Source organism: Caulobacter sp. KR2-114, from assembly GCF_049446115.1.
GTDB lineage: Bacteria > Pseudomonadota > Alphaproteobacteria > Caulobacterales > Caulobacteraceae > Acaudatibacter.
The window spans coordinates 216,393-271,934 of the sequence record NZ_JBMSEC010000007.1; the positions used below are offsets into that span (position 1 = coordinate 216,393).

At 71.4% G+C, this 55,542-nt stretch carries 50 protein-coding genes and 1 riboswitch (1 of these 51 cut by a window edge); of the genes, 27 read left to right on the forward strand and 23 right to left on the reverse strand.

Annotation, left to right across the window (positions count from 1 at the left end; translation table 11 throughout):
- The 5 genes from ACO2Q3_RS22795 to ACO2Q3_RS22815 all read left to right on the forward strand — a co-directional run.
- Positions 1–667: the 3' portion of a DNA polymerase III subunit gamma/tau gene (locus ACO2Q3_RS22795; protein ID WP_423310836.1), read on the forward strand. It extends 1,238 nt beyond the left edge of the window; the window shows 667 of its 1,905 coding nt (coding positions 1,239–1,905); the start codon falls outside the window, past its left edge; its stop codon occupies positions 665–667.
- A gap of 12 nt (positions 668–679) precedes the next feature.
- Complete coding sequence (locus ACO2Q3_RS22800) at positions 680–1,000, forward strand: YbaB/EbfC family nucleoid-associated protein (protein WP_423310838.1); 321 nt, start codon at positions 680–682, stop codon at positions 998–1,000.
- A gap of 13 nt (positions 1,001–1,013) precedes the next feature.
- Entirely contained in the window at positions 1,014–1,616 is a 603-nt protein-coding gene (recR, locus tag ACO2Q3_RS22805) for a recombination mediator RecR (RefSeq protein ID WP_423310840.1), read from the forward strand.
- A gap of 269 nt (positions 1,617–1,885) precedes the next feature.
- Complete coding sequence (gene rpe, locus ACO2Q3_RS22810; protein WP_423310842.1) at positions 1,886–2,539, forward strand: ribulose-phosphate 3-epimerase; 654 nt, start codon at positions 1,886–1,888, stop codon at positions 2,537–2,539.
- A gap of 8 nt (positions 2,540–2,547) precedes the next feature.
- Positions 2,548–4,248, forward strand: coding sequence for a heparinase II/III family protein (locus ACO2Q3_RS22815; RefSeq protein WP_423310844.1), 1,701 nt, complete (start codon positions 2,548–2,550; stop codon positions 4,246–4,248).
- Between the two features lie 191 nt (positions 4,249–4,439).
- On the opposite strand, the gene ACO2Q3_RS22820 is transcribed toward ACO2Q3_RS22815, so the two are convergent.
- Positions 4,440–5,054 carry a DUF4287 domain-containing protein gene (locus tag ACO2Q3_RS22820; protein WP_423310846.1) on the reverse strand — a complete coding sequence of 205 codons (615 nt, stop codon included), beginning with the start codon at positions 5,052–5,054 and terminating at the stop codon, positions 4,440–4,442.
- Between the two features lie 58 nt (positions 5,055–5,112).
- On the reverse strand, positions 5,113–5,394 hold the full coding sequence (locus ACO2Q3_RS22825) for a helix-turn-helix transcriptional regulator (protein ID WP_423310848.1): 282 nt from the start codon (positions 5,392–5,394) through the stop codon (positions 5,113–5,115).
- 150 nt (positions 5,395–5,544) lie between these two features.
- Positions 5,545–5,625, forward strand: a riboswitch (ZMP/ZTP riboswitch).
- Positions 5,626–5,645: 20 nt separating this feature from the next.
- Here ACO2Q3_RS22825 and purH point away from each other — a divergent pair.
- Together purH and ACO2Q3_RS22835 are read left to right on the forward strand one after the other, a co-directional pair.
- Positions 5,646–7,271, forward strand: coding sequence for a bifunctional phosphoribosylaminoimidazolecarboxamide formyltransferase/IMP cyclohydrolase (gene purH / locus ACO2Q3_RS22830; RefSeq protein WP_423310850.1), 1,626 nt, complete (start codon positions 5,646–5,648; stop codon positions 7,269–7,271).
- A gap of 105 nt (positions 7,272–7,376) precedes the next feature.
- The gene (locus tag ACO2Q3_RS22835; RefSeq protein WP_423310852.1) at positions 7,377–7,817 is read left to right on the forward strand and encodes a M13-type metalloendopeptidase; all 441 of its coding nucleotides are present in this window, start codon (positions 7,377–7,379) and stop codon (positions 7,815–7,817) included.
- A 165-nt stretch (positions 7,818–7,982) separates the two neighbouring features.
- On the opposite strand, the gene ACO2Q3_RS22840 is transcribed toward ACO2Q3_RS22835, so the two are convergent.
- The 4 genes from ACO2Q3_RS22840 to ACO2Q3_RS22855 all read right to left on the reverse strand — a co-directional run bounded on the left by ACO2Q3_RS22840 (position 7,983) and on the right by ACO2Q3_RS22855 (position 15,247).
- Positions 7,983–12,827: an NAD-glutamate dehydrogenase gene (locus ACO2Q3_RS22840; protein ID WP_423310853.1), complete on the reverse strand. Its 4,845-nt coding sequence runs from the start codon at positions 12,825–12,827 to the stop codon at positions 7,983–7,985.
- Between the two features lie 312 nt (positions 12,828–13,139).
- Positions 13,140–14,276, reverse strand: coding sequence for an AI-2E family transporter (locus tag ACO2Q3_RS22845; RefSeq protein ID WP_423310855.1), 1,137 nt, complete (start codon positions 14,274–14,276; stop codon positions 13,140–13,142).
- A gap of 80 nt (positions 14,277–14,356) precedes the next feature.
- Positions 14,357–14,539: a hypothetical protein gene (locus ACO2Q3_RS22850; protein ID WP_423310857.1), complete on the reverse strand. Its 183-nt coding sequence runs from the start codon at positions 14,537–14,539 to the stop codon at positions 14,357–14,359.
- Between the two features lie 258 nt (positions 14,540–14,797).
- Positions 14,798–15,247, reverse strand: coding sequence for an Rrf2 family transcriptional regulator (locus ACO2Q3_RS22855; protein ID WP_423310859.1), 450 nt, complete (start codon positions 15,245–15,247; stop codon positions 14,798–14,800).
- A 222-nt stretch (positions 15,248–15,469) separates the two neighbouring features.
- Here ACO2Q3_RS22855 and ACO2Q3_RS22860 point away from each other — a divergent pair, with 222 nt between their 5' ends.
- Positions 15,470–17,431 (forward strand): potassium transporter Kup, encoded by a 1,962-nt coding sequence (locus tag ACO2Q3_RS22860; RefSeq protein ID WP_423310861.1) that lies wholly within the window; start codon positions 15,470–15,472, stop codon positions 17,429–17,431.
- A gap of 232 nt (positions 17,432–17,663) precedes the next feature.
- Here the strand turns inward: ACO2Q3_RS22860 and lon are convergent, their stop codons facing one another.
- Positions 17,664–20,144, reverse strand: coding sequence for an endopeptidase La (gene lon / locus ACO2Q3_RS22865; RefSeq protein WP_423310863.1), 2,481 nt, complete (start codon positions 20,142–20,144; stop codon positions 17,664–17,666).
- Positions 20,141–20,557 carry an Hsp20/alpha crystallin family protein gene (locus tag ACO2Q3_RS22870; protein ID WP_423310865.1) on the reverse strand — a complete coding sequence of 139 codons (417 nt, stop codon included), beginning with the start codon at positions 20,555–20,557 and terminating at the stop codon, positions 20,141–20,143. The genes lon and ACO2Q3_RS22870 overlap by 4 nt, the downstream gene beginning before the upstream one ends.
- Before the next feature lie 185 nt (positions 20,558–20,742).
- Here ACO2Q3_RS22870 and ACO2Q3_RS22875 point away from each other — a divergent pair, with 185 nt between their 5' ends.
- Positions 20,743–21,969: an argininosuccinate synthase gene (locus ACO2Q3_RS22875; RefSeq protein WP_423310866.1), complete on the forward strand. Its 1,227-nt coding sequence runs from the start codon at positions 20,743–20,745 to the stop codon at positions 21,967–21,969.
- A gap of 181 nt (positions 21,970–22,150) precedes the next feature.
- Here ACO2Q3_RS22875 and ACO2Q3_RS22880 read toward each other — a convergent pair whose 3' ends face one another.
- Positions 22,151–22,354: a KTSC domain-containing protein gene (locus ACO2Q3_RS22880; RefSeq protein WP_423310868.1), complete on the reverse strand. Its 204-nt coding sequence runs from the start codon at positions 22,352–22,354 to the stop codon at positions 22,151–22,153.
- A gap of 90 nt (positions 22,355–22,444) precedes the next feature.
- Between ACO2Q3_RS22880 and ACO2Q3_RS22885 the strand changes: the two genes are divergently transcribed.
- The 4 genes from ACO2Q3_RS22885 to mmcB all read left to right on the forward strand — a co-directional run bounded on the left by ACO2Q3_RS22885 (position 22,445) and on the right by mmcB (position 25,498).
- A complete protein-coding gene (locus tag ACO2Q3_RS22885) occupies positions 22,445–23,083 on the forward strand; it encodes a TetR/AcrR family transcriptional regulator (protein WP_423310870.1) in 639 nt (212 codons plus the stop codon).
- A 132-nt stretch (positions 23,084–23,215) separates the two neighbouring features.
- Complete coding sequence (locus tag ACO2Q3_RS22890) at positions 23,216–24,340, forward strand: ferritin-like domain-containing protein (RefSeq protein WP_423310872.1); 1,125 nt, start codon at positions 23,216–23,218, stop codon at positions 24,338–24,340.
- Between the two features lie 165 nt (positions 24,341–24,505).
- Positions 24,506–24,997, forward strand: coding sequence for a lipocalin family protein (locus ACO2Q3_RS22895; RefSeq protein ID WP_423310874.1), 492 nt, complete (start codon positions 24,506–24,508; stop codon positions 24,995–24,997).
- Positions 24,998–25,069: 72 nt separating this feature from the next.
- A complete protein-coding gene (mmcB, locus tag ACO2Q3_RS22900; protein WP_423310876.1) occupies positions 25,070–25,498 on the forward strand; it encodes a DNA repair putative endonuclease MmcB in 429 nt (142 codons plus the stop codon).
- On the opposite strand, the gene ACO2Q3_RS22905 is transcribed toward mmcB, so the two are convergent.
- The 3 genes from ACO2Q3_RS22905 to ACO2Q3_RS22915 form a co-directional block, all read right to left on the reverse strand.
- Positions 25,475–25,933, reverse strand: coding sequence for a hypothetical protein (locus ACO2Q3_RS22905; RefSeq protein WP_423310878.1), 459 nt, complete (start codon positions 25,931–25,933; stop codon positions 25,475–25,477). The genes mmcB and ACO2Q3_RS22905 overlap by 24 nt on opposite strands.
- A complete protein-coding gene (locus ACO2Q3_RS22910) occupies positions 25,930–26,490 on the reverse strand; it encodes an ActR/PrrA/RegA family redox response regulator transcription factor (protein ID WP_423310880.1) in 561 nt (186 codons plus the stop codon). Before ACO2Q3_RS22910 ends, ACO2Q3_RS22905 begins: the two co-directional genes overlap by 4 nt.
- A gap of 125 nt (positions 26,491–26,615) precedes the next feature.
- Positions 26,616–28,013 (reverse strand): ActS/PrrB/RegB family redox-sensitive histidine kinase, encoded by a 1,398-nt coding sequence (locus ACO2Q3_RS22915; RefSeq protein WP_423310882.1) that lies wholly within the window; start codon positions 28,011–28,013, stop codon positions 26,616–26,618.
- Between the two features lie 61 nt (positions 28,014–28,074).
- On the opposite strand from ACO2Q3_RS22915, the gene ACO2Q3_RS22920 reads away from it, so the two are divergent.
- The 3 genes from ACO2Q3_RS22920 (at position 28,075) to ACO2Q3_RS22930 (ending at position 30,998) form a co-directional block, all read left to right on the forward strand.
- Positions 28,075–28,674 carry an SCO family protein gene (locus ACO2Q3_RS22920; protein ID WP_423310884.1) on the forward strand — a complete coding sequence of 200 codons (600 nt, stop codon included), beginning with the start codon at positions 28,075–28,077 and terminating at the stop codon, positions 28,672–28,674.
- Positions 28,675–28,926: 252 nt separating this feature from the next.
- Positions 28,927–30,186: a polyhydroxyalkanoate depolymerase gene (locus tag ACO2Q3_RS22925; protein ID WP_423310886.1), complete on the forward strand. Its 1,260-nt coding sequence runs from the start codon at positions 28,927–28,929 to the stop codon at positions 30,184–30,186.
- A 59-nt stretch (positions 30,187–30,245) separates the two neighbouring features.
- Entirely contained in the window at positions 30,246–30,998 is a 753-nt protein-coding gene (locus ACO2Q3_RS22930; RefSeq protein ID WP_423310888.1) for a M48 family metallopeptidase, read from the forward strand.
- A gap of 205 nt (positions 30,999–31,203) precedes the next feature.
- Here the strand turns inward: ACO2Q3_RS22930 and ACO2Q3_RS22935 are convergent, their stop codons facing one another.
- On the reverse strand, positions 31,204–33,171 hold the full coding sequence (locus ACO2Q3_RS22935) for a transglycosylase domain-containing protein (RefSeq protein WP_423310890.1): 1,968 nt from the start codon (positions 33,169–33,171) through the stop codon (positions 31,204–31,206).
- Between the two features lie 163 nt (positions 33,172–33,334).
- On the opposite strand from ACO2Q3_RS22935, the gene recQ reads away from it, so the two are divergent.
- Complete coding sequence (gene recQ, locus ACO2Q3_RS22940) at positions 33,335–35,164, forward strand: DNA helicase RecQ (RefSeq protein WP_423310892.1); 1,830 nt, start codon at positions 33,335–33,337, stop codon at positions 35,162–35,164.
- Positions 35,165–35,339: 175 nt separating this feature from the next.
- Here the strand turns inward: recQ and gyrB are convergent, their stop codons facing one another.
- From gyrB to hrcA, 5 genes are all read right to left on the reverse strand, one after another.
- A complete protein-coding gene (gene gyrB / locus ACO2Q3_RS22945) occupies positions 35,340–37,769 on the reverse strand; it encodes a DNA topoisomerase (ATP-hydrolyzing) subunit B (RefSeq protein ID WP_423310894.1) in 2,430 nt (809 codons plus the stop codon).
- Positions 37,766–38,911 (reverse strand): DNA replication/repair protein RecF, encoded by a 1,146-nt coding sequence (gene recF / locus ACO2Q3_RS22950; protein ID WP_423310896.1) that lies wholly within the window; start codon positions 38,909–38,911, stop codon positions 37,766–37,768. Before recF ends, gyrB begins: the two co-directional genes overlap by 4 nt.
- Before the next feature lie 220 nt (positions 38,912–39,131).
- On the reverse strand, positions 39,132–40,268 hold the full coding sequence (gene dnaN / locus ACO2Q3_RS22955; RefSeq protein ID WP_423310898.1) for a DNA polymerase III subunit beta: 1,137 nt from the start codon (positions 40,266–40,268) through the stop codon (positions 39,132–39,134).
- Between the two features lie 236 nt (positions 40,269–40,504).
- Complete coding sequence (gene grpE, locus ACO2Q3_RS22960) at positions 40,505–41,116, reverse strand: nucleotide exchange factor GrpE (RefSeq protein ID WP_423310900.1); 612 nt, start codon at positions 41,114–41,116, stop codon at positions 40,505–40,507.
- A 10-nt stretch (positions 41,117–41,126) separates the two neighbouring features.
- Entirely contained in the window at positions 41,127–42,206 is a 1,080-nt protein-coding gene (hrcA, locus tag ACO2Q3_RS22965) for a heat-inducible transcriptional repressor HrcA (protein WP_423310902.1), read from the reverse strand.
- A gap of 78 nt (positions 42,207–42,284) precedes the next feature.
- Between hrcA and rph the strand changes: the two genes are divergently transcribed.
- On the forward strand, positions 42,285–43,010 hold the full coding sequence (gene rph / locus ACO2Q3_RS22970) for a ribonuclease PH (protein ID WP_423310904.1): 726 nt from the start codon (positions 42,285–42,287) through the stop codon (positions 43,008–43,010).
- A gap of 470 nt (positions 43,011–43,480) precedes the next feature.
- Here the strand turns inward: rph and ACO2Q3_RS22975 are convergent, their stop codons facing one another.
- Together ACO2Q3_RS22975 and ACO2Q3_RS22980 are read right to left on the reverse strand one after the other, a co-directional pair.
- Entirely contained in the window at positions 43,481–43,723 is a 243-nt protein-coding gene (locus ACO2Q3_RS22975; protein ID WP_423310906.1) for a helix-turn-helix domain-containing protein, read from the reverse strand.
- A 1-nt stretch (position 43,724) separates the two neighbouring features.
- Positions 43,725–44,258, reverse strand: coding sequence for a DUF2975 domain-containing protein (locus ACO2Q3_RS22980; RefSeq protein ID WP_423310908.1), 534 nt, complete (start codon positions 44,256–44,258; stop codon positions 43,725–43,727).
- A gap of 499 nt (positions 44,259–44,757) precedes the next feature.
- Here ACO2Q3_RS22980 and ACO2Q3_RS22985 point away from each other — a divergent pair, with 499 nt between their 5' ends.
- The gene (locus ACO2Q3_RS22985; protein WP_423310910.1) at positions 44,758–45,201 is read left to right on the forward strand and encodes a GNAT family N-acetyltransferase; all 444 of its coding nucleotides are present in this window, start codon (positions 44,758–44,760) and stop codon (positions 45,199–45,201) included.
- Between the two features lie 88 nt (positions 45,202–45,289).
- On the opposite strand, the gene ACO2Q3_RS22990 is transcribed toward ACO2Q3_RS22985, so the two are convergent.
- On the reverse strand, positions 45,290–46,186 hold the full coding sequence (locus ACO2Q3_RS22990) for a phytanoyl-CoA dioxygenase family protein (protein ID WP_423310912.1): 897 nt from the start codon (positions 46,184–46,186) through the stop codon (positions 45,290–45,292).
- A gap of 127 nt (positions 46,187–46,313) precedes the next feature.
- Here ACO2Q3_RS22990 and ACO2Q3_RS22995 point away from each other — a divergent pair, with 127 nt between their 5' ends.
- From ACO2Q3_RS22995 to ACO2Q3_RS23015, 5 genes are read left to right on the forward strand one after another with little or no spacing between them, the layout of a single operon-like run.
- A complete protein-coding gene (locus tag ACO2Q3_RS22995; protein ID WP_423310914.1) occupies positions 46,314–46,913 on the forward strand; it encodes a non-canonical purine NTP pyrophosphatase in 600 nt (199 codons plus the stop codon).
- Positions 46,910–48,076: a radical SAM family heme chaperone HemW gene (hemW, locus tag ACO2Q3_RS23000; protein WP_423310916.1), complete on the forward strand. Its 1,167-nt coding sequence runs from the start codon at positions 46,910–46,912 to the stop codon at positions 48,074–48,076. Before ACO2Q3_RS22995 ends, hemW begins: the two co-directional genes overlap by 4 nt.
- A gap of 25 nt (positions 48,077–48,101) precedes the next feature.
- Positions 48,102–48,968 carry a 16S rRNA (cytidine(1402)-2'-O)-methyltransferase gene (gene rsmI / locus ACO2Q3_RS23005; RefSeq protein WP_423310918.1) on the forward strand — a complete coding sequence of 289 codons (867 nt, stop codon included), beginning with the start codon at positions 48,102–48,104 and terminating at the stop codon, positions 48,966–48,968.
- Positions 48,965–49,372: a YraN family protein gene (locus ACO2Q3_RS23010; RefSeq protein WP_423310920.1), complete on the forward strand. Its 408-nt coding sequence runs from the start codon at positions 48,965–48,967 to the stop codon at positions 49,370–49,372. The genes rsmI and ACO2Q3_RS23010 overlap by 4 nt, the downstream gene beginning before the upstream one ends.
- A gap of 10 nt (positions 49,373–49,382) precedes the next feature.
- Positions 49,383–50,198, forward strand: coding sequence for a SirB1 family protein (locus ACO2Q3_RS23015; RefSeq protein WP_423310922.1), 816 nt, complete (start codon positions 49,383–49,385; stop codon positions 50,196–50,198).
- A 331-nt stretch (positions 50,199–50,529) separates the two neighbouring features.
- Here the strand turns inward: ACO2Q3_RS23015 and ACO2Q3_RS23020 are convergent, their stop codons facing one another.
- Both ACO2Q3_RS23020 and ACO2Q3_RS23025 read right to left on the reverse strand, forming a co-directional pair.
- Positions 50,530–50,652: a hypothetical protein gene (locus tag ACO2Q3_RS23020; protein WP_423310924.1), complete on the reverse strand. Its 123-nt coding sequence runs from the start codon at positions 50,650–50,652 to the stop codon at positions 50,530–50,532.
- 15 nt (positions 50,653–50,667) lie between these two features.
- The gene (locus tag ACO2Q3_RS23025; protein ID WP_423310926.1) at positions 50,668–50,997 is read right to left on the reverse strand and encodes a hypothetical protein; all 330 of its coding nucleotides are present in this window, start codon (positions 50,995–50,997) and stop codon (positions 50,668–50,670) included.
- Positions 50,998–51,144: 147 nt separating this feature from the next.
- Here ACO2Q3_RS23025 and ACO2Q3_RS23030 point away from each other — a divergent pair, with 147 nt between their 5' ends.
- The 3 genes from ACO2Q3_RS23030 to ACO2Q3_RS23040 all read left to right on the forward strand — a co-directional run bounded on the left by ACO2Q3_RS23030 (position 51,145) and on the right by ACO2Q3_RS23040 (position 55,322).
- On the forward strand, positions 51,145–52,251 hold the full coding sequence (locus ACO2Q3_RS23030; protein ID WP_423310928.1) for an NAD-dependent epimerase/dehydratase family protein: 1,107 nt from the start codon (positions 51,145–51,147) through the stop codon (positions 52,249–52,251).
- Between the two features lie 395 nt (positions 52,252–52,646).
- On the forward strand, positions 52,647–53,594 hold the full coding sequence (gshB, locus tag ACO2Q3_RS23035) for a glutathione synthase (RefSeq protein WP_423310930.1): 948 nt from the start codon (positions 52,647–52,649) through the stop codon (positions 53,592–53,594).
- A gap of 138 nt (positions 53,595–53,732) precedes the next feature.
- On the forward strand, positions 53,733–55,322 hold the full coding sequence (locus ACO2Q3_RS23040; protein ID WP_423311183.1) for a YifB family Mg chelatase-like AAA ATPase: 1,590 nt from the start codon (positions 53,733–53,735) through the stop codon (positions 55,320–55,322).
- The last annotated feature ends 220 nt before the right edge of the window (positions 55,323–55,542 follow it).

Consider the following 55,542-nt stretch of genomic DNA (forward strand, 5'->3'; position numbering starts at 1 on the left):
CGACCCGGCCGCGGCCGTGGAGATGGCGTTGATCCGCCTGGCCTACGCCGCCGACCTGCCCGGCCCTGAAGAGGCGCTGAAGGCGCTGCAGTCCGGCGAGGCGATGGGCGGGGGCGGCGGTCCGCGCGGCGGCGGAGCCAGTGGCGGCGGTCAGGGGGGCGGCGGTCAGGGGGGTGGCGGCGCTCTGAACGCCCGCGCCGCCTTCCAGACCCAGCCGCGCGCCGAGGCGCACGCCGCGCCGCAGACCACCCTGCAGTCGTTCGACGACGTGGTGCGGCTGATCGACGAGCGGCGCGACATCGGCCTGAAGCTGGACGTCGAGCGCTTCATGCGCCCGATCAGCTTCCGCATGGGCGCGATCACCTTCGAGCCGGCGCCCGGCGCGCCGGTGAACCTGGCCCAGCGCCTGGTGGCGCGGCTGAAGGAATGGACCGGCCAGCCCTGGCTGGTGGCGGCCGAAGGCAGCGGCGGGGCCGAGACCCTGCTGGAACGCGAGAAGCGCGAGCGCGCCAGGGCGCGCCAGGAGGCGCTGTCCGAGCCCTTCGTGCAGGCGGTGATGCAGGCCTTCCCCGGCACGGAGCTGGTGGAGATCCGCCAGCTGGCCGCGCCGGAGATCGCCGCGCCGGCCGACGACGAACCCAACGACGATGACGACGACCAGGACTGAGGAGTTGATGCGGTGAAGGATCTCGGGTCGCTGATGAAGCAGGCGCAGCAGATGCAGGCCAAGCTGCAGGAAGCGCAGGCGCGCCTGGCCGAGACCGACATCGAGGGCTCGGCCGGCGGCGGCATGGTGCGTCTGGTGCTGAAGGGCTCGGGCGAGCTGGCCCGGGTGAGCATCGACGAGAGCCTGCTGGCCCCGGGCGAAGGCGAGATCGTCGCCGACCTGATCGTCGCGGCGCATGCCGACGCCCGCAAGAAGCTGGAGGCCACCCAGTCGGAGATGATGCGGGACGTGGCCGGGCCGCTGGCCGGCATGCCCGGCATGCCGAAGTTCTGACGCCGGACCCGTTGTGGCCGCTTCCGCCGGACCCGAGATCGAGCGCCTGATCAGCCTGCTGGCGAAGCTGCCCGGGCTTGGCCCCCGCTCGGCCCGGCGCGCGGCGCTGCAGCTGCTGAAGAAGCGCGAGGCGCTGCTGGCGCCCCTGGCCTCGGCCCTGGCGGACGCCGCCGAAAAGGTGAAGACCTGCCAGACCTGCGGCGCGCTGGACACCACCGACCCGTGCGCCATCTGCGCCGACCGCACGCGCGACGAGGCGCTGATCTGCGTGGTCGAGGAGGTCGGCGCCCTGTGGGCCATGGAGCGGGCCGGGGCCTTCCGCGGCCGCTACCACGTGCTGGGCGGACTGCTCTCGGCGCTCGACGGGGTGGGTCCGGAGGCGTTGCGCGTCGGCGGCCTGGTGGCGCGCGCCAGCGAGGGCGCCGTGCGCGAGGTGATCCTGGCGCTGCCCGCCACGGTCGACGGCCAGACCACCGCCCACTACGTGGCCGACCGGCTGGCCAACGCCGGCGTGCAGGTGACCATGCTGGCGCGCGGCGTCCCCGTCGGCGGCGAACTCGACTGGCTCGACGACGGCACCATCGCCCAGGCCATGCGCGCACGCCGGCCGGCCTAGGGGGGTGGAAGGGCGGAACCCCTCACCCTCCCATGGCTGCGCCATGGGCCCCTCCCTCTCCCTATGGGAGAGGTGATTTCATAGCGTAATCCGCAGGTTAGCACGCGCAAGCATCGCCCTGGCTCACCCTCTCCCATAGGGAGAGGGAGGGGCCCGCGCGCCTTGCGGGAGCAAGGCGGGCGGGAGGGTGAGGGGTTACGGGGCCACGCCCGCGCCCTGCGGCCAAGCCGACCCTTCCACCGTGCCGCGGCTCGCGTTAAGTCCTGGGCATGACCATCATCGCTCCCTCGATCCTGGCCGCGGATTTCGCCAAGCTCGGCGAGGAGGTGCGCGCCATCGAGGCGGCGGGGGCGGACTGGGTGCATGTGGACGTGATGGACGGCCATTTCGTGCCCAACATCACCCTGGGCCCCGACATCGTGAAGGCGCTTCGGCCGCACGCGTCGATCCCGTTCGACGTGCACCTGATGATCGCGCCGGTCGACCCCTACCTGGAGGCGTTCCGCGACGCCGGCGCCGACATCATCAGCGTGCATCCGGAATCCGGCCCGCACCTGAACCGCACGCTCAAGCGCATCCGCGAGATCGGGGCCAAGGCCGGGGTGGTGTTCAACCCCTCGACCCTGCCCGAGACCATCGAGTGGATGATGGACGAGGTCGACCACATCCTGGTGATGTCGATCAACCCCGGCTTCGGCGGCCAGAGCTTCATGCGCTCGCAGCTGGACAAGATCGCCCGCCTGCGCGCGATGATCGACGCCACCGGCCGCGACATCACCCTGGAGGTGGACGGCGGGGTGAATCCTGAGACGGCGAAGCTGTGCGTCGCGGCCGGGGCCACCGCCCTGGTCGCCGGCACCGCCGTGTTCAAGGGCGGCCCGTCCGCCTACGCCGACAACATCCGCGCCCTGAGAGGCGACTGAGGCAGGCCATGGGGGGCGCAGGGGGCAGGGGCGGCGGCGGTTCCGGCGCCCTGTTGCACGCCCTGGCGCTGGCGCCGGCCCGGCGGCTGGCGGTGGAGTGGTCGGCGACGCCCTTCCACGCCCTGGCCCTGTCCGGCGGGCGTCCGCGGGGCCTGGCCGCCCGGGCGCCGGCGCTGCGGCCGGCCGATCCGGCGCGAGGCGAGCGGCTGATCGCCGGTGACTGGCGCTTCGCCGGCGAGGCGCTGTCGCTGGGCCCCGGCGCCGATCCCTGGAACCGGCCGGCGCCCAGCCGCGCCTTCGCCGCCTGGCAGCACGGCTTTACCTGGATAGCCGACCTGGTCGCGGCCGGTCCCGCGGGGGTGGCCGAGGCCCTGCGGCTGAGCCTGGCGTGGCGGCGGCTGTTCGCCCGCTGGAACGCCTTCGCCTGGGAGGGCGAGGTGCTGCGCCGCCGGGCGGTGAGCCTGGCCGTCGCCGCCCCGGCGCTGCTGGCCGCCGCCTCGGATGCAGAGGGGGCGGCGATCCTCGCCGACCTCTCGCGGCAGGCGCGCCAGCTGCTGGCCATCGGCGACGACGCCGGCCACGCGGCCGAGCGCGCCGCCGCCGCGGCGATCGCCGCCGGGGTGCTGGCCGGACCCGGGCCGGCGCGCCTGCGCGAACGGGCGCTGCGGCGGCTGGAGCGGCGCCTGCCGCAGGCGGTGCTGGCCGACGGCGGTCACGCCTCGCGCAGCCCCGAGGCGGCGCTGGAGCTGCTGTTCGATCTGTTGACCCTCGACGAGGTGCTGAGCCAGCTGGGCCGCCCGCCGCCGGCGGAGGTGTCGCGCGCCATCGACCGGCTGAGCGCGGCGGTGCGGTTCTTCAGCCTGGCCGACGGACGGCTGGCGGCGGCGCAGGGCGGCGGCGAGGCCAGCCACGCGCGCATCCTGGCGGCCCTGGCGCATGACGACGAGGCCCGCGGCGTGCCGCCGGCCCTGCGCGAGAGCGGCTATCAGCGGCTGGACGCCGGGGCGCTGCAGGTGTTCGCCGACGCCGGCGCGCCGGCCCAGGGCCCCTGGTCGACCGCCGCCTGCGCCCAACCGGGGGCGATCGAGGTGCTGGCCGGGGGACAGCGGCTGATCTCCGGTCCGGGCTGGTCGCCGGCGTTTGGACCCGGCGGCGCGGCGCGGTGCTCCGAAGCGGCGGCCGGCGTGACCCTGGACGACGCCTCGCCCGGCGCGCCGCTGCAGGGCCTGTCGGCCTGGAGCCTGGGCGCGCGGCTGGCCGGCGCCGGCTGGCGGGTGACGCCGCGGCGCAGCGAGGGCGACGGGGTGGCGCTGCTGGAGATCAGCCACGACGCCTGGATGGACCGCCTGGGCGTGCGGGCCGAGCGGCGGCTGTATGTCGACGGCGCCGCCGGCGAGCTGCGCGGCGAGGACCGCTTCATGCCCACCAAGGCGCTGAAGGGCGACCGGCGCCGCTTCGTGCTGTACGCGATCCGCTTTCCGCTATGCGCCGACGTGCGCGCCTCGATCGCCATGGACGGCAAGAGCGTGCTGATCCGCCATGGCCACGACCCGGGCTGGTGGCTGCGCACCGACGCGGCGGAGATCAGCCTGGGCTCCGCCAGCCGCTGGACCGACGGCGAACCGCGCGGCGTCGAGGTGGTGATCCTGTCGGGCCTGTTCCGGCTGGAGGCCGGCGGCCGGGTGCGCTGGAAGCTGGGGCGGGCGTAGGGTTTAAGGCCGCGGTCGGCGGAGCCCCTCACCTTCCCACGCCCTGACGGGCGCGGGCCCCTTCCTCTCCCTGCAGGGAGAGGAAAAGCAAAGCTGGCGGCGCCTGCTCACAGACTCCTCTCCCTCGAGGGAGAGGAAGGGGCCCGACCGCGCAGCGGTTGGGAAGGTGAGGGGCTCCGCCGGCTCCGCCCTCAGCTCGCCGCGAACGCCTGCCTCAGCAACGTGGCGACGGCCGCATCCACCTCTGTCGCCGAAACGAGCACCAATGTGGATTTCAGCCGCTCCGACCAGCCTTCCCGCCCGGGCGGCGACAGCCTGGGATCGGCGTCCGGCTCCAGCGCCAGGCCCAGCCGCACGGTGCTGGCCGGGCGGCCTGGCCGTGCGGCGGCGAAGGCGTAGCGGCGCGACCAGGTGGCGTAGGTCTTGCGCTGGCCGGTGATGGCGCCGTCGATGGCGTCGACCTTGGCCTGCAGCGCGCGGGCGATCGCGGCGGCGTTGGCGTCGGTCCAGAGGGCGGCGGCGGTCTGTTCGGGGGTGCTGCGCGGGACCCCGGCCGCCCGGGCCGCCTCGCCCATCACCAGCATGGCGTAGTTCTGGCCCAGGCCATGCACGTCCTTGAACCATTTCTGTCGCGCCCTGGGCCGGGTCTCCGGGCATTGTCCGGCGATCTCGACCCACTGCGCCAGCGACCGGCCGGTGGTCGTCTCCAGCGAGGCGCGCACCGAGGCCCTCCACTTGCGCTGCTGTTCGGTGCGGCCCTGATCCTCGGTGGGAGTCTGCTCCTGCGTGAGCGGCCTGTCCGCCATGGCGACCTCCTGCTGTCCGTCGCCGCACCCTAGCCCCGGCCCCGCCCGGGGTTGAACCCTAGATGTCGTTGGCCGGGCGCCGGGCGGCCTGGGCGACGATGCGGCGCAGGTGATACTTCACCGTCGACACCGAGATGCCCAGGCGTTCGGCGATGCTGGCGTTGCTGTCGCCGCACATCACGCACTGCAGCACTTCGCAGGGCCGGATCTTCAGGCGCTCGGGATCCACCGCTGCGCAGGCCTCTGCGACGGGGCGGGAGCGACGGGTCAGCTCGGCCGGCGCGAGGTGCTGCGCGCAGGGTCCGCGTTCGCAGTCGGCGCAGCGATTGTCCAGAGTCATCGTCCGAGGGCTTCCCAACTGACCCCCCGGTCATGGAGCGCATGTGCGTGTGGCGGCGGCGCCACACAAGGGCGCGGCGCCTAAATTGGGTAGGATGGTACAAACGCCGCGGCGTCGCGTTGACCGGTGCCCGCGCCGGGACTATGACCCCGCCATCCGCGTGACTGGCGATCGAGGTGGGGCACCACCGGGGAGCGCGGGTTCTCTCCGCCGCGCGCCTGGGCGATCACACCTCAAGCCAGGAGATCGCCGTGCCCGCAGCGCCCCAGTTCCCCCCCGCCCCCGACAAGGCCCCGGTCCGCCGAGCCCTGATCTCGGTGTCCGACAAGACCGGCCTGATCGAGACCGCCAAGGCCCTGGCCGCGCTCGGCGTGGAGCTGGTCTCCACCGGCGGCACCCGCTCGGCGATCGCCGCCGCGGGACTGGCGGTAAAGGACGTCTCCGACCTGACCGGCTTCCCGGAGATGATGGACGGTCGGGTGAAGACCCTGCACCCGGTGGTGCACGGCGGCCTGCTGGGGGTGCGCGACGCGCCGGAGCACGCCCAGGCCATGGCCGAGCACGGCATCGGCGGCATCGACCTGCTGTACGTCAACCTCTACCCGTTCGAGGCCACGGTGGCGAAGGGCGCCGCGTTCGACGAGTGCGTCGAGAACATCGACATCGGCGGCCCGGCGATGATCCGCTCGGCGGCCAAGAACCATCCCTATGTGGCGGTCTGCACCGCGCCGGAGGACATGGCCGAGGTGCTGGCCGCGCTGGAGGCCACCGGCGCCACCACCCTGGCCCTGCGCCGCAAGCTGGCCGCCCGCGCCTATGCCCGCACCGCCGCCTACGACGGCGCCATCGCCGCCTGGTTCGCCGGCCAGACCACCGAGGCGCCCGGCGAGCCGTGGCCCGCGCGCAAGACCATCGCCGGCGACCTGCGCCAGGTGATGCGCTACGGCGAGAATTCGCACCAGCAGGCGGCGTTCTACACCTTCGCCAACCCGCGCCCGGGCGTGGCCACCGCCCGCCAGCTGCAGGGCAAGGAACTGTCGTTCAACAACGTCAACGACACCGACGCGGCGCTGGAGCTGGCGGCCGAGTTCGACCCCGCGGCGCATGCGGCCGTGGCCATCATCAAGCACGCCAATCCCTGCGGCGTGGCGATCGCCGGCGACCTGATGAACGCCTACGAGAAGGCGCTGCAGTGCGACCCGGTGTCGGCCTATGGCGGCATCGTCGCCATGAACCGGCGGCTGGACGCGGCCACGGCCAAGGCCATGGTGAAGATCTTCTTCGAGGTGGTGATCGCCCCGGAAGCCGATGACGACGCCATCGCCGTGTTCAAGCGGCGCAAGGACCTGCGCCTGCTGCTGACCGGCCAGATGCCCGACCCGATGGCGCCCGGCGAGGTGTTCCGCTCGGTGGCCGGCGGCTTCCTGGTGCAGACCCGCGACACCGCACGGATCACGCCGGCCGACCTGAAGATCGTCACCAGGCGCCAGCCGACCGAGGCGGAGGTGCGCGACATGCTGTTCGCCTTCACCATCGCCAAGCACGTGAAGTCCAACGCCATCGTCTTCGCCAAGGACGGCCAGACCGGCGGCATCGGCGCCGGACAGATGAACCGCCGCGATAGCGCCCGCATCGCCGCCCTGCGCGCCGGCGAGGCGGCGGAGGCGGCCGGCCTGCCGGAAAGTCTGGCCAAGGGCTCGGCCTGCGCGTCCGAGGCCTTCTTCCCCTTCGCCGACGGCCTGATCCAGGCGGTCGAGGCGGGGGCGACCGCGGTGATCCAGCCGGGCGGCTCGATCCGCGACGACGAGGTGATCGCCGCCGCCGACGCGGCCGGCATCACCATGGCCTTCACCGGCGTGCGGGTGTTCCGGCACTAGGGCAACCGTTCTCCGCTGGAGCCCCCTACCCCCGCTTCGCGGGTACTTCCCCCAGAGGGGGAAGAGACCGAGGGCCGATGCTGCGATTCTCTTCCCCCTCTGGGGGTGCTGACCGACTGGTGGACGGCGGAGGACGCCGCCAAGTTCAAGGCGCAGGCCGACCGCCTGGGCGCGCAGTACGACAGCTACCAGCCGGTGGCGGGCTATCCGATCAACGGCCAGCTGACCATGGGCGAGAACATCGCCGACATGGGCGGGCTGCTGCTGGCGCTGGACGCGTACCACGCCGCGCTGAAGGGCAGGACGCCGCCGGTGCTGAACGGCCTGACCGGCGACCAGCGGGTGTTCCTGGCCTGGGCCCAGGTGTGGCGCCAGAAGCAGCGCCAGGACGCCGCCATCCAGCAGACCAAGACCGATCCGCACTCGGCCGCCCAGTTCCGCGTGATCGGCCCGGCGCGCAACAACGACGGCTGGTACGCCGCCTTCGACGTGCAGCCGAGCGACAAGTACTACGTGGCGCCGAACGACCGCGTGCGGATCTGGTAGCCTCTGCCCTCCCCTTTATGGGGAGGGACAGCCCGCGCAGCGGGCAGGGTGGGGAACGCCTGCCGGCGCAGAGGCCAAAGTCGTTAGCCGGCGCTCGCCATCTCAGTTCCCCACCCTGATCGCTTCGCGATCTTTCCCTCCCCATGAAGGGGAGGGAGGATGCCTCTACGACCCTGCCAGTTCCCGCAGGGCCGCGTTGGCGATGGTCAGCTTGGCGAAGGTCCAGCCGCCGCCGGCCTTTTCGATCTCGTCCAGGGTGCGCTTGACGGCGCGGACCGCGTCCGGCCGCAGGGCGGACCACGAGGACACCGCGCCGCGGGCGACGTCGGCGCCCTCGCCGGCCTCGGCCTTGCCGGAGAAGGCCATCACCGAACCGGTCAGGGCGGCCTGTTCGCTGAGCATGTCCTCGATCAGCCGGCGCACGGCCAGGCGCTCGTAGGCGTCGCCGCCGGTGCGAGAGCCGGCTGCGGCGCGCAGCTTGTCGAAGCCGAACACCCCGCCGACCCGGTGGTAGACCCGCGCCGCCGCGTCCAGCGACCAGCTCGAGCCCGCAGCCAGGTCGGTGAGGGTCGCGGCCACGGTGAGCGGACGCATCAGCGCCACGGAGTGGGCGATGTCGCGCGGCGCGCCGGCCTTGATCCAGCCGGCCGCGCGGCGCACCGCCGCCTTCTGCTCGAACGGCGAGAGCACCGCGGGCACCAGGGTCTTCAGCCTGTCGACGGCCGGCTGATAGGCGCCGACCAGCGCCTGCACCCCGGCGCCGTCGCGCCCGGCCTTGCGCGCCAGCCAGAACGTCTCGCCGCGCAGCACATAGGACAGCTCGCGGAACAGGGCGATCTGGCCGGCGGCGGGGACCTTGCCGTCCAGCGCCGCCACCCGCGCCCAGGTCTCGTCGAAGCGCAGCACCTGCCGGGCCGCCTCGAACGCCACCACCAGCTCGGCCACGCCGCAGCCGGCGGCCTGGCGCAGGCGTCGCGGGAAGGTCGGGCCGCAGAGGTTGATCATCTGGTTGCCGAGCACGGTGGCGATGATCTCGCGGCGCAGACGGTGGCGCTTCATCGCTTCGTCGAAGCGCAGCATCGCCTTGGGGAAATAGGCCTCCAGCGTCGCCTGGAACCAGGGATCGTCCGGCGCGGCGGTGTCGATCACGTCGTCGAACAGGTCCAGCTTGCCGTAGGCCAGCAGCACCGCCAGCTCGGGCCGGGTCAGGCCCTTGCCGGCCTCGCGGCGGGCCTGGATCGCCTGCGGCCCCGGCAGGCCTTCCAGCGCCCGGTCCAGCCGGCCGCGGCGCTCCAGATCGGTCATGAAGTCGTCGTGCGCGTCCAGATCCGCCGCCGCCTCGACCTGCTGCAGGGACAGCGACAGCGTCTGGTCATAGTTGTGCGCCAGCACGTGGCTGGCGACCTCGTCGGTCATCGACTGCAGCAGCACGTCGCGGTCGGGACGGGTCAGCTCGCCGGCGCGCTCGGCCATGCCGGTGAGGATCTTGATGTTCACCTCATGGTCGGAGGTGTCGACGCCGGCCGAGTTGTCGATGGCGTCGGTGTCGATGCGCCCGCCTGCCAGGGCGAACTCGATGCGCCCGGCCTGGGTGAAGCCGAGGTTGGCGCCCTCGCCCACCACCTTGCAGCGCAGCTCGCGGCCGCTCACCCGCACCGCGTCATTGGCCTTGTCGCCGACGTCGAGGTTGGTTTCCAAATGGCCCTTCACATAGGTGCCGATGCCCCCGAGATAGAGCAGCTCCACCCGCGCCTTGAGGATCGCGACGATCAGCTCGGCCGGCGACAGCTCGTCAGCCTTGATGTCCAGCGCCGCCTTGACCTCGTCGCTGACCGGCACGGACTTCAGGGTGCGCGCGAAGACGCCGCCGCCGGGCGAGAGGGCCGCCCGGTCGTAGTCGTCCCACGACGAGCGCGGCAGGTCGAACAGCCGCCTGCGCTCGGCCCATGAGCGCTCGGCGTCCGGGTTCGGGTCGAGGAACACGTGGCGATGGTCGAAGGCGGCGATCAGCCGGGTGGCCTTGGACAGCAGCATGCCGTTGCCGAACACGTCGCCGGACATGTCGCCGACGCCCACGGCGGTGAACGGCTCGGCCTGGATGTCCTTGCCCAGTTCGCGGAAATGGCGCTTGACGCCTTCCCAGGCGCCGCGGGCGGTGATGCCCATGGCCTTGTGGTCGTAGCCCGCCGAGCCGCCGGAGGCGAAGGCGTCGCCCAGCCAGAAGCCGTAGGCCTCGGCCACGCCGTTGGCGATGTCCGAGAAGGTGGCCGTGCCCTTGTCGGCCGCCACCACCAGATAGGGGTCGTCGGCGTCGTGGATCACCACGCTGGGCGGATGGATCACCGCGCCGTCGGCGTCGATGTTGTCGGTCAGGTCCAGCAGGCCGCAGAGGAAGGTCCTGTAGGCGCGGATCGCCTCGGCGCGCACCGCGTCCGGCGTTCCGCCGCGCGGCAGCGCCTTGGGGAAGAAGCCGCCCTTGGAGCCCACCGGCACGATCACCGCGTTCTTGACCTGCTGCGCCTTGACCAGGCCCAGCACCTCGGTGCGGAAGTCGTCGCGCCGGTCGGACCAGCGCAGGCCGCCGCGCGCCACCGGGCCGAACCGCAGGTGCACGCCCTCGACGTGCGGGGCGGCGACGAAGATCTCGCGGAACGGCTTGGGCGCCGGCAGGTCGGCCAGCTCGCGGCTGGCCACCTTGAAGGCGATGTAGCCCTTGTCGGCGCCGTCCTCGTCGGGCTGGAAATAGTTGGTGCGGGTGATGGCGCCCACCAGCGCCGCCAGGCGGCGCAGCACCCTGTCGGCGTCGAGGCTCTCCACCGCCTGCAGCGCCGCCTCGATCTCGGCCTCCACCGCGAGGGCGCGTTCCCGGCGCTGCTCCTTGGTGGCGGCGACGGCCGGGTCGAAGCGCACCTTGAACAGGTCGAGGATCAGCCGGGTGACGCCGGGGTGCTCGGCGACGGCCGCCTCCTGCACCGCCTGGCTGGGGTCGAGGCCGGATTGCTGGCGATAGCGCGCCAGGGCGCGCACCAGGGCGGCCTCGCGCCACGGCAGGGCGAGCTCCAGCACCAGGCGGTTGAACGGATCGTTCTCCGCCGCGCCGGTCCAGCAGGCGCGGAAGGCGGCCTCGAACGGCTCGCGCACCTCGGCGAACACCAGCCGCTCGCCGCGATGGTCCTCCAGCAGGAACTCGTGCACCCAGGCGTCGCCGGCTGAACCGTCCGGCAGCCGCGGCGCCAGGCGATAGCCGTCCTCCACCAGCGCCCGCAGGCCCATGTTGTCGAGGATCGGCAGCACCTCGGCGAGCGGGATCGGCGCGGGATCGCGGCGATAGAGCTTCAGCCGGAACTGCAGCGGGGAGTCGTTCGCCGCGCGGAAGGCCCGCACGCCGACCTCGCCCGGCGCCAGGGCGGCCAGCATGCCGACGTCCGCCACCGCCTCGTCGGCGCCGTAGCGGTCCTTGTAGCCGACGGCGAAGGCGCCGCCGAACTCGCCCAGCAGCTGGGCCAGGGTCAGCGGGTCGGCCACCTGCCGGCGCGCCGCGTCCTCGAAGTCGTCCTCCCAGGTGCGCGCGATGGTCGCCACCTGCGCTTCCAGCATGGCCACGTCGGGCTCCGGGTGGTCGCCGGGAGTCAGGCCGATGATGTAGTGCACGCGCGCGAGGGGCGCGTCGGAGAACGCCGGATAATAGGCCGAGACCCGGCCGCCGAACGCCCGGGCCAGCAGCTCGCCGGCCCGCTCGCGCAGGCGCTGGTCGTAGCGCTCGCGCGGCACGTACAGCAGGATCGAGACGAACCGGTCGAAGGGGTCGCGGCGCAGGAACAGCTTCACCCGCGGGCGGTCCGACAGGTGCAGGATGCCGAGCGCCGTTTCCAGCAGCTCGTCCTCCGAGATCTGGAACAGCTCGTCGCGCGGATAGCTCTCCAGGATGTTGGTCAGGCGCACGGCGTTGTGGCTGCCGGCGGCGTGCCCGGCGCGGGCCAGGACATGCGCCACCTTGCGCCGGATCATCGGCGTCTCGTGCGCCGGTTCGTCGTAGGCCTCGGCGGTGAACAGGCCGACGAAGCGCACCTCGCCCGAGGCTCGTCCGTCGTCGCCATAGCGGCGCACGCCGACGTAGTCCATGTAGCCGCGCCGATGCACGCGCGAGCGCAGGTTGGCCTTGGCCACGATCACCGGCTCGGCCCGTTCCAGGCGCCGGCGCAGGGCCGGGGACAGGATCGCCGGCTCGCTGCCGCGGCGCAGCACCGTGCGGTCGGGATCGCGCAGCACGCCCAGGCTGCCCTGCGGCTCGTACAGCGGCTCCTCGGCCGCGTAGCCGCCGTCGGCGGTGCGCGGGTATTCGTAGGTGCGGCCGCCGAGGAACACGAAGTGGCCGGCGTCCAGCCAGCGCAGGAAGGCCAGGTCCTCGGCCAGGGCGTCCTTGTCGGCGGCGGCCAGCGGCGCGCGCTCCAGGTCCTTGATGGAGCGGGCCATCAGCGCCAGCAGGTCCGGGAAGTCGTCGACCGCGGCGCGCACGTCGGCCAGGGCCGCCCGCACCCCGTCCAGCAGGCCGGCGTGGCGGCTCTCGGAAAGCGGCTCCAGCCAGACCTGGATCATCGAGGTGCGCCGGCCGCCGGCCGCGACCATGGGGTGGAACATGGCGCGCACGCTGGCGCGCGCCTCGCCCACCTCGCCCATCACGCTGTCGACCAGGAAGGGGGCGTCGCGCTGGACGATCTCCAGCACGTCGGCGGCCTCGCCCGACCCGGAGTCGCTTGGCCAGGCGACCCGCGGAATGATCCGCACGCTGGGCGCGCCGCCATCCCACGCCTGGCCCCAGGCCCAGAAGTCCGCCAGGCGAGCGGCCAGGGCGCCCTCGCCGAAGCCGGGCAGCTCCTCGGGGCGATAGTCGGCCAGGACACTGGCAATGAAGGCGTCCGCGCCCGCGTCTGGCAGGCTCTGGCGGGCGATCTCTTGGCGGAAGGCGTCGGCCAGAGGGCCGGCGGGAGGGGCGGGATGATCCAGCGGCATGGCCGGGACCCTAGTCCCTTCCGGCGACGGAAGCATTGCCGAATGACGACGATTTGCGCGCCAAACGGGGCCAATTCGCGCACGATCGACCGGCTTTCGCGCAAAATTCCCGCCGAAACGAGGCCGCGCCGCCGGTTTTGACACCGGCGGCGCCAGACGCCCGGACCGCAGGGGGGGATCGCGGCGGCCGTCTCTTTGCCTCTTCGGCCGGCATGCGGGGGGGTGACGCCGGCCGCCCGGAACTGGCGACCGGGCAAGGTTTAGATAGACCGTTTGGCACAACTTTAAAGCGCGGCCAGCTTCACGCTTACGTTACGGAGGAGCCGCGACGGCCGGGGGCGTCTCGCGCCAGCGGTCCGGATCCCCGTCGGCGGACAGCAGGATGGCGATCCAGCGCGCGCCCTCGAACTGCGCCAGGATCACCATCACCAGCACGGTCAGCGGCGTCGACATGAACATGCCCGGCATGCCCCAGATCGCGCCCCAGAAGGCCAGCGACAGCAGCACGATCACCGGATCCATGTTCAGGCTGTCGCCTTGCATGCGGGGCAGGATGACGTTGCCGACCACGAAGGTGATCGCCCACAGCGCCAGCAGCAGGATCAGCGGCCGGACGTAGTCGTCGAACTGCACCAGGCCGAACAGCGCCGGCAGCAGGATGCCGGCCGCGGCCCCCACGATCGGCACATAGTTCACGACGAAGATCAGGAAGGCCCAGAAGAAGGCGTTGTCGAGCCCGGCGAGGGCCATCACCACCCACGAAGCCAGGGCGATCATCAGCCCGGTGACCGTCTGGATCCACAGGTAGCGCTCGACGCTGTCGCGTACGTGATCCATCAGCCGCAGCGCGCCCTGCCGGCCATCCTCGCTGCGGAACATCCGCTTCAGCTTGCTCTCGAAGGCCGCGCGCGAGGCGATCAGGAAACCCAGGTAGATCAGCACCAGCACGGCGTTGGAGGCGAAGTTCTGCAGCACCTCGGCGACGGCGCCGATGTAGTTGCCAGGATCGAAGCGGGCGAACAGGGTGTCGATGCTGGGCGGCGTCGGCGCGCCGACCGCGGCGGCCATGCGGTCGAGCAGCTCGTCGAGCCGGGCGCCGTAGCCTGTGAGCTTGTCCACGAAGTCGCCGGCGTAGGCGGCCACCACCCAGGCCGACGCGGCAAAGGCGCCGGCGGCCAGCAGCAGGGCGGCGGCGGTCGCGACGCCCTCGGAGACCGCGGGGATCCGCCGGCGCACGGTGCGCGCCAGGCCGTCGACCATGATCAGCAGAAACAGCGCCAGCAGCAGGGGCGTGATGATGCCGCCCATCCAGCGCAGGGCGGCGCCCACGGCGATCGCCGCAATCACCACCAGCGCGTTGCGCGCTGTGGCGGACGGCTCCAGCGCGCGCGTCACCGCCGCTGTCGGGGCGCCGTTGGCCGGAGAGGCTGGGTCGACTGGATCGGCCATGCCCCTATGTGGCGCCGGTTCGGGGCGCCGTCACGCGGTCAGGCGACATGGCGGCTTCGGGCGGGTTCGCGGGCGACGGGTCAGTGCAGCAGCTTGCCGCCGTCCTCGCCGCCGAACAGCTGGTCCCACCGCGCGAGCCGCGCGAGCGACATCCATGAGCGAGCCTGTTCCTGGTAGGCGGCGCGGGCGTCGGGGTCGGCGATCCTGGTCGCCCGGCGCAGCAACCGGTTGGCGCGCTTTCGGCATTGGTCGGCGTTGATCATCCTTCGCTCCTCTGGGGCGAACGCTCGCCCCTCCCCGTGAACCGCCCACCTCTCCAACGCAGATGGGCGCCTGCGGCTCCCAGGGGAAGGGCTCACGGCCACGCTTTACATGAACGGCTTGGCCTGTGGCCGAACCGGGGCGGACGAGACCCTGCACGGCCTCAGCGAGGCCCGGACGGCGGGCGGAGTATTGCCGCCACAGGTGGCGGATGGCCGAAGCCGGCGGATGGCCGAAGCCGGACCTCGCCCTAGGCCGCCCTACGCCGCCGCGCTCTTGTCCGTGTCGGCCGGATCGCCGTCCAGCAGGTCCGCCACCGAAATCTGCCCCAGTCGGGCGGCGGCGGCCTCGTCGGCGGCCTCGATGGCGGCGCGGATGGCGTCGGGAATGCGCGCACCCACCGGGCAGCCCTGCGCCCCCGCCGGCGCAACGCCCAGCTTGGCGCAGCCGTTCACCGCCCGCAGCACCTCGGACAGGGAGATCTGCGACGCCGGGCGCAGCAGCCAGGCCCCGCCGCTGGCGCCGGTGCGGGTGGAGATCAGGCCGGCCTTGGAGAGCAGCGCCGTGACCCGTCGCACCACCACCGGATTGGTCGGCACCGAGGCCGCCAGCTCGGCGCTGGACACCGCCGCGGCCGGACCCGTCGCCTGCTTGTGGGCAAGGTAGGCCAGCGTATGGGCCGCAACGGGGAATTTCTGGCTGTCGGACATGTCAATTAGATGGGAGGACTTGGCGCCTTAGGGAAGTTGGGGCGTTGTGGCGCCAGCCAGGAACCTAGGCTCGTCGCTCGCGGGTTGAAAAGCAAATGTTCAGGCCGCGTCGCGGAGGCCCCCGATTGAACCGGTCCGGGATTGGGTGTATCGCGCGCCGCCGTCGCCATGGGTCGGCCGCGCGCCTCGTCGAGTCGCCGCAGCGTCCCCGGAGAGATCGAATTGGCTGTTGAAGCCCCCGCCGCGCCCGCCAAGGACGAACCGGCCGTTTCCGAGACATCCTCCGAACATGCCGGGCACGGGGCCAAGCCGCAGGGCTTCCTGGCGCTCGCCCTCGGCTCGGTCGGCGTGGTGTTCGGCGACATCGGCACCAGCCCGCTTTACGCCATGCGCGAGGCGCTGGGCCATTCCAAGGCCGTCGGCCGGCCTGAAGACGCCGTGCTGGGGGTGGTGTCGCTGGTGATCTGGGCCATGACCCTGATCGTCACCGTGAAGTACGTCATCTTCCTGATGCGCGCCGACAACAAGGGCGAGGGCGGCACCCTGGCGCTGATGGCGCTGGCGCAGCGCGCGGTCGGCCGCCGCGCCCTGCCGATCTTCCTGCTGGGCATCGCCGGCGCCTCGCTGTTCTACGGCGACGGCATCATCACCCCGGCGATCTCGGTGCTGTCCGCCGCCGAGGGCCTGAAGGACGCGCCGCACCTGGGGCATATGTTCGCACCCTATGTGCTGCCGGCCGCCGCCGGCCTGCTGGTGGCCCTGTTCCTGGCGCAGTCGCGCGGCACCCACCGGATGGCCGCCTTCTTCGGCCCGATCACCGCCGTGTGGTTCCTGGTGCTGGGCGCCCTGGGGCTGTTCCACCTGAAGGAGGATCTCAGCATCTTCCGCGCCTTCTGGCCCGGCTACGGGATCCAGTTCCTGATCGAGAACGGCTTCGTCGGCTTCGTCATCCTGGGCAGCGTGTTCCTGGCCGTGACCGGGGCCGAGGCGCTTTACGCCGACATGGGGCATTTCGGCCGCAGCCCGATCCGCGCGGCGTGGCTGTTCCTGGTGTTCCCCTGCCTGGCGCTGAACTATCTCGGCCAGGGCGCGCACGTGCTGCACGCCGGCGAGATGCACGACGTCGGGGCGCGGCTGAACCCGTTCTGGAGCATGATCCCGGACTTCGCCTACTGGCCGGTGCTGATCCTGGCGACCGCCGCCACCGTGATCGCCAGCCAGGCGGTGATCACCGGGGCCTTCTCGATGACCCAGCAGGCGGTGCAGCTGGGCCTGCTGCCCAGGCTCGACATCAAGCGCACCTCCGAGACCCAGGCCGGGCAGATCTTCGTGCCGGCCGTCAACAGCCTGCTGATGACCGGGGTGCTGGTGCTGCTGGTGGTGTTCCAGAACTCGCACCGCCTGGCCTCGGCCTACGGCATCGCCGTGACCGGGGCGATGTTCGTCGACACCCTGCTGGCCTACGTCGTCGCCAAGCGGATCTGGAAGTGGAACAACCTGCAGATCGCCGCCCTGCTGATCCCGCTGGCGATCGTCGACATGACTTTCATCTCCTCGAACCTGCTGAAGATCCCGGACGGCGCCTGGCTGCCGCTGGCGTTCGGCGCGGCCATGGTGACCCTGATGTGGACCTGGTCGCGCGGGGTGCAGATCCTCTCCGAGAAGACCCGCCGCGACAGCGTGCCCCTGAAGGAGCTGATCGAGATCCTGGCCGTGCGCCCGCCGCACCGGGCCGCCGGCACGGCGATCTTCCTGACCTCCGAGCCCGACGTCGCCCCCGTGGCGCTGATGCACAACCTCAAGCACAACAAGGTGCTGCACGAGAAGAACGTGATCCTGACCGTCGCCACCGCCGAGACCCCGCGGGTCAAGGAGGAGGACCGCATCAAGATCAGCGCCTCCAGCGGCGACTTCACCAAGGTGGTGCTGACCTACGGCTTCATGGAAAGCCCCAACATCCCCAAGGCCCTGGCGCAGTGCCGCAAGCAGGGCCTGAAGTTCGACATCATGGCCACCAGCTTCTTCCTGGGACGGCGCTCGGTGGTGCCGTCGTCGAATTCCGGCATGCCGCTGTGGCAGGACCGGCTGTTCATCTTCCTGATGAAGAACGCCGCCAACCCCACCGACTTCTTCAAGATCCCTCCCGGCCGGGTGGTGGAGCTGGGGACCCAGGTATCGGTTTAGGGGCGGAGAGGGCGGAACCCCTCACCTTCCCAAGCTCAGCGCTGTCGCGCAGACCTTGGGCCCCTCCCTCTCCCTATGGGAGAGGTATTTTTCCCAGCGCGATCAGCATGATAAGGCCCTCGCGACGCCCCGACCCTTCACCTCTCCCATAGGGAGAGGGAGGGGCCCACGCGGCTTGCGAGAGCAAGGCGCGTGGGAAGGTGAGGGGTTCCGCCGCCGTCGCCGCAGAAGCCTAGGGCTTCAGCTCGCCTTCGAAGGCCGCCTCGGCTACGGGATCGGGGGCATGGCCCGGCTCCAGGCCGGCCTTGATGGCGTCCTCGACCCGCTCCAGCCAGATGAACTCCAGCTTGTCGCGGACCTCCTGCGGGATGTCGTCGTAGTCGCGGCGGTTGCGCGCCGGCAGCATCACCCGGGTGACGCCGGCGGCGGAGGCGGCCACCACCTTTTCCTTGATGCCGCCCACCGGCAGCACCAGGCCGCGCAGGCTGATCTCGCCGGTCATGGCGGTGTCGCTGCGCACCGGGCGGCCGGTGAACAGGGAGGTCAGGGCTGTGAACATCGCCACCCCCGCGCTCGGGCCGTCCTTGGGCGTGGCGCCGGCCGGCACGTGCACGTGGATGTCGGCCTTCTCGAACGCCGCGGGATCGATCTGCAGGGTCGCCGCCTCGGTCTTCACCAGCGACAGCGCCGCCTGCACGCTCTCGCGCATCACCTCGCCCAGCTGGCCGGTGAGGATCAACCGGCCGCCACCGGGGGTCTTGGCCGCCTCGATGAACAGGATGTCGCCGCCCACCGGGGTCCAGGCCAGGCCGGTGGCCACGCCCGGCACGGTCGTGCGCATGGCCACCTCGTTCTCGAAGCGCAGGGCGCCCAGGATCGGCTCGACGTCGGCCTCGCCGATATGCACGCTGGCCGCCTTGCCCTCGGCGATCTGCATCGCCGCATGGCGCAGGGCCCGGCCGACCTCGCGCTCCAGCCAGCGCACGCCGGCCTCGCGGGTGTAGCCCTCGATGATCCGGGTCAGGGCCGCATCGTCGATCGACGCCTGCTCGGGCTTGAGCCCATTGGCCTCCAGCTGGCGGCGCACCAGGTAGCGCCTGGCGATCTGCAGCTTCTCGCCGGCGGTGTAGCCGGCCAGGCTGATCACCTCCATGCGGTCGCGCAGGGGGCCCGGCACGTTCTCCAGCATGTTGGCGGTGGCGATGAACACCACCCGCGACAGGTCGAACGGCACGGCCAGGTAGTTGTCGCGGAAGGTCCCGTTCTGCTCGGGGTCCAGCACCTCGAGCATGGCGGCGTTGGGATCGCCCTGCACGCCGGCGCCCATCTTGTCGATCTCGTCCAGCATCATCACGCAGTCGCGGGCGCCGGCCTTGCGGATCGACTGGATGATGTTGCCCGGCAGGGCCCCGACATAGGTGCGCCGGTGGCCGCGGATCTCCGCCTCGTCATGCACCCCGCCCAGCGAGACGCGCACGAACTTGCGGCCCATGGCCTTGGCGATCGACTGGCCGAGCGAGGTCTTGCCCACGCCCGGCGGGCCGGCGAAGCACAGGATCGGGGCCTTTCCCTCCGGCGCCAGCTTGCGCACCGCCAGGAACTCCAGGATCCGGGTCTTGATCTTCTCCAGGCCGTAGTGGTCGGCGTCGAGGATCGCCCGCGCCTCGGCGATGTCGATCGCCTTGGGCTCCGGCGTCTTCCACGGCAGCTCGATCAGCCAGTCCAGATAGGTGCGGATCATGCCGTACTCGGCGCTGGCGTCCGGCATGCGCCGCAGCCGCTTCAGCTCCTTGCGGGCCTGGGCCTCGACCTCCTCGGGCATGCCGGCCTTGGCGACGGCGGCCTCCAGCTCGGCGATCTCGGCGGTGTTGCCCTCGTCCTCGCCCAGCTCATGCTGGATGGTGGCCAGCTGCTCGCGCAGCAACGCCTCGCGCTGACGCTTGCTCAGCGACGCCTGGGTCTGGCCGGCGATGTCGCGCGACAGCCGCAGCACCTCCAGCCGGTGGCCCAGCATGCGCGAGACCTTGTCCAGGCGCGGGACCAGGTCGAGGGTCTCCAGCACCTCCTGCTTCTCGGCCGGCGGCACGTCGGTGTAGGCGGCGGCCATGTCGGCCAGCACCCCGGGCGCGCTGATCTGCTCGACGGTGGCGCGCAGCTCCGGCGGGGTCTGCGGCAAGAGGTCGAGGATCTCCAGCGACTGCTGCTTGAGGTTCAGGAACCGCGCCTCGACCTGGGGCGTGATGTCGGTGGGTTCGGGCAGGTGCAGGCCGCGGGCCACCAGATAGGGCCAGCCGTCCAGCACCTCGGTGATGTGGAAGCGCTGCACGCCCTGGCAGATCAGATGGTGCTCGCCGCCCGGCCCGGTGACGTAGCGCAGGATGTTGGCCACCACGCCGATGGTGCTGAGGTCGGCCGCGGTGCGCGGCGCCTCCTGCTCGGCGTCCTTCTGCAGCACCACGACCACCTGGCGCTGCTCGCGCACCGCCTGCTGGGCGGCGGCCACCGACATCGGCCGCCCGATGGTCAGCGGCACGACGATCTCGGGGAACAGCACCGCGCCGCGCACCGGCACGACGATGAAGGCGTCGCTGGGCGGACCCGGATTCTTGTCTGAGGGGCCACGCTGCTCGGGCGCCGGCCGGGCGCCGTCCGGAGCGCGGACCTCGGCCGTGGCGGGGGTGGCGGAATCGGCCATGGATCCTCCGGTGCTCATGCGCTCTTCCTCAGACTCACCTGCAGACAGCCGTCCACCTGGCGGTGACGGATCTGGTCATAGCGTCCCGCCGGCAGCGGCACGCGGCGCTCGAAGCGGCCCTGCGGCAGCTCCAGGCGATGGATGTGGGCGGCGCGCACCTCGGCCGGCAGCTGCCGTTCGCCGGCGATCACCAGCACCGCGCCCTCCAGCACCAGGGACACGGCGTCCTCGGCCACGCCGGGCAGGGCGGCGATGATCAGCACCTGGTCGTCGGTCTCCAGCACGTCCACCGGCGGGGTCCACACCGGCCGCCGCGCGACCCCGCGCATGGGCTGGAACAGCTGCTGATGCAGCCGCTCGGCGCGCGCCATCACTTCCAGGGCGTCACCCCACATCCAGTCGCGTGGATTGTCGGCGGCCATGAGGCTCATCTCCCGTTTGCTTCCTCGCCGAACGCTACATGGGAACGCGCGACGGCGGCGGCTAGCACATTCCTATTGTCCGCTTCATGCCGGCTTCCGGCGAGGGTTGAATTGTCATCGATCAAGGCCTTAAAGGCGCGGCAGAAATCCCTCATGGCCGGCCGCCGCGTTCGCGGCCCTCTCCAGGAAGCGAAATGTCCGAAAAGCCCGTCAAGAAAGTCGTCCTCGCCTATTCCGGCGGCCTGGACACCTCGATCATCCTGAAGTGGCTGCAGGACACCTATCACTGCGAGGTGGTGACCTTCACCGCCGACCTGGGGCAGGGCGAGGAGCTGGCGCCCGCCCGCGAGAAGGCGCTGATGCTGGGCATCAAGCCGGAGAACATCTTCATCGAGGACCTGCGCGAGGAATTCGTGCGCGACTTCGTGTTCCCGATGTTCCGCGCCAACACCGTCTACGAGGGCCAGTACCTGCTCGGCACCTCGATCGCCCGGCCGCTGATCGCCAAGACCCAGATCGACATCGCCCGCAAGACCGGCGCCGACGCGGTCTGTCACGGCGCCACGGGCAAGGGCAACGACCAGGTGCGCTTCGAGATCGGCTACTACGCCCTGGAGCCCGACATCCGCATCATCGCCCCCTGGCGGGAGTGGGACTTCAAGTCCCGCGAGGCGATGCTGGAGTACGCCGAGCAGAACCAGATCCCGATCGCCAAGGACAAGCGCGGCGAGGCGCCGTTCAGCGTCGATGCGAACCTGCTGCACTCCTCGTCGGAGGGCAAGGTGCTGGAGGACCCGGCGCTGGAAGCCCCCGAGTTCGTGCACCAGCGGACGATCTCGCCGGAGGATGCGCCCGACAAGCCGACCATCTTCACGATGGACTTCAAGAAGGGCGACCCGGTCGCCATCGACGGCGAGCGGCTGTCGCCGGCGGCGCTGCTGACCCGGCTCAACCAGCTCGGCCACGACAACGGCGTCGGCCGCCTGGACCTGGTGGAGAACCGCTTCGTCGGCATGAAGTCGCGCGGCGTCTACGAGACCCCCGGCGGGACCATCCTCTTGGCCGCCCACCGCGGCATCGAGTCGATCACCCTCGACCGCGGCTCGATGCACCTGAAGGACGAGCTGATGCCCCGCTATGCGGAGCTGATCTACAACGGCTTCTGGTTCGCCCCCGAGCGCGAGATGCTGCAGGCCGCCATCGACCTGTCGCAGCAGATGGTCACCGGCCAGGTCCGCGTGAAGCTCTACAAGGGCAACGTCACCGTCATCGGCCGCACCAGCCCCTATTCCCTCTACGACCAGGACCTGGTCACCTTCGAGGAGGGCAAGGTCGCCTACGACCACCGCGACGCCGCCGGCTTCATCCGCCTCAACGCCCTGCGCCTGAGGGTCAAGGCCAACCGGGACCGGCGCGGCTAGGCTCTATTCCTCCCTCCCCTTCATGGGGAGGGACAGCCCGCAAAGCGGGCAGGGTGGGGAACGCCTGCCGGTGCAGAGACCAAATTCGCTGGCCGGCGGGCTCCATCGCACTTCCCCACCCTGATCGCTGCGCGATCTTTCCCTCCCCACAAGGGGGAGGGAGGACGCAGGCAGAAGGTCGCTAGTTCAGCTTGTTGTACGGATACCGGTCGCGGATCGCCTTGGCGAAGTACTGGCCCTTGGAGTCCGCCTCGCGGAAGGCCTGGTTCACCGTCGAGGGCACGCCGACGTAGAGGTATTCGTCGCCGTCGACGAACCGTACGTACAGCTTCTGCGCCCGCTCGTCGTAGCGGATGCGGCGGATGGCGGCGGAGGTCACGTCCATGCTGCAACAATTCCCAGCAGGCCGATAGGTTCAACGCGGCGAGCGTGCGGATGACAAGCCCGGGGGACAGGCGTAACTAGTCATTCGACAATGACTAAACCTGCCGCCGACCTCACCCTCGTCCGCCCCGACGCCGCATCGGAGCCCTGCCCGCCGGCGGACCGGCCCGGGGCGCGCCATCCGGAAGTCAGGAAGCGCAACGCCGAGGCCACCCGCGCGGCGATCCTGGCCGCCGGCAAGATCCACTTCGGCCGCTCCGGCTACGAGGGCGCCTATCTGCGCGACATCGCCGCCGAGGCGGGGGTCGATGCGGCGCTGATCAACCGCTACTTCGGCGGCAAGCAGGGGCTGTTCAACGCCTGCCTGCGCGACGCCGTCCGTTCGGCGCAGCTGTTCACCGGCGAGCGCGAGGACTTCGGCCGGCGCATCGCCCACATCTTCGCGGGCCGCACCAGCCAGGGCATGGACGGCTTTCGCATGATCCTGCGCGCCGCCACCTCGCCGGCCACCGTGCACCTGCTGAGCGAGACGGTGCAGGAGCGGTTCATGGGTCCGATCCGCGACTGGCTGGGCGGCGAGGCCGCGGAAGCCCGCGCGCGCCTGTTCTCGTCCCTGTTCATCGGCCTGCTGGTGGAGACCATGATCCGCGAGGCGGCCCTGGGCGAGCCCGAGCGCAGCGCCTTCGAGCCCCTGCTGGCCGACATGTTCCAGCGCCTGGTCGACGGCTAGCCGGCGCCGTTACGGAAAGTCGAATCCTTACCGGGATTTAATCGGTGACGGGGGCGTCATTTTTATTGACGCCTTAACGATCCATCGCCATCGTGCGCCCACCTGATCTGGACGAGCATGGAGGAATTTGCCGTGGCCGATGGGAACATCACCAAGGACGCCGTCTACGACGCCGTTGCGCCGGACGACTTCGAGTCGATGCTGAACCTGGACCGCTACGGCCAGCGCTCCACCGCCTTCGACAAGATCATCGCCGCCACCCACGACCACTTCTGGGATCCGCTCGACAAGAAGTACATCGACTTCGACGAGCCGTTCGACATGGAGAACACCCCGATCGTCCCCGAGACGATGATCGCGGCGCTGCACACCGACTATGTGAAGAACCACCTGTCCGATCCCAAGGATCGCGCGCGGTTCATCAACCAGTCCACCCTGCGCAGCTTCTCGTCGATCCTGCACGGCGAACAGGGCGCGCTGAACCTGTCGGCCTCGCTCTGCCACGTGCTCTACGACCAGGGCGCCCAGGAATACGCCGCCAACCAGACCCGCGAAGAGGCCCGCCACGTGACGGCCTTCGCCAAGTACATCAAGGCCCGCTGGGGCCGGCCGGTGGCCTGCAGCCCGACGCTGCAGACCCTGCTGGTGGACATCATCGGCTCGCCGGAGGTCTACAAGAAGATCATCGGCATGCAGATGCTGGTGGAGGGCCTGGCCATGGGCGCCTTCGCCACCTTCTTCCAGCAGCTGAACGATCCGCTCGGCCGCAAGCTGATGCAGCTGGTGATGACCGACGAGGCGTTCCACCACAAGTTCGGCAAGATCTGGGCCGACCGCACCATCCCCAAGCTGAACGCCGAGGAACACGCGATCATCGAGGACTGGGCGGCGCACTGCTTCCAGACCCTGCTGTTCAACCTGGTCTCCCCGTCCGAGCAGCGCGACCTGTACGAGGAATTCGGCCTCGACCCGGACAAGGTGCTGGAAGAGATCGCCAAGGTGGCCACCGACGAGGCCCGCCGCGAGGACATGAAGGAAGCCACCAACATCTTCCGCGTCCTGATCAAGACCCTGCTCAACGCCGGCATCATCACCGACCGCACGCGCGCCTTCTACGGCATGTACGTGGATATGGATGAGCTGAAGGCCGAGGGCGACAAGATGGTCGGCGACGACATCGCCGAGGAAGGCATCGCCTACCTGAAGGCCATCAACTTCAAGGAACGCGCCGTCGGCAACCTGCTGGCCGCCGAGTAGCCGCATCTTTCAAGGCTGTTAAGCGTTTGCAAAGCGCCCCGTCCAATCTTGGACGGGGCGTCTTTCGTTTGCCCACAACCCGGGTAAATTCGCACGGCGATGAAGCGGATGATTTCACCTCTCCCCCTTGCAACCGCCTCAGCCGGCGCGGCCCTGGCGCTGGCCTTGTCCCTGTCGACCGCCGCCTGCGCGGGCGCGCCCCAGCCGGTGAAGGCGGTGGCCCCGACCCTGTTCTCCGGCCGCTGGTACGAGATCGCCCGCACGCCGAACCGGATGCAGCAGAACTGCCAGGGCTCGACCAGCGAGTTCTCCGGCTGGTCGAACGGCGACTTCCACGTGGTGCAGGTCTGTCACGAGGGCACGCCGCAGGGACCGGCCAAGACCTACAGCGCCAAGGCGCGGATCCTGCCGGCCAGCGGCAACGCCAAGATGAAGATGATGTTCTTCGGCGGCCTGGTCAGCCAGGAGTACTGGATCCTGGACCACGCCGACGACAACGCCTGGGCGATCATGGGCACGCCCGGCGGCAAGTACGTGTGGCTGATGTCGCGCCGCCCGGTGCTCGACCCCGCCACCAGGACCGCCGCCCTGCAGCGGGTGCACGCCCTGGGCTACGACTTGAGCCACCTGGCCTTCCCGCAGCAGCTGTCGCGGTAACCCATCTTCTCCGCCCCCGCGCAGCGGGGGAGGAGCTTGACCGCGCGAACATAAGCGGAACAGAATGGCGGCGTGGACGCCGTCATCCTCACCTTTTCCCGGCCCGAGACCACCAGCGCCGTGACCCGCGGCGCGGCGCGGCTGTTCCTGGCGCTGGGCTATGCGCCGCTGCTGGAGGTGGGCCTGCCGAACGGGCGGCGGGCGGACATCATGGCGCTGGGGCCCAAGGGCGAGATCGCCATCGCCGAGGTGAAGTCCTCGCTGGAGGATTTCCGGGTCGACCGCAAATGGCATGAGTACGCCCCCTATTGCGACGCCTTCTTCTTCGCCGTGGCGCCGGAGTTCCCGCGGCAGATCCTGCCCGAGGAGCCCGGGCTGATCGTCGCCGACGCCTTCGACGGGGTGGTGCTGCGCGAGGCGCCGGTGAGTTCGCTCAGCGGTCCGCGGCGCAAGGCGCTGACCGTCGCCTTCGGCCGGCTAGCGGCGATGCGCCTGGCCTGAGGCGGCGCCCGAAGCGTTGAACGCCAGCTGCAGGGCGTCGAGCCGCGCGCGGACCTCGCGCAGTTCCTGCGGCGTCAGGTCGCCCTGCGCCATGCGCAGCACCACCTGGCCCTTGTCGACCTCAAGGAAGGCCACCCGCTCGCCGTCGGTGATCGACAGCGGCAGGTGATAGTCGGTCAGCACCCGCACGTCGTTCAGGGTCGGGGTGATGGCGTCGCGGCCGCACTCCACCAGGGCCGTCCCCGCGGGCGGCGGCGGCAGGGGCGCGGACGACAGGCGGCCGACCAGGCGCAGGCCGGGGAAGGTCGCGGCGACGTAGCCGCCGCCCGACGGTGCGGGCAGCATCGCCTTGCACAGCTCCTGACTCGCCTCGTGCGCGACGCTGAAGCTCGGAACGGCGGCGATCAGCGCCGCCGCCGCCAGGGCGCGCCTCAACGCGGCGCGCGCTTGGCCAGGATCCGCTGCAGGGTGCGGCGGTGCATGTTGAGACGTCGGGCGGTCTCCGAGACGTTGTGGCCGCACAGCTCGTAGACCCGCTGGATGTGCTCCCAGCGCACCCGGTCGGCGCTCATCGGGTTCTCCGGCGGGGCCACCGGCTCGCCGGTGGCGGCGGCCAGCAGCGCCTTGACCACGTCGTCGGCGTCCGCCGGCTTGGAGAGGTAGTCCACCGCCCCGGCCTTCACCGCCGCCACGGCGGTGGCGATGTTGCCGTAGCCGGTGAGCATCACCACCCGGGCGTCGGGGCGGGTGTCGCGCAGGGCTTCCACCACCTTCAGGCCGGAGCCGTCTTCCAGGCGCATGTCCAGCACGGCGAAGGCCGGCGGCGCAGCGCGCAGGGCGGCCAGGGCGTCGGCGACGCTCTCTACCAGGGTGACCTGGAAGCCGCGGGATTCCAGGGCGCGACCCAATCGATTGCGCAACGGGGCGTCGTCGTCGAGTAGAAGCAAGGTCTTCTCTGTCAGTTCAGCCACTGCGCCTTCGATGCTGGTCATACCCTCAACTCCCCGATCTTCAGCCTCGTGCAACCCGAACGTTCAATTGCACCATTATGTTTCGCGAAACGACGTTCTCGGCAAGGGCCGTGCGCTGCAGCCACGGCAAATGACCCCGCGGACTCTCAAAACGCCGGCCCGCTCATCGGCCCCGGCGGCGCCTCGATACGGTCCCGCAGCCAGCGGGCGGTGACGATCGCGCCGCCGCGGCGGCCGTTGCGGAAGCTGACCACCGCCCCCGTCCGCTCCAGCAGCGTCTTGGCGATGAAGAAGCCCAGGCCCATGCCGATGTGGCCGGTGCGCGAGCCCTCCGCCCCCGGACGGCTGGTGACATAGGGCTCGCCCAGCTTGGCCAGCACCTCGGGCGAGAAGCCGGGACCGTCGTCGCGCACCTCGATGGCGATCGAGCTGGCGTCGAAGCGGGCGCTGACCAGGATCTCGTTGCGCGCGAAGTCGAAGGCGTTCTCGACGATCGAGGTCATGGCGTGCAGGATTTCGGGACGCCGCCACAGGTCCGGCGCCGGGGTGCCGGGCGGACCGGTGACCACGGCCTCGACCTGCACGGCGTCGGCGTCGGCGTAGGGCTCGACCACCTCGCGCACGAACTGCAGCAGGCTCATGCGCTCGTGCACCACGTCGCCGGTGTCCGGCGTCTCGGCGAGGCGGCGCAGGATGTCGCGGCAACGCTGCGCCTGGGCCACCAGCAGCATGGCGTCGTCGCGGGTCGGCCCCTCGGGCGCCTCGCGGGCCATCTCCTTGGCGACGATGGCGATGGTGGCCAGCGGCGTGCCCAGCTCGTGCGCCGCCGCCGCGGCCAGGGCCCCCAGCGCCGACAGCCGCTGCTCGCGCGCCAGCACCGTCTCGGTGACGTTCAGCGCCAGCTCCATGCGCGCCGCCTCGTTCGCCGCCTGGTAGGCGTAGCCGCCGGTGAAGCAGATGCCGGCGACGATCGCCATGCAGCAGCCGACGCGGTAGACCACCGGCAGTTCCAGGCTCTCGCCCGCGGCCCAGGGCATTGGCAGCGCCCAGATGGCGACGCCCAGGGTGATCACCAGGGCCATCACCCCCACCCCCAGCGCCTGGCGCGCCGGCAGGGTCGCCGCGCCCAGGGTCACGGGCGCGATCAGCAGCAGGCTAAACGGATTGACCACCCCACCGGTGAAGAACAGCAGGCCGCCCAGCTGCACCAGATCGAACACCAGCTGGCCCGCCGCCTCCCAGGGCTGGGCGGTGCGCCGGCCCATCGGCGACAGCGCCAGCGCCAGGTTGAACCAGGCCGACAGCGCTATCAGCGACAGGCATTCGGCGTAGGACACCGGGAACTTCAGCACGAAGCCGACGAACAGCACCGCGGCGGTCTGGCCGGCGATCGCCAGCCAGCGCAGGTTGATCAGGGTGCGCGTGCGCAGACGCCCCTGCAGGGGCCCGCCTTGCGCCCCTCCGGGCAGGAGCGTATCGGATCGCCGCACGGCGGCGTCGTCCGGCTGGGTCCCTCCGGGATCTAGCGCCGCAGTCGAAGCCATGCCTTCAGCTTCGCTCGGAAAACGCGTCGAAGCGAGCATTAGTTTACTTCAGGTGGAACCGATGAAGACTTCGAGCCTGATCCTGGCCGTGTTCGTGGCCGCTCTGGTGGCGGGCGCGGGCGGGGTGGCCGCGTGGAAGTCGGGCATGTTCGGCGGCGCGCACGAGGCCCCGGCCCTGGTCGGCGGGCCTTTCCAGATGACCGACCAGAACGGCCGGCGGGTCGACGAGCGGCTGCTGAAGGGCAAGTGGACGGCGGTGTTCTTCGGCTACACCTTCTGCCCGGAGGCCTGCCCCACCACCCTGACCGCCCTGGCCAGGGCGCAGGACCAGCTGGGGCCGAAGGCGCAGAAGCTGCAGGTGGTGTTCGTCTCGGTGGACCCCGACCGCGACACCCCGGCGCAGCTGAAGACCTATCTGTCCAGCCAGTCGTTTCCCAAGGGGACCATCGGCCTGACCGGCAGCGCCGCCGACGTCGCCCGGGCGGCCAAGGCCTACAAGGTGTTCTACCAGAAGTCCGGAACCGGGCCGGACTACGCCATGGACCATTCCACGGCCCTCTACCTGATGGACCCCAACGGCCGCTTCGACCGGGTCATCGCCTACGGCCTGCCCCCGGAGGAAATCGCCCGCCAGATCAGCGATGCGATGCGCAACGACTGACTGCCTCGCGCCGAGCCCCTCACCCAACCCTCTCCCCGCAGGCGGGGCGAGGGCCATTTTCGCGCGACCGCCGCCGCCCGCGAGCCCTCTCCCCACAGGGTGGGGAGAGGGTTGGGTGAGGGGTCGAGCCGGTAAATCCCCCGGGGGCCGCGTCGATCGGTCCCGGCGGCAAGCTTCGCTGCACTGGCTTTGTTAAAACCAACGCCCTAGTTTGGCGTTCCTTTTGCAGCGCACCATATTCCCGAGTCGATCATGCTGTATGCCGTTCACGAAGCCGCCTACTATTCCGCCACCCCGGTCAGGCTGGCCTCGCAGTTCGCGCGCGACTTCTGGAGTTCGCCGTTCAATCCGGCCGCCGCCTCGCGCCTGGGGCGCACCCTGTTCGCCGCCGCCGACGTCACCGCCAACATGACCCGGCGCTACGGCAAGCCGGCGTGGGGCATCGACAGCGTCGAGGTCAACGGCCGGCCCGTGCGGGTGCACATGGAGACCGCCTGGCGCTCGCCCTGGGTGAAGATGCGCCGGTTCTGGCGCGACCCGGCCGACCTGCGCGCCGCCGGCGCGGTCCTGGACACCCCGGCCGTGCTGGTGGTGGCGCCGCTGTCGGGCCACTACGCCACCCTGCTGCGCGGCACGGTGCAGACCTTCCTGCAGGACCACGACGTCTACGTCACCGACTGGCTCAACGCCCGCGACGTGCCGATCGTCGAAGGCCGCTTCGACTTCAACGACTACATCGACCACGTGGCGACCATGCTGCGCGAGATCGGCCGGCGCGCCCATGTGGTCGCCGTCTGCCAGCCGGGCCCGCCGGCCCTGGCCGCCAGCGCCCTGATGGCGCAGGACGACGACCCGCTGCGCCCCGCCAGCATCACCCTGATGGGCTCGCCGATCGACGCGCGCCTGGCCCCCACCGTCACCAACATCCTGGCGGAGGAGCGGCCGTTCTCATGGTTCGAGTCGAACATGATCTACTCGGTGCCGCCGCCCTACGGCGGGGCCATGCGGCGCGTCTATCCCGGGTTCGTGCAGCTCTACAGCTTCATGTCGATGAACGCCGAGAAGCACCAGGAGGCGCACAAGCGCTACTTCAATCACCTGGTGATCGGCGACGGCGACAGCGCCGACAAGCACCGCGAGTTCTACGACGAGTATCTGTCGGTGCTGGACCTCACCGAGGAGTTCTACCTGCAGACGGTGGACGTGGTGTTCCAGCGCTACCTGCTGGCCAAGGGCGAGCTTGACCATCGCGGGCGGCGCGTCGACCTGGGCGCCATGCGCGACATCGGCGTGATGACCGTCGAGGGCGAGAAGGACGACATCTCCGGCGTCGGCCAGACCCAGGCGGCGCACGCCCTGACCCCGAACGTGCCGGACGACCGCCACGAGCTCTACGTGCAGCCCGGGGTCGGCCACTACGGCGTGTTCAACGGCCGCCGCTTCGCCGAGGAGATCTACCCGCGGGTGCGCGACTTCATCGCCCGCAACGAGGCCGTCTCCGCCGCGCCGTGAAAGTTCACTTTTTCGGCCGGGACGCTTCCAGCTTGGCGATTCTGGGCTAAGCCTTGGCCATGGCCCTGCTTCGAAGGGATCGCTACGCCGACGGCCAGCAACTGGACGTCTCCGGCGCGCCGGTGCGGCTGAAAACCAGCGCCCGCGCCCGCCGCATCTCCCTGCGCGTCGACCGGGTTACCGGCGAGGTGCTGGCCATCGCCCCCAATGCCCGGCTGCTCGGCGAGGCGGTCGCCTTCGCGCACGAGCGGCATCACTGGATCGTCGCCCAGCTGCGCGCCCTGCCGCCGCGCACGACGCTGGCGGCCGCCGGCGACACCGTCAGCGTGTTCGGCCAGCCCTGCCGCCTGATCCCCGGTCCGGGCCGTCCCCGCTTCGTGCCGCCTTCCGACGACGGTGGCGAGGCGCAGATCACCGGCTGCGGGCGCGAGACGATCGACCACTGGACCGCCGGCCGGGTGATCCGCCGCGAGGCCGAGCGGGTGTTCGCCGCGCGGGTGAAGGTGCATGCCGACGCCCTCGGCGCGCCGATGCCCAAGGTCTCCACCGCCGACGCCCGCGGCCGCTGGGGGTCGTGCACTCCGGGCAGCCTGGAGCGCCGCGCCTCGATCCGCCTGTCCTGGCGCCTGGCCCTCGCCCCGTTCGACGTGGCCGACTATGTGGTCGCCCACGAATGCGCCCACCTGAAGGAGGCCAACCACGGCCCCCGCTTCTGGGCCCTGGTCCGCCAGCTGGTCGGCGACCCCGCCCCGTTCCGGGCCTGGCTGCGCGCCGAGGGCCCGCGGCTGCACGCCTTCGGCCGGGAGATCTAGGGGGCGGCGTCTTCACCGCCGATCGCCCTCCCCTTCATGGGGAGGGAAAGATCGCGCAGCGATCAGGGTGGGGAAGTGAGGAGCCGTACGCCGACTCATCCGATTGGCCCGTGCGCCGGCGGGGGTTCCCCACCCTGGCGGCTTTGCCGCCTGTCCCTCCCCATAAAGGGGAGGGCGGGCCGCCTGTCCCGATAGAGGGGAGGGTTCAGAACGGCGCCTCTTCCTGGTGCGGGGCCTTTTGGGGCGGGGGTTGCAGGTCGGGCGATTCCGGAGCGGGGGCCGGCGCGGCGCCGTTCAGCACATCGCCGATGGCGTCGCCGGTTCCGGCCTGGCTGGCGTCGATCACGCCGCCGGGGATCGCCTGGGCCTGCACCCGCGGCAGGGCGGCGGCCATGAAGTTGTGCCAGATCTCGGCCGGCGCGGCGCCGCCGGTGACCCGCTTCATCGGCGTGTTGTCGTCCTTGCCGGTCCACACCGCGGCGACGAAGCCGCCAGTGTAGCCGATGAACCAGGCGTCCTTGTAGTCGCTGGTGGTGCCGGTCTTGCCGGCCAGGTCGTAGCCGGCGACCTTGGCCCGCCCGCCGGTGCCGCCGGGACCCAGCACCCCGCGCATCATCTGGTTCATGTACTGCAGGGCCGGCGAGCCGATCACCGCCTGGCGACCCTGCTGGCCGACGCCGTGGTTGTACAGTTCGCGGCCGGCGGCGGTGCGGATGCGCTCGATGCCGTAGGCGTGGGCCAGGAAGCCGCCGTTGGCGAAGGCGTCGTAGGCCTGGGCCATCTCCAGCGGGCTGACCTCCACCGCGCCCAGGGCCATCGACGGATCGGTCTGGATCTTCGAGGTGACGCCCAGGCGGTGGGCGGTGGCGGCCACCTTGTCGGTGCCCACCTCGTTGGCCAGCCGCGCGGCGACGGTGTTGATGGAATCGGCCAGGGCCTGCTGCAGGGTGATCGGGCCGAGATACTTGTTGGTGTAGTTGTGCGGCTCCCAGTTGCCGATCTTGATCGGCTCGTCGACCACCGGCTCGGTGGGGGTGTGGCCGGCCTCCATGGCGGTCAGGTAGACGAACGGCTTGAAGGCGCTGCCCACCTGCCGGCGGGCCTGGGTGGCGCGGTCGAACTGGCTCTCGGCATAGCTGGAGCCGCCGACGTAGGCGCGGATCCGCCCCTCGCCGTCCATCGCCACCAGCGCCCCCTGCTGCACCCCCTGGTCGGCGTGGCCGGTGACGCCGGCGCGGATCGCCTGTTCGGCGTCGGCCTGGATCGGCAGGTCGAGGGTGGTCTCCACCACCAGATCCTCGGTGGGCTCGCCCACCTGCGAGCGCACCTGGGCGTCCAGCCAGTCGACGAAATACTGCGCCCGCTGGTTGGCCAGGGTGGCCGAGACGTGCACCGGGGCGGCAAAGGCGGCGTCGCGCTGGGCGGGGGTGATCGCCCCCATGCGCACCATCTCGTTCAGCACCACCGTGGCGCGCTTGGCGGCGCGCTCCGAGTTGGCGGCGGGGTTGTAGCGCGACGGGCCCTTCATGGTCGCCGCCAGCAGCGCCGCCTCGCCCAGGGTCAGGTCCTTGGCGGGCTTGTTGAAATAGCGCTGGGCCGCCGCCTCGATGCCGTAGGCGCCGCCGCCGAAGTTCACCCGGTTCAGATACAGCGCCAGGATCTGCTTCTTGGAGAAGTGCATCTCCAGCCACACCGACAGGATCAGCTCCTGCGCCTTGCGCCGGTAGTTCTGCGCCGGGGTCAGGAACAGGTTGCGCGCCAGCTGCTGGGTGATCGTCGAGCCGCCCTGCAGGCTGCCGCCCGGGTGGGTGACGTTGTGGATCATCGAGCGGGCCATGCCCCACGGGTTGAACCCGAAGTGATGGTAGAACTGGCGGTCCTCGATGGCGACGAAGGCGGCCGGCACATAGGGCGGCAACTGGTCGATGTCGGCCGGCGGGGCGTACTGGCTGCCGCGCACCGCCACCACCGCGCCCGAGCGGTCGAGGTAGGTGATCGAGGGCTGGCGCTGCACGTCGTACAGCTTGGAGGTGTCGGGCAGGTCGGTGGCGAACACCGCCAGGAAGCCGGCGATGAAGATCAGGCCCCAGACGCCGAGCACCACGCTCCAATAGAGCAGCGCCTGCAGCGGGGTGCGCCGGCGCCGGGGCGCGCCGCCCTGAGCATTCGCCATGGGTCTTTCAGTCCTCGAGCCGTTGGCCCGCCCCTTGAGAGGCGCTCATAGCCGATGCCGACGAAGCACGCGAGACGGTGAATGAAGGGTGAATCGTCGCGGGCGACGGCGCATCGCGACTTGTCCGTTGTTGGCCGCCCCCCGCCTCTGCCATACGGGGCGCGTGACCGCTGATTTGGACCTCGCCCGCGACATCCTGCGCCGCACCTTCGGCCATCCGGACTTCCGGGGGCTGCAGGCCGAGGTGATCGGCGAGATCCTGGCGGGGCGCAGCGCCGTGGCGGTACTGCCCACCGGCGGCGGCAAGTCGATGTGCTACCAGATCCCGGCCCTGGTGCGCCCCGGCGTCGGCCTGGTGGTCTCGCCGCTGATCGCCCTGATGTCCGACCAGGTGGAGGCTCTGCGTCAGTCCGGGGTGCCGGCGGCCAAGCTGGACAGCGCCCTGACCCTGGCCGAGCGCGACGACGTCTGGCGCCAGCTCGAGCGCGGCGAGATCAAGCTGCTCTACCTGTCGCCGGAAGGGCTGATGGCGCCGCACACCGCCGACCGGGTCGCCCGGCTGGACCTGGCGCTGATCGCGGTGGACGAGGCGCACTGCGTCAGCCAGTGGGGCCACGATTTCCGTCCGGAATACCGCACCCTGGGCCGGCTGGCGGAGATGTTCCCCGGCGTGCCGCGCCTGGCGGTCACCGCCACCGCCGACGCCCGCACCCGCGAGGACATCCGTCGCGAGCTGCGCCTGGAAGGGGCGGCCGAATTCGTCGCCAGCTTCGCGCGGCCGGAACTGGCGCTGAACGCCGAGCCGAAGCACGGGGCGGCGGCCAGCCGGGTGCTGCAGCTGGTCAAGGCGCGCCCGCGCCGCGCCGGGGTGGTCTATGCCGGCAGCCGCGATTCCACCGAGACCCTGGCGGCCAAGCTGGCGGCCGAAGGCATCCCGGCCAAGGCCTACCACGCCGGCCTCGACAAGCAGGTGCGCCACGACCGGCTGACCTGGTTCATCAACGAGGACGAGGCGGTGATGGTGGCGACCATCGCCTTCGGCATGGGCATCGACAAGCCGGACGTCCGCTTCGTGATCCACGCCGACCCGCCCTCGTCGATCGAAGCCTACTGGCAGGAGGTCGGCCGCGCCGGGCGCGACGGCGATCCGGCCGAGGGCATCGTGCTCTACGGCGCCTCGGACATGGCCTGGGCCATGCGCCGCATCGCCCAGCGCGGCCTGCCCGAAGCCGTCGCCCAGGTGCAGATGCGCAAGGTGCGCCAGCTGTACGGCCTGCTGAACGGGGTCTCCTGCCGCGCCGCCGCGGTGCGCCGCTATTTCGGCGAGGAAGGGGTCGAGCCCTGCGGCCAGTGCGACCGCTGCCGCAACCCGCCGATCGGGGTCGACGCCACCGAGGGGGCGCAGAAGGCCCTGTCGGCCGTGCAGCGGCTGGGCGGGCGGTTCGGCCGCGGGCGGCTGATCGACCACCTGCTGGGCAAGACCAAGGAGGTCTCGGAATTCGAGGCCCACCTGTCCACCTATGGCATCGGCGGGGAATACAGCGCCGCCGGCTGGCGCGACCTGGTCGACCAGCTGTTGTTCGAGGGCCTGCTGGTCGAGGACCCCAACGACGGCCGGCCGCTGATCGGCCTGGGTGATCCCGCGACGGTGAAGGCGGTCTACCGCAAGGAACGCCAGGTCACCCTGCTGAAGGAACCGGAGACCCCGGACGGCGCCGCCCGGGGCGGGCGGACGCGCCGCCGCCGGGGCGAGCCGCCGGCCGACATGCTGCCGCATGACGCCTCGACCTTCGACCGCCTGCGGTCCTGGCGCCGCGAGGAGGCCGCCCGCCAGCACGTGCCGCCCTACGTGATCTTCGCCGACCGCACCCTGGCCGAAATCGCCTCCCGCAAACCCGGCAGCCTCGACGCCCTGGCCCAGATCAGCGGCGTCGGCGCGGTAAAGCTGGACCGCTACGGCGCGGCGGTGCTGGAGGTGCTGGGAGAGGAATAGGGGCGCTGAACCCCGCCCTCCCCTTCATGGGGAGGGAAAGATCGCGCAGCGATCAGGGTGGGGAAGTGAGATGGCATTCGCCGGCCTGCGAGATTGGCTTGTGCGCCGGCGGGTAAGCCCCACCCTGCCCGCTTGCGCGGGCTGTCCCTCCCCACGAGGGGGAGGGAAGAGGGGTTTACACGTCCACCTCGGCGTCGAGGGCGTTTTCCTGGATGAATTCGCGGCGCGGTTCGACCAGGTCGCCCATCAGGCGGCTGAACATGTCGTCGGCGTCGTCGGCGTGGGCCACCTTGACCTGCAGCAGGGTGCGGGCGTTGGAGTCCAGGGTGGTTTCCCACAGCTGTTCCGGGTTCATCTCGCCCAGCCCCTTGTAGCGCTGGATGGTCAGGCCCCGGCGGCCCGAGTCGAACACCGCGGCGGTGAGGTCCAGCGGGCCGCGGACGGTGGTGAAGCGCTCGCGGCGGCGGAAGGTCCCGGGCGCCGGGAACATCTCGGCCAGCTTCACCGAGCGCTCGGCCAGGCGCCGCGCGTCGGCCGAATGCACCAGCAGCTCGTCCAGCACGATGCGCTCGGACACCCCGCGCTTGATGCGCGAGAACACATAGCCGCCGCCCTCGCCCAGTTCGCCCGACCAGGGCCCGTCGCCCTCCTCGGCGTAGAGGTCCAGGCGCGCGGCGGCGGCGACCAGGTCGCGGCTTTCGCCGAACAACCCGGCCAGGGCCGCCTGTTCGATGGCGAAGGTAGGCGCGCGGGCGGCCAGGCGGTCGATGTTGGCCTTGGCCTGGCGCGCCGTGAGGGCGAGATCGGCCAGGTCGGCGCCGGTGATCCGCTCGCCGCTGGACAGGTCCAGCTCGGCGCCCTCGAGCCCCTCGTCGATCAGGAACACCTCCATCTCGGCGTCGTCCTTGAGGTAGCGCGAGGAGCGGCCCTTGCTGGCCTTATACAGCGGCGGCTGGGCGATATAGAGGTAGCCGCGCTCGATCACCTGCGGCATCTGCCGATAGAAGAAGGTCAGCAGCAGGGTGCGGATGTGCGCGCCGTCCACGTCGGCGTCGGTCATGATGACGATGCGGTGGTAGCGGATCTTCTCGATGTCGAAGTCGTCGCGGCCGATGCCGGCGCCCAGCGCCGTGATCAGGGTGCCGACCTGGTCGGACGACAGCATCTTGTCGAAGCGCGCGCGCTCGACGTTGAGGATCTTGCCGCGCAGGGGCAGGATCGCCTGGTTCTCGCGGTTGCGCGCCTGCTTGGCCGAGCCGCCGGCCGAGTCGCCCTCCACCAGGAAGATCTCCGACTTGGCCGGATCCTTCTCCTGGCAGTCGGCGAGCTTGCCGGGCAGGGAGGTGATGTCGAGGGCGGTCTTGCGCCGGGTCAGCTCGCGCGCCTTGCGCGCCGCCTCGCGCGCCATCGCCGCCTCGGCGATCTTCTGCACGATCAGCTTGGCCTCGACGGGGTGTTCCTCGAACCACTGGGCGATGCCCTCGCCGACCAGGCCTTCCACGGCCGGCCGGACCTCGGAGGAGACCAGCTTGTCCTTGGTCTGGGAGGAGAACTTCGGGTCGGGCACCTTGACCGACAGCACGCAGGTCAGGCCCTCGCGGGCGTCCTCGCCGGACAGGGCGATCTTGTCGCGCTTGGTGGCGCCGGAGCTCTCGGCATAGCCGGTGATGATCCGCGTCAGGGCGCTGCGGAACGCCGACAGGTGGGTGCCGCCATCCTTCTGCGGGATGTTGTTGGTGAAGCACAGCACGTTCTCGTGGTAGCCGTCGTTCCACCACAGGGCGAGGTCCACCTGGACCTTCTCGCGCTCGCCGCGCACCACGATCGGCGCCCGGATCAGCGGCGTCTTGGCCTTGTCGATGTGGCGCACGAAGGCCTCGATGCCGCCCTCGTAGTGCAGCATCTCCTCGAACGGCTCGGCGCCGCGCAGGTCGGCGAAGCGGATGGTCACGCCGGAGTTCAGGAACGCCAGCTCGCGCAGCCGGTGCTCCAGGGTCTTGCGGTCGAACTCGATGGCCGAGAAGGTGTCGGTGGACGGGAAGAAGGTCACTTCCGTGCCGGTCAGGAACTCGCCGTTCTCGCGCAGCGGCGCGACCCCGGTGACCGCCAGCGGCGCCACCGCGTCGCCGCGGCGGAATTCCATCTCGTGCTTCTTGCCGTCCCGGTAGACCACCAGCCGCAGCCAGTCGCTGAGCGCGTTGACCACCGACACGCCGACGCCGTGCAGGCCGCCGGACACCTTGTAGGAATTCTGGTCGAACTTACCGCCGGCGTGCAGCTGGGTCATGATGACCTCGGCCGCCGAGACGCCCTCGCCCTCGTGGATGTCGGTGGGGATGCCGCGGCCGTCGTCGGTGACGGTGGCGCTGCCGTCGGCGTTGAGGATCACCTGCACCCGGGTGGCCCAACCGGCCAGGGCCTCGTCGATGGCGTTGTCCACCACCTCGTAGACCATGTGGTGCAGGCCCGAGCCGTCGTCGGTGTCGCCGATGTACATGCCCGGTCGCTTGCGCACCGCGTCCAGGCCCTTCAGCACCTTGATGGAATCCGCGCCGTAGTCGGCGGCGCCGTCATTGTAGCCGTCTTCGATGGGTTCGTCGGTCATCCAGGGTCCGTAACGGTCAGGGTCCCGCCCTCCACGAGGACGCCAAGGGCCCGACCCTTCAGGGTTTCAAACAGCGCCTCGTCGGTTCCCGTCAGGAAAGCCTGCAGCGAAAGCGCCTCGATCTCGTCGAAGAGCGCGGCGCGCCGGACCGGGTCCAGGTGCGCCGCAACTTCATCCAGCAGTAATATAGGATTCGGCGCGGAAATCGCACGTGAAAGTCGCGCCGCCTGGGCCAAAACCAGGTTCAGAATCAGCGCTTTCTGCTCTCCGGTGGAACATTCCGCGGCCGGCCGGTCCTTTTCCCGGTGGACCACCGCCAGATCGCCCCGGTGCGGCCCGGTCAGGGCCCGTCCAGCGGCCGCGTCGCGGGGCCGGGCGGCGGCCAGGGCGCGGGCCAGGCGGCCCTCCAGATCGGCGAAGTCGACGCCCTCGGCGGCGGCGCGCTCCCACTCGCCGGTCAGGGTCAGGGCGGCCTGCGGGAACGGGCGGCCGGTGCGGCCGTCGATCTCGGCCTGCAGGGCGGCCAGGGTGCGCGCGCGGCCCTCGGCCAGCAGCACGCCGCTTTCGGCCAGGCGCGCCTCCAGCGCCGACAGCCAGGCCGGATCGGCGGGTTCGTCGGCCGTCAGCAGCCGCATCCGCTCGCGCAGGGCGCGTTCGTAGGCGGTGGCGTGGGCGGCGTGCTCCGGCTCGGCGGCGAACACCAGGCGGTCGAAGAACCGCCGCCGCTCGGCCGCGCCCTCGAGAAACAGCCGGTCCTGCGCCGGGGTCAGCCACAGCGGCCGCAGGTATTCGGCCAGCCGGCCGGGCGGCACGGTCTCGCCCTCGATGCGCACCTGCCGCCGCGCCGCGCCCGGCGCCTCCGTGCCGGCGCCGATGCGGACCTCGCCCCCGTCGCCCTCCACCAGGGCCGAGACCGCCCAGGCCCGCCCCACCGCCTCGCCCGGCATCCGCCGGCCGACCTCGGTCAGGCTGGAGCCGCGCAGGCCGCGGCCGGGCGACAGCAGGCTGACGGCCTCCAGCAGGTTGGTCTTCCCCGCCCCGTTGGCCCCGTGCAGGTAGACACTGCGCCCATGCGCGGCCAGGTCCGCGGTCTCGTAACTGCGGAAGTCCGTCAGGCTGAGGCGGGTGATGCGGGATTTCACGCGCAGATTTCTCTCTTCCCCCCTTGGGGGAAGTACCCGCGAAGCGGGGGTAGGGGGCTCCAGCGGGGCGCTGACCTTAGCCGCTCCTTCGGCCCGTGGCAGCCCCCATCCCCGCCTTCGGCGGTACTTCCCCCAAGGGGGGAAGAGAATTGATGGTCAGCCCGGTCGGGAGGTGCGTGAATAGCCGAGCGCTCTCGCGGGGATGTGCGGAAACGGGGGGTTACGCTCTGAGCGGCATCAGCACGTACTGCACGCCCGCGTCGGTGGGATCGAGCACCAGGGTGGGGTCGAGCACGGTGGAGGCCGCGGCGCGGTCGGCAAAGCGGAACTCGGCGGTCTCGCCGGCGATCTGGCCGGTGACGTCCAGCAGGTAGCGGGCGTTGAAGCCGATCTCGAAGGGCTCGCCCTCGTAGTCCACCTCGACCTCCTCGGTGGCCTGGCCGGTCTCCATGTTGCGCACCTGCAGGATCACCCGGCCCGGCTCGACGGAGAGCTTCACCGAGCGGCTCTTCTCGGCCGAGATGGTGGCCACGCGGTCGACGGCGGCGGCGAACAGGGCGTTGTCCACCAGCATGGTGCGGTGGTTGTCGCGCGGGATCACCCGCATGTAGTCGGGGAACGAGCCGTCGATCACCTTGGAGGTCAGGCCGCAGCGGGCGAACTCGAAGCGCACCTTCTGCGAGGAGACCTGCAGGTCGATGCTCTCGCCGGCGTCGTCCATCAGCCGGCGCGCCTCCTGGATGGTCTTGCGCGGCACGATCACGCCGGGGGCGCCCGCCGCCCCTTCCGGCGCCGGCATCTCGGCCAGGGCCAGGCGGTGGCCATCGGTAGCCACGGCGCGCAGCTTGGCCACGCCGTCCTCGACCACCGTGTGCAGGTAGAGGCCGTTCAGGTAGTAGCGGGTCTCTTCCGTGGAGATGGCGAAGCGGGTCTTGTCGATCAGCCGCATCAGGTCGGTGGTGTCGACGCTGATCCGCCCCGACAGGCCGTCCGAGGACATCACCGGGAAGTCGCCGGCCGGCAGCACCGGCAGGTTGAAGCGCGAGCGGCCCGCCTGGACCTGCAGGCGCGGGTCCTCGCCGGTGAAGCTCAGCGACACGTCCGCCCCCTCGGGCAGCTTGCGGACGATCTCGTACAGCGTGTGCGCCGGGGCGGTGATCTGGCCGGGGCTGTCGACGAGCGCCGGGGTCTCGTCGATGATCTCCATGTCCAGGTCGGTGGCCGAGAAGGCCAGGGACTCGCGGCCGGCGGTGAACAGGACGTTGGACAGGATCGGGATGGTGTTGCGCCGCTCGACGACGCTCTGCACGTGTCCGAGCGCCTTCAACAGCGCCGCCCGCTCGATGGTAAGCTTCATGCTCTGGTCCGGATCGTCGCCGCCGACGTTCGTCATCCCCCGAAGGCGGCGAGTGGAAAGGGACTTCGGACATTACCGTAAACGGCGACGGGCGGAAGAGCCGAGAAGGCTCCGCCGCCCGCTTTCCGCTTAAGTTTTCCTGAGCGCGGGCGCGCCAGGCGGCGCCCGGGTTCCAGCGCCGGAATCAGGCGCCGGAATCAGGCGCCGAGATCAGGCGCCGAGATCAGGCGCCGAGATCAGGCGGTCGTGTCCACCGACCCGCCGGCGTCCTCGTCGTGCGCGGCATAGGGGTTGGCGGCCCCGTGGCCCTCCGGCGCCTCCGGCCCCTTGGAGCCCTTGGCGGCGACGATCACCATCGCCGGGCGGACGATGCGGCCGAACAGCTCGTAGCCGGCCTGCAGCACCTGGATCACCCCGCCGCCGGCCACCTCGTCGGACGGCTGCTCCATCATCGCCTGGTGGAAGTTGGGGTCGAACCTCGTGCCCTTGGCGGGGTCGATCTTCTTCAGCCCGTTGCGCTCGAAGGCCGCGGTCAGCTCCTTCTCGGTCATCTCCAGGCCGATGGCGAGGTTCTTGACCAGCGGGTCGGCGGCGTCGGTGGGGGCGTGCTGCATGGCCCGCGCCAGGTTGTCGGCCACGCCCAGCAGGTCGCGGGCGAACTTCTGGATCGCATAGGCGCGCGCGTCGTTCATCTCGCGCTCGGCGCGGCGCTTGGTGTTCTCGGCCTCGGCGGCGTAGCGCAGGGCCTGGTCCTTCAGGGCGGCGTTCTCGGCCTTGAGGGCGTCCAGGGCGGCGGCGTCCAGATCGCCCTCGGGATCGAAGCCGGTCGTTTCGTCGTCGGTGGTCATACGGGTCTTCTCATCCATCCATGATCCGCCCGAGCGTCCTGGCGGTGTAGTCCACCAACGGAATCACCCGGGCATAGTTCAGGCGCGCCGGACCGATCACGCCGATCGCCCCCAGCACCTTCTGCCGCCCCGACATATAGGGGGCGGCGATCACGGCGGAACCGGAAAGTGAAAACAGGCGCGTTTCGGCGCCGATGAAGATGCGCACCCCCTCGGCCGCCCGGACGTCGTCCAGCAGGCCGATCAGCTGTTCCTTCTGCTCCAGGTCGTCGAACAGCATGCGTACGCGCTCGATGTCGGCGATCGCCTCGGGGTCGCCCAGCAGGTTGGCCCGGCCGCGCACGATCAGCGCCCGGTCGGCGTCCTCGCCGCCGCTCCAGGCGGCCATGCCGTCCTCCACCAGCCGCGCGGCGGCGGCGTCCAGTTCGCGGCGGGCCCGCGCCAGTTCGCTGCTGACCTCGGCCTTGGCCTCCGACAGGGTGCGCCCCCGCAGCCGCGCATTCAGGAAGTTGGAGGCCTCCGCCAGCGCCGACGGGGTCACCCCGGGCGGGCGGCGCATCAGCCGGTTCTCGATCTGGCCGTCGTCGAACACCATGATCGCCAGCGCCTGGTCGGGACCCAGGGTGACGAACTCCACGTGCTTGACCCCGGCGTCGCGCGCCGGGGTGACGACGATGCCGGCGCCGCCGGCCAGGCCCGACAGGATGGCGCTGGCCTCGTTCAGGGCGTCCTCGTAGCTGCGCCCGTGAGCCGTCAGCCGCGCCTCGATGTTGCGCCGGTCCTCCTCGGCCAGGTCGCCCACCTCCAGCAGGCCGTCGACGAACAGCCGCAGGCCCGCGTGGGTCGGCAGGCGCCCGGCGCTGACGTGCGGCGCGCCCAGCAGGCCCAGCTCGGTCAGGTCCTGCATGGTGTTGCGGATCGAGGCCGGCGACAGGGCCACCCCGCCGCGCGACAGGGTGCGCGAGCCCACCGGCTCGCCGGTCTCCAGATAACCCTCGACGATGCGGCGGAATATCTCGCGGGCCCGAGCATCGAGCTCGGTCAGGCTGGCGCCACGGTTGGCGGGATGTCCTATCAGCGGATTGGTCATGGACGGTCCGTCACCGATCTAGGATAAGCGCGGCCACTCGCGGCGCAAGGCCGCGCGAACAAGCGGACCCGATTGCTTATGCGCCCTTCCGAACGCGCCCCCGACCAGCTGCGCAAGGTCACCCTGGAGACGGCGGTGAACCGCTACGCCGAGGGCTCGTGCCTGGTCTCGTTCGGCCACACCCGGGTGCTGGTCACCGCCAGCCTGGAAGAGGGCGTGCCGCCGTTCCTGCGCGGCCGCGGCCAGGGCTGGGTGACCGCCGAATACGGCATGCTGCCCCGCGCCACCCACACCCGCGGCCGGCGGGAGGCCGCCCAGGGCAAGCAATCGGGCCGCACCCAGGAGATCCAGCGCCTGGTCGGCCGCTCGCTGCGCGCCGTGGTCGACATGAAGGCGCTGGGAGAACGGCAGATCACCCTCGACTGCGACGTGGTGCAGGCCGACGGCGGCACCCGCACCGCCTCGATCACCGGCGCCTGGGTGGCGCTGAAGCTGGCCACCGACAGCCTGCTGCGCGAGGGGGTGCTGACCCGCGACCCGGTGCTGGACCACGTGGCGGCGGTGTCCTGCGGCGTGTTCGACAACACCCCGGTGCTGGACCTCGACTATGAGGAGGACTCCAACGCCGAGGCCGACGCCAACTTCGTGCTCACCGGCGCCGGCGACATCGTCGAGATCCAGGCCACCGGCGAGAAGCGCGGCTTCACGCGCGCCGAGTTCGAGCGCCTGTTCAGCCTGGCCGAGTCCGGCATCGCCGACCTGATCGGCCTGCAGAAGGCCGCGGTGGCGGCGGTGAAGGCGTAGTTTTCAACCACGAACCCACACGAACCACACGAACACGCTCCAGATCCTGCTCGTCACGGCGAAGGCCGGGACCCAGGCAAAAGTCTGAAATCACTGGGCTTCGCCCCAGCTGATCGCCGAACATCCTGCCGGAGGCGAGTCATGCCTGGGTCCCGACTTTCGTCGGGATAAGCGGATGTTTGGGGGGGGGGTGAACCCCCTTCGTGTGGTTCGTGGTTCAAGGATCCAACCCTTCACCCCTTCTCTCCGTCATCCTCGGGCGTAAGTCCCGAGGATCCATGGACACGTGAAGGGCGGTCGCGAGCGGCAGCGGAGCGACGCAACACGGTGGCGGCCGCCATCGTGGCGCGCCCTTCGAAGCGCGCCAATCGTTCTCACGTGTGCATTGACCCTCGGGACGTAGCCTGTCCCGGGCGGGCCGCGCCGCGGCGCGACCCGGGGCCCGAGGGTGACGGTTGTGATTGGGGCGCCTACCCCTCCCCGTCATCCCCCGCGGGGTCCTCCGGGGGGCCGGGTTCGAACACCACCAGGTCGCCGGGCTGGCATTCCAGCTCGCGGCACAGGGCGTCCAGGGTCGAAAAGCGGATCGCCCGGGCCTTGCCGGTCTTCAGGATCGACAGGTTGGCGATGGTCACGCCGACGCGGTCGGCCAGCTCGGTCAGCGACATGCGCCGCTCCATGAGCACGCGGTCGAGGCGGATGCGGATCGGCATGCTAGATCGTCAGCTCCGCATCGCGGCGCAGGCGCGCGCCCTCGCGGAACACCTCGGCCAGCACCACGATCACCAGCACGGCGAACCAGGTGGTCAGGTTGACCCCGCCGCCGATCGACGAGCCGGGCGGCAGCAGCATGTGCGACAGCGCCTTGGCCGCGTTGCGGCCCAGCTCCAGCACCGCCAGGGTGGCGGCGATCACCCGCAGGCGGCGCACATTCTCCGGATGGAAGGGGTCGCCGACGATCAGGGTGCGGAAGATCCGCCGCAGGCGGCCGACGATGATGATCGTGCCGGCCACATAGAGGTCGGCGGCGACCAGAGCCGCGGCGAGCACCAGGGCCTTGTTGGGCCCGGCGTACTTCAGGGCCTCCAGGGTCACCTTGTCGAGGATCAGGTCCGGCTTGAAGCTCAGCAGCAGGACCAGCAGGGCGGCGAGCGCCAGCACGCCGGCCACCGCCCAGAGCACGTAGAAGAAGAAGTCGAGGATGACTTTCAGGAAGCTCGACACCGAGCCCGGCCCCAGGGCGCGCATGGTATGAAAGTCCCCCTCCGTCAGACGCTCGGCGCCGTTCCCGGTGTCCTCAACGCCGGACCGCGCCGCCCGAAGCGGCCGGCCTCGGGCGACGCGGACAATGCGCCGAACGGTTGCCCCATGAAAGCGGCTGCTTTCAGCGGGCCTGGATGAAGACGCTCAGGGCGACCAGGGGCAGGCCGATCACGACCAGGACGTTCATCAGGCTCAGGGCCATGCGGTCGATGGCGCTCGCCAGTTGGGAATCGAACATGTGAGTAACCCTCGTATTGTGCGTTGCAACATGAAAGCGGGCCAATCCCGCCTTCGTTTGGGCGTCTCAGCGCCGCCCTTGTGTCATCATCAATACGGCCGCATCGTTTTTCGATCAAATGTCTTATCGTTTAACAACATTAAAATGCTGCAATGCATGAACGACCTGTAATCTTCGCTGCAGTGCAAATTAACCCTTCCGACCCCGAAGATCGCCGCCGCCGGCAAATCGCCTTAGGCGGGCGGCATGGACCTGCGCTTCACCCCCGCCACGGAGGCCGACTTCGAGGCCCTGCTGGACCTGCGCATGACGGCGCTGCGCGCGAGCCTGGAGCGGGTGGGCCGCTTCGACCTGGCGCGCGGGCGCCGCCGCTTCCGCGCCGAGTTCTCGCCGGCGCACACCCGGCTGATCCACGCCGACGGCGCCTTCGCCGGCTGCGTCACGGTCACGCCGCCCGAGGCCGACGGCGCGGTGTGGATCAGGACCCTCTATCTGCGGGCGCAGGCGCAGGGCCGCGGCGTCGGCGCGGCGGCCATGGCGGCGATCCTGGCGGAGACGGACGCCCTGGGCCATCCCACCCGCCTGTCGGCCCTGGTCGGCAGCGACGCCAACCGCTTCTGGACCCGGCTGGGCTACGTCGAGACCCACCGCGACGCCATCGACGTCTACTATCTGCGGCCCTGTCGATAGCGGCGGTTCCATCGCCCCTTGGCCGACAACCACCACCGTCCTCGAGTTCATGAGCATTCGGACCGCTCGGTTCGAAACGGGGCGAGCGCTAACCCTCGGTGACCTTGGCCTTCTGGCGCGCGCTGACCGCGGCCAGCAGGTCCTCGCCCCAGCCGGCCGCCTCCCCGCCCAGGGCATAGTCCGGCGGCACGGCTTCCGGCCCCTCGCCTGGCGGCAGGGGCGGGGTGAAGTAGCCCAGGGCATAGCTGCCCATGGCGTAGCCCAGCAGGGCCTGCAGCTGCGGATCCAGGGTGCGCGCGATCTGCGGCGGGCACGACAGGTACTGGTTCTCCTCCTGCCGCAGCCAGCCCAGGCAATAGGTCAGGTTGATGCCGATGCGGTCGGCGTCGGAGCGGTTCTCGCCGCCGGCGTGGATCACCGAGCCGGAATAGACCAGCACCGAGCCGGCCTTCATCACCGCCTGGCCCACCTCGTGCGGCTCGGCGCGGCGGCCCTCGGCCCAGCCCGGACTGCCGGGGACCACCTGGGTGGCGCCGTTCTCGGCGGTGAAGTCGGTGATCGCCCAGATGGTGTTCAGCTGCGGCTCGATCCCCTGCAGGTAGCCGCCCCAGGCCAGCTTGTCGCGATGCAGCACCTGCGCTCCCTGGCCGGGACGGATGCGGATCACCTGGGTCAGGTGCAGCTGGTAGCGGTCGCAGGCGCGTTTCAGGAACACGTCGCACGCCGCCAGGATCGCCGGATGCATCACCAGCTCGCGGCAGGCCGGCGAGCGGGCCACCAGGGCGCCGGTGCGGGTGGTGGCGTGGCCGGTGAAGCTGTCGCGCCCGTTCGGCGTCGCCTCGACATAGGGCTCGATCTCGCCGCCCACCCGCGCCACCTGCGCCGGGGACAGCACGTCCTCCAGGATCAGCGCCCCGTCGGTGTCCAGGATCGCCGCGATGGTCTGCGCCGGCGCATCGGCCGGCAGGCGCCTCAGGCTGGGCATGGCCCGTCTCCCCGCGTTTTGCGCAGCGTCCGCCAGAGCCGGCGTCTTGTCATCCTGAAAACAGGGGCCAGAAAGCCGGAGCCGGAAAACCGGTGCGTCCGCCCGCGCCGGGGAGTATCCAGCGGCCATGGCCCTGACCCTGCCCCCCGCCACCCGCCTCGTCGCCGCCACCCACAACCCGGGCAAGGCCCGCGAGCTGGCCGCCCTGCTGGAAGGCCGCTTCGATGTGGTCTCCGCCGGCGAACTCGGCCTGGCCGAACCGGACGAGCCGGAGACCACCTTCATGGGCAACGCCATGATCAAGGCCCGGGCCGCCGCCGACGCCTCGGGGCTGATCGCCCTGGCCGACGACTCCGGCCTGTGCGTGGCGGCGCTGGACGGCGAGCCCGGCGTGCACTCGGCCCGCTGGGCCGGCCCCGGCCGCGACTTCGGCCACGCCATGCGGCTGGTCGAGCAGCGCCTGGAAGAGCGCGACGCCGACGACCTGTCCGCCTGGTTCGTCTGTTCGCTGGCGGTCGCCTGGCCGAAGGGGCCGCTGGTGGTGGTGGAAGGCCGCGTCGACGGCGCGCTGGTGTTCCCCGGCCGGGGAACGCGCGGCTTCGGCTACGACCCGATCTTCACGCCGCATGGCCACAGCGAGACCTTCGGCGAGATGGACCCCGCCGCCAAGGACGCCATGAGCCACCGCGCCCGCGCCTTCGAGGCGCTGAAGGCCGCGCTGTTTTGACGGACAGCGCCCCGCCCCTCGGGGTCTACGTCCACTGGCCGTACTGCGCGCGCATCTGCCCCTATTGCGACTTCAACGTCGTGCGCGAGCGCGGCCGGACGGCGGAAAAGGCGGCCCTGGGCGCGGCGATCCTCGCCGACCTGGCGGCCCAGCGCGCCCTGACCGGGCCGCGGCGGCTGGTGTCGGTGTTCCTGGGCGGCGGCACCCCCTCGCTGATGGACCCGGCCCTGGCCGGCGAGGTGATCGCCACGGCCCGCCGCCTGTGGTCGCCGGACGCCGACCTGGAGGTCACCCTCGAAGCCAACCCCACCGACGCCGAGGCCGAGCGCTTCGCCGCCTTCCGCGACGCCGGGGTCAACCGGCTGTCGCTGGGCCTGCAGAGCCTGCGCGACGAGGCCCTGGCGGCGCTGGGCCGCAACCACGACGCCGCCACCGCCATCCGCGCCGCGCGCCGGGCGGCGGCGATCTTTCCGCGCCTGTCGCTGGACCTGATCTACGCCCGCCCCGGCCAGACGCCCGCCGACTGGGCCCAGGAGCTGGCCGCCGCCATCGACCTGGGGGCCGAGCACGTCTCGCCCTACCAGCTGACCATCGAGGCCGGCACAGCCTTCGACCGCGCCGTCGGCCGCGGGACCCTGGTCCCGCCGGACCCTGACACGGCCGCCGCCCTCTACGAGACCACCCAGGCCGGGCTCGAGGCTGCCGGCTTCGAGGCCTACGAGGTGTCCAACCACGCCCGCGGCGAGGCCGCCCGCTCGCGCCACAACCTGGTCTACTGGCGGGGCTGGGACTACGTCGGCGCCGGGCCCGGGGCGCATGGCCGGCTGACCCTGGGCGGCGCCCGCCACGCCACCGCCGCGCCGCGCGCCATCGCCGACTATGGGGCGGCGATCGCCGCCGGGACCGGCCCGGAGCGCGAACGGCTGGACCCGCGCGAGCAGGCGCTGGAGCGGCTGCTGATGGGCCTGCGCACGGTCGAGGGCGTGGCCCTGGCCGAGCTGGCGCCACTGGACATCCCGCCGGCCCGCCTCGCCGACCTGGCCGGGCTGGGCCTGGTTCGCCTGCAGGGGGACCCCCTGGATGGGGGGCGGTTGATCGCCACGCCGAGCGGCCGCCCGGTGCTGGACCGTCTCACCGCCGAGATCGCCGGCGTTGGCGTCTAGGCCAACTCCCGCCTATCCTCGCCCGATGTCCGCTCCCGCGCCCAAGACCCGGATCAATGTGCTGCAGCCCGGGCTCTATCTGGTGGCGACGCCGATCGGCAACCTGCGCGACATCACCCTGCGGGCCCTCGACGTGCTGGGCGGCGCCGACCTGATCCTGGCCGAGGACACCCGTGTGGCCGGCAAGCTGCTGGCGGCGCACGGCCTGTCCGGCAAGCTCGAGCGCTACGACGAGCACGCCGCGGCCCGCGCCCGGCCCAAGGCGCTGGCGGCGCTGGCGGCGGGGGCCAAGGTGGCGCTGATCTCCGACGCCGGCACCCCCCTGGTCTCCGACCCCGGCTACCGGCTGGTGCGCGAGGTGGTCGACCTGGGGCTGGCCGTGCATCCGATCCCGGGGGCCTCGGCGCTGCTGGCGGCGCTGACCGTCGCCGCCCTGCCCACCGACCGCTTCCTGTTCGCCGGCTTCCCACCGCCGAAGACCGTCGCCCGGCGGGCCTTCTTCCAGGACCTGGCGCCCGTGCGCGCCACCCTGGTGTTCTACGAGGGCGGCTCGCGGCTGGCCGCCAGCCTGGCCGACATGGCCGCGGTGTTCGGCGCCGAGCGTCCGGCCGCGGTGGCCCGCGAGCTGACCAAGCTGCACGAGACCGTGCTGCGCGCCTCCCTGGCCGAGCTGGCCGCCGATCCGCGCAACGACGGACCCAAGGGCGAGATCGTGGTGCTGGTCGGACCGGGGGCCGAGCGCGCCGCCACCGCCGACGAGGCCGACGTCGCCCTGGCCGAGGCGCTGACCCGCGCCGGGCCGGCGGAGGCCGCTTCCGAGGTGGCCAAGGCGCTCGGCCTGCCGCGCCGGGACCTCTACGCCCGGGCGCTGGCCCTCAAGGGCCGGGCATGACGTCGCCGGCCTCGCGCCTGCCCTCGACCCGGCGCGAGCGCCGCCGCGCGCGGGGCCTGGCCGCCCGGCTCAGCGGCCGGCGCGGCGAGTGGCTGGCGGCGGTCTGGCTGATGGCCAAGGGGTACCGCATCCTGGGCTTTCGGCTTAAGACGCCGATGGGCGAGATCGATCTGCTGGCCCAGAAAGGCGAGGTGCTGGCGGTGGTCGAGGTCAAGCTGCGCGCGAGCCTGGAGGCCGCGCTGGACGCCGTCACGGTCCGGCAGCGCGAGCGGCTGCGGCGCGCGGCCCAGGCCATCGCGCGGCGCCGCCCGGCCCTGGCCCACGCCACCATCCGCCTGGACCTGCTGGCCCTCGCCCCCGGCCGCCGGCCGCGCCATATTGCCGACGCCTGGCGGGGACATTGAGGCCATCGTGATGAACCGCGGCGAGGCGGAAATCTTCCTGAAGGCGGTGGGCGAGCGCGGGGACGCCGACTTCCCCCTGCTCGACGCGGCGATCGCCTGTTCGGTGCACGAGGATCCGACCCGCGATCCGGAGGCCGCCCGGCAGATGGCCCGCGAGGGCGCCGAACGGCTGAAGCTCCGCCTGGACCGGGAGTCGCCGGAGGAGGCCCTGGCCGAGACCATGGCCGGCGACCTGCGCCTGGCCGGCGACCTGATCACCTACGACCATCCCGACAACGCCGACATCCTGGCCGTCTGCCAGCGCCGCAAGGGGCTGCCGGTGGCGCTGGGGGTCTACTACCTCGACGCCGCCCGGCGCTGCGGCCTGGAGGTGCGCGGCGTCGACTTCCCCGGCCACTTCCTGCTGCGCATCGAGACCGACGAGGGGCCGCTGGCGCTGGACCCCTACAGCGAGGGCCGCGTGGTGCTGCCCTCGGAGCTGACCCGCCGGGCGCTGCACGCCGGCCTGACCCCGGACGTCGCTGAGCGGCTCGACACGCTGATGGCGCCGGTGAGCGACCGGGCGGTGCTGATCCGGCTGCAGAACAACATCTTCGCCCGCGCCGTCGCCGCCCGCGACTACGCCCGCGCCGAGCGCTCGGCCCTGCGCCGGGCCCTGCTGGACCCCACCGACCACCGCCCCTGGCTGGACGTCGCCGCCGCCCGCGAGGGCCAGGGCGCCCTGGCCGGGGCCTTGCTGGCCCTGGGCCAGGCCCAGCTGCTCGACGGCGGCGCCGCCCTCGCCGCCCGCGCGGCGCGCGAACGCGTGCGGCTGAAGCTCAACTAGGCTGCGTCCGGCGGAGGAACCCCTCACCTTCCCATGGCTGCGCCATGGGCCCCTCCCTCTCCCTGTGGGAGAGGGGGAAGAGAGAACCAGCGCGAACATCCTAACCTGCGAACGGCGCTGAAGAATTCCTCTCCCACAGGGAGAGGAAGGGGCCCGCGTGGCTTGCGGGAGCAAGCCGCGTGGGAAGGTGAGGGGTTTCCGCCCGAGAGGGCTAACGCACCGCGGCATGCTCGAACCACGCGACACGGATCTGCTCGCCCTCGTCGGTGTAGCCCACCAAGGTCAGGCCGCTGGTCCGCCAGATCGCGCGGCGCGGCTTGCCCACCAGATCCTAGCTCTGCACCACCGTCGCCATCCGGGCCTCGATGGCCGGGTCGCCGGCCAGCCAGCCCGAGCGCCATTCGACGGCCAGCTCGGCCGTGCCGTCCAGGATCGGTGAGACGTCCCGCGCCATGGGGCGGCCTGGCCGCTACTGCAGCTTCCAGACCAGGGAGACGAACGGACCGTGCTCCAGGACGTCGACGGAGCGACTGCTCTGGAAGCCGCCGTCCGCGGGGCCGAAATAGTCGTCCACCTTGTAGCCCAGCGACACCGTCAGGGGATTGCCGGGGACCCGCCAGTTGACCTGGCCATAGGCGCCGAGGGTCGGCACGGTCTTGGTGCGCGAGCGGCTGATGTTCGGGAACTGGCCGGTGTAGACGCCATAGGCGATGTCCGCCGTGTTGGTGGCCTTCTGCCTGCGGCGCCGGCGATCCCGACATGTCGACGGCTCAGATAACGGGAATCTGCGAACGCGCAACCAAACTGAGGCCGCGCCCTCAATAATGAGTATAGATTGCCGGAATCGGCGCTGTTGCGGGCGGCGTATCTGTCCGTGATCTGCTCAAAAAGCCGGCGCCTGATCGCCTGGCGGGCGCCGGCGGGCAGCGACCGGGAGGAGAAGACCATGGCGCGACTCACCCGCCGCGGCCTGCTGGCCGCCACCCTCGCGGCCCCCGCCCTCGCCCGGGCGGCCGCCGCGCCGCCCCGGCCGCTGAAGCTGCTGATCCTCGGCGGCACAGGGTTCATCGGCCCGCACCAGGTGCGCTATGCCCTGGACCGCGGCCACCAGGTGACGATCTTCAACCGCGGCCGCCAGAAGGAGGCCTGGCCCGGCCCGGTGGAGGAGCTGCTGGGCGACCGCAGCACCGGCGACCTGAAGGCGCTGGAAGGCCGGTCGTGGGACGCCTGCATCGATAACCCCACCACCCTGCCGTTCTGGGTGCGCGACGCCGGCAAGGCGCTGGCCGGCCACGTCGGCCAGTACCTGTTCGTCTCCACCGTCTCGGTCTACGCCGACAACCACGCCGCGGCCGACGAGACCGCGCCGCTGCTGGCCTACGCCGGCAAGGACCCGCTGGCCGAGACCTCCGCCGGCCCGCACCGCGAGCTCTACGGCCCATTGAAGGCGGCCAGCGAGGGCGAGGCCAGGCGCCAGTTCGGCGCGGCGGTGACCATCGTCCGCCCCGGCCTGATCGCCGGACCCGGCGACGAGACCGACCGCTTCACCTGGTGGCCGGTGCGCCTGGCGCGGGGCGGCGAGATCGCCGCGCCCGGCGACGGGACCGATCCGGTGCAGTTCATCGACGCCCGCGACCTGGCCGAATGGACCATCCGCCTGGCCGAGCAGCGCACCTTCGGCGTGTTCAACGCCACCGGCCCGGCGCACGAGCTGAGCATGCGGGCGATGCTGGCGGACATCGCCGCCGGCGTCGGCGTGACCCCCCAGCTGACCTGGGTCCCAACGGCGATCCTCGACGCCGAGCACGTCGAGGCCTGGAGCGACATGCCCGCCTGGGTTCCCGGAAGCGGCGAGGACGCCGGCTTCGCCCGCCGCCGCATCGACCGCGCCCTGGCGGCCGGCCTGACCTTCCGCCCCACGGCGACCACCGCCGCCGACACCCTGGCCTGGTTCCGGACCCTGCCGGCCGAACGCCAGGCGACCCTGCACGCCGGCCTGACCCCCGAACGCGAGGCCGCCCTGCTGGCCAGGGTCCACGCGGGGAAGGGCTGAAGCGCCCGCCCTGGAAACTGGTCACAAGCGCTGCCCGGTGCGGTGTCCTTCTCCCCTTGCGGGAGAAGGTGGCCCGCGTCAGCGGGTCGGATGAGGGGTGGACGAGTCTTTGAAGACCAGCGTGTCGGCCCCGGCGCGGCGACGGCCGGCATTGCCTCGGAGACCCCTCATCCGTCTTGCTACGCAAGACACCTTCTCCCGCAAGGGGAGAAGGCAGATCAGACCCCATCATCTTCGGGTGTGAGCCGGCTCGCGAGCATGGGCGGGACCCGCGCCTGGCGTGAGCGCGGGGCCCTCCGCCAGTTTTCCTCGCCCCGGCGCCAGCGGAAGGCGCTTCCGCCCCGGCCGCGCTGCCACTACATCACCGCCTGGGCCTTAGCTCAGCCGGGGAATGCATGCCGCTTCAGGTCGCCATCCAGATGGATCCCGTCGAAGGGATCAACATCGACACCGACACCACCTTCCTGCTGATGCTGGAGGCCCAGACCCGCGGCCACGGCCTGTGGGTCTATACCCCCGACCGCATCGGCCTGGAGGACGGCCGGGTGCTGGCGCGGGGCCGGCCGCTGAACCTGCGCGCGGTGAAGGGCGACCACCACGACCTCGGCCAGTACGAGGTGCGCGACCTGTCGGAGTTCGACGCCATCCTGATGCGCCAGGATCCGCCGTTCGACATGGCCTACATCACCGCCACCCACTTCCTGGAGCGCATCCACCCGGCGACCCTGGTGGTCAACAACCCCTTCGAGGTCAGGAACGCGCCGGAGAAGCTGTTCGTCACCGGCTTTCCCGGCCTGCAGCCACCGACCCTGATCACCTCCGACGCCGACATGCTGCACGACTTCCACGCCCGCCACGGCGACATGGTGCTCAAGCCGCTGTACGGCGGCGGCGGCTCGGGCGTGGTGCGGCTGAAGGCGGACGACCCCAACCTCGACGCCCTCCTGGAACTGCACGCCATGATCGGCCGCGAGCAGGTGATCGCCCAGAAGTTCGTGCCGGCGGTGTCGAAGGGCGACAAGCGCATCATCCTGGTGGACGGCGAGCCGGTCGGGGCCATCAACCGGGTGCCGGCCGAGGGCCAGGTGCGCTCGAACCTCGCCCGCGGCGGCCGCGCCGAGGCGGTGGAGCTGACCGCCCGCGACCGCGAGATCTGCGACACCATTGCGCCGGAGCTGAAGAGCCGCGGCCTGCTGTTCGTGGGCATCGACGTGATCGGCGACTACCTGACCGAGATCAACGTCACCTCCCCCACCGGCGCGCAGCAGCTGAAGCGGTTCGGCGGCGGCGACGCGGCGGCGGCGCTGTGGGACCGGGTGGAGGCGCTGCGCGGCGCCCTGTGAAGCTTAGCTTCTGGTTGAAGGCCCCCGTCTAAGTCACAGAGTTGATACAGTTACCCGCTAAGTTCTACCTTTGTTCTTGATCCACCCTCCTACTCGTGCTCAGATTGTGGATAACAACGGGCTGTGGGGGATAATTCCGTGGCGGCGCGGGTGGTTTCAGTGGCGTTCGAGGGCGTCGACGCCCGTCGGGTCGACGTGGAGGTGCAGACCACCCTCGGCCTGCCCAGCTTCATGGTGGTGGGCCTGGCCGACAAGGCGGTGGCGGAATCGCGCGAGCGGGTGCGCGCCGCCTTCGCCGGCCTGGGGCTGGCGCTGCCGGGCAAGCGCATCGTCGCCAACCTGGCGCCGGCCGACCTGCCCAAGGAAGGCAACCACTTCGACCTGCCGATCGCGCTCGCCCTGCTGATCCTGCTGGGGGTGCTGCCGGCCGACGCCCTGGACGGCTGGGCCGCGATCGGCGAGCTGAATCTCAACGGCGAGATCGCCCCTGTGGCTGGAGCCCTGCCGGCGGCGGTGGCGGCCGGTTCGATGGGCCTGGGCCTGATCTGCCCGGACGCCTGCGGGCCCGAGGCGGCCTGGGCCGGCGACACCCCGGTGCTGGCGCCCCGCTCGCTGATCGCCCTGATCAACCACTTCCGCGGCAGCCAGCTGATGAGCCCGCCGCAACCCGGCCCGATGCTCGACGGCGTCGCCGCGCCGGACCTGAAGGACGTCAAGGGCCAGGAGAACGCCAAGCGGGCGCTGGAGATCGCCGCCGCCGGCGGCCACAACCTGTTGTACGTCGGCCCGCCGGGCTCGGGAAAGTCGATGCTGGCCCAGCGCCTGCCGGGGCTGCTGCCGCCGCTGACGCCGGGCGAGCTGCTGGAAACCTCGATGGTGCACTCGATCGCCGGCCTGATCGCCAAGGGCGCCCTGACCCGGGCGCGGCCGTTCCGCGCCCCGCACCACTCGGCCACCATGGCCGCCCTGACCGGCGGCGGGACCCGGGTCAGGCCGGGCGAGGTCTCCCTGGCGCACAATGGCGTGCTGTTCCTGGACGAGCTGCCGGAGTTCTCGGCCCAGGCGCTGGATTCGCTGCGCCAGCCGCTGGAGACCGGCGAGGTCACGGTGGCCCGGGCCAACGCCCACGTGCGCTATCCGGCCCGGGTGCAGCTGGTGGCGGCGATGAACCCCTGCCGCTGCGGCCAGGGTGGGTCGGGGCGCGGCCACTGCGGCAAGGCCCCGCGCTGCCAGGTCTCCTACCAGGGCCGGGTGTCGGGGCCGCTGATGGACCGCATCGACCTGGCCGTGGACGTGCCGCCGGTAACCGCCTTCGACCTGACCCTGCCGCCGCCGGCCGAGGGCACGGCCGAGGTCGCCGCCCGGGTCGCCCGCGCCCGCCAGATCCAGGCCGACCGGGCCGACGCGGCGATCGCCGCCGGCGCCGACGGCGAGGCGGCGCCGCGCGGCGTCACGGCGCTGAACGCGCGGGCCGAGGGCCGCTGGCTGGAGCACATCGCCGGCCTCGACGAGCCGGCCCAGGCGCTGATGGCCCGCGCCGCCGAGATGGGCCGCCTGACCGCCCGCGGCTGGACCCGCACCATCCGCCTGGCCCGCACCATCGCCGACCTGGAAGCCGCCCCCACCGTGCGCCGCGTGCACGTCGCCGAAGCCCTGATCTATCGACGGATCGCCCCGGCCGCGGATGGCATGGCGGAGGGGGCGGGGACCATGCCGACGTGGGGGTAGAGGCGCGGATCGAGGTCTTGTGCCGATAGGGCGCAAGCCCCCTCCACCATCGCGCCGATGGCGCGATGGTCCCCCTCCCCCGCTACGCGTGGGAGGAGTGCGGGGTCACTACTTTTCTCCTTCCCCGTGAAACGGGGAAGGGGGATCGCCGGGCGCAGCCCGGGGGTGGAAGGGGCCACAGGTCAGCACCGGCCCGGATGAGCGCGACGGTCCCGCCAGG

What these genes read in the sequence shown, in the direction of transcription:
- rpe (WP_423310842.1), top strand. Translation starts at nt 1,886, where the DNA reads ATGACCATCATCGCTCCCTCGATCCTGGCCGCGGATTTCGCCAAGCTC.
- ACO2Q3_RS22815 (WP_423310844.1), top strand. Translation starts at nt 2,548, where the DNA reads ATGGGGGGCGCAGGGGGCAGGGGCGGCGGCGGTTCCGGCGCCCTGTTG.
- ACO2Q3_RS22820 (WP_423310846.1), bottom strand. Translation starts at nt 5,054, where the DNA reads ATGGCGGACAGGCCGCTCACGCAGGAGCAGACTCCCACCGAGGATCAG.
- ACO2Q3_RS22825 (WP_423310848.1), bottom strand. Translation starts at nt 5,394, where the DNA reads ATGACTCTGGACAATCGCTGCGCCGACTGCGAACGCGGACCCTGCGCG.
- ACO2Q3_RS22840 (WP_423310853.1), bottom strand. Translation starts at nt 12,827, where the DNA reads ATGCCGCTGGATCATCCCGCCCCTCCCGCCGGCCCTCTGGCCGACGCC.
- ACO2Q3_RS22845 (WP_423310855.1), bottom strand. Translation starts at nt 14,276, where the DNA reads ATGGCCGATCCAGTCGACCCAGCCTCTCCGGCCAACGGCGCCCCGACA.
- ACO2Q3_RS22850 (WP_423310857.1), bottom strand. Translation starts at nt 14,539, where the DNA reads ATGATCAACGCCGACCAATGCCGAAAGCGCGCCAACCGGTTGCTGCGC.
- ACO2Q3_RS22855 (WP_423310859.1), bottom strand. Translation starts at nt 15,247, where the DNA reads ATGTCCGACAGCCAGAAATTCCCCGTTGCGGCCCATACGCTGGCCTAC.
- lon (WP_423310863.1), bottom strand. Translation starts at nt 20,144, where the DNA reads ATGAGCACCGGAGGATCCATGGCCGATTCCGCCACCCCCGCCACGGCC.
- ACO2Q3_RS22870 (WP_423310865.1), bottom strand. Translation starts at nt 20,557, where the DNA reads ATGAGCCTCATGGCCGCCGACAATCCACGCGACTGGATGTGGGGTGAC.
- ACO2Q3_RS22875 (WP_423310866.1), top strand. Translation starts at nt 20,743, where the DNA reads ATGTCCGAAAAGCCCGTCAAGAAAGTCGTCCTCGCCTATTCCGGCGGC.
- ACO2Q3_RS22880 (WP_423310868.1), bottom strand. Translation starts at nt 22,354, where the DNA reads ATGGACGTGACCTCCGCCGCCATCCGCCGCATCCGCTACGACGAGCGG.
- ACO2Q3_RS22885 (WP_423310870.1), top strand. Translation starts at nt 22,445, where the DNA reads ATGACTAAACCTGCCGCCGACCTCACCCTCGTCCGCCCCGACGCCGCA.
- ACO2Q3_RS22910 (WP_423310880.1), bottom strand. Translation starts at nt 26,490, where the DNA reads ATGACCAGCATCGAAGGCGCAGTGGCTGAACTGACAGAGAAGACCTTG.
- ACO2Q3_RS22915 (WP_423310882.1), bottom strand. Translation starts at nt 28,013, where the DNA reads ATGGCTTCGACTGCGGCGCTAGATCCCGGAGGGACCCAGCCGGACGAC.
- ACO2Q3_RS22920 (WP_423310884.1), top strand. Translation starts at nt 28,075, where the DNA reads ATGAAGACTTCGAGCCTGATCCTGGCCGTGTTCGTGGCCGCTCTGGTG.
- ACO2Q3_RS22925 (WP_423310886.1), top strand. Translation starts at nt 28,927, where the DNA reads ATGCTGTATGCCGTTCACGAAGCCGCCTACTATTCCGCCACCCCGGTC.
- ACO2Q3_RS22930 (WP_423310888.1), top strand. Translation starts at nt 30,246, where the DNA reads ATGGCCCTGCTTCGAAGGGATCGCTACGCCGACGGCCAGCAACTGGAC.
- ACO2Q3_RS22935 (WP_423310890.1), bottom strand. Translation starts at nt 33,171, where the DNA reads ATGGCGAATGCTCAGGGCGGCGCGCCCCGGCGCCGGCGCACCCCGCTG.
- gyrB (WP_423310894.1), bottom strand. Translation starts at nt 37,769, where the DNA reads ATGACCGACGAACCCATCGAAGACGGCTACAATGACGGCGCCGCCGAC.
- dnaN (WP_423310898.1), bottom strand. Translation starts at nt 40,268, where the DNA reads ATGAAGCTTACCATCGAGCGGGCGGCGCTGTTGAAGGCGCTCGGACAC.
- grpE (WP_423310900.1), bottom strand. Translation starts at nt 41,116, where the DNA reads ATGACCACCGACGACGAAACGACCGGCTTCGATCCCGAGGGCGATCTG.
- hrcA (WP_423310902.1), bottom strand. Translation starts at nt 42,206, where the DNA reads ATGACCAATCCGCTGATAGGACATCCCGCCAACCGTGGCGCCAGCCTG.
- rph (WP_423310904.1), top strand. Translation starts at nt 42,285, where the DNA reads ATGCGCCCTTCCGAACGCGCCCCCGACCAGCTGCGCAAGGTCACCCTG.
- ACO2Q3_RS22975 (WP_423310906.1), bottom strand. Translation starts at nt 43,723, where the DNA reads ATGCCGATCCGCATCCGCCTCGACCGCGTGCTCATGGAGCGGCGCATG.
- ACO2Q3_RS22980 (WP_423310908.1), bottom strand. Translation starts at nt 44,258, where the DNA reads ATGCGCGCCCTGGGGCCGGGCTCGGTGTCGAGCTTCCTGAAAGTCATC.
- ACO2Q3_RS22985 (WP_423310910.1), top strand. Translation starts at nt 44,758, where the DNA reads ATGGACCTGCGCTTCACCCCCGCCACGGAGGCCGACTTCGAGGCCCTG.
- ACO2Q3_RS22990 (WP_423310912.1), bottom strand. Translation starts at nt 46,186, where the DNA reads ATGCCCAGCCTGAGGCGCCTGCCGGCCGATGCGCCGGCGCAGACCATC.
- ACO2Q3_RS22995 (WP_423310914.1), top strand. Translation starts at nt 46,314, where the DNA reads ATGGCCCTGACCCTGCCCCCCGCCACCCGCCTCGTCGCCGCCACCCAC.
- rsmI (WP_423310918.1), top strand. Translation starts at nt 48,102, where the DNA reads ATGTCCGCTCCCGCGCCCAAGACCCGGATCAATGTGCTGCAGCCCGGG.
- ACO2Q3_RS23010 (WP_423310920.1), top strand. Translation starts at nt 48,965, where the DNA reads ATGACGTCGCCGGCCTCGCGCCTGCCCTCGACCCGGCGCGAGCGCCGC.
- ACO2Q3_RS23015 (WP_423310922.1), top strand. Translation starts at nt 49,383, where the DNA reads ATGAACCGCGGCGAGGCGGAAATCTTCCTGAAGGCGGTGGGCGAGCGC.
- ACO2Q3_RS23020 (WP_423310924.1), bottom strand. Translation starts at nt 50,652, where the DNA reads ATGGCGCGGGACGTCTCACCGATCCTGGACGGCACGGCCGAGCTGGCC.
- ACO2Q3_RS23030 (WP_423310928.1), top strand. Translation starts at nt 51,145, where the DNA reads ATGGCGCGACTCACCCGCCGCGGCCTGCTGGCCGCCACCCTCGCGGCC.
- gshB (WP_423310930.1), top strand. Translation starts at nt 52,647, where the DNA reads ATGCCGCTTCAGGTCGCCATCCAGATGGATCCCGTCGAAGGGATCAAC.